Source organism: Mesorhizobium sp. Mes31, from assembly GCF_024519675.1.
In the GTDB taxonomy this organism is placed as follows: domain Bacteria; phylum Pseudomonadota; class Alphaproteobacteria; order Rhizobiales; family Rhizobiaceae; genus Mesorhizobium.
This window is the reverse complement of the sequence record NZ_JALJRL010000002.1, coordinates 503,827-553,346: the sequence shown is the minus strand read 5'-3', so window position 1 is coordinate 553,346 and position 49,520 is coordinate 503,827. Positions and strand designations below refer to the sequence as shown.

Genomic DNA, 49,520 nt, shown 5'->3' with positions numbered 1-49,520 from the left:
TCGCGACATGCAGCGTTCCACCCTTTTTCGGTTCGTCGGCCAGGGCTTTTGTCGGCGCGGCAAGGCCGATCATGCCATAGGCGAAAGCCGTGGAGGCGCCGAAGGCGCTGGCCAGCGCCAGGAATTCGCGCCGGTCCATGCGGCCTGCACGCGTCTCTTTCGCCATTGCCTCGATAGCGCCAGGCACCCGGTCGCCATTGCTTCTGAAGAGCGTCATTTTTTTTCTCCCTTTTTTGTTCCCGTTCGTTGTTCGTTCGTCGCGTCAACTGACGCTGTTTGGCAGCGCCTCCTCGCGCCGCGCAATGAAATCCGTCAGCCCCTCCGCGATACCCTCATCGAGCTTTGGCTCCTCATAATCCGCGAGCATGTTGCGCGCTTTTTCGCGGCCGCGCGTGTCGTGGTCCTTTGCCCCTTCAACCTTCCACTGTTCGAACGAGTTGAAGTCCATGATGCTGGGCATGAAGAAGGCCGACTCGAAATGTTCGAGCGTGTGCTGGGTGCCGAGGAAATGGCCCTGGGGCCCCACCTCGCGGATCGCCGCCATGGCTTCCTTGAAATCGTCGAATGGCAGCCCGCCGGCGTATTTGTACCAGCCGACAAGCTGTTCGCAGTCGGTGGCGAATTTCGAGTAACCGCAGGTCAGACCGGCCTCGAGCCATCCGGCGGAATGCCAGATGTAATTGGCGCCGGACAGGATGGCGGCATGCATCAGCATGTTCGACTCGTAGCCCGCCTGGGCGTCATTTAGTTTCGACCCGACGTGGAAGCCGGAGGTGCGCCACGGCAGCCTGTATTTCCGCGCCAGGGCTCCCATCAGATACATCATCTGGGCGGCCTCCGGTGTGCCGCCCATGGGAGCGCCGGTCTTCATGTCCACCGTCACCATGAACTGGCCGTAGAGCTGCGGTGAACCCGGACGCAGCAACTGGGTGAACGCGACGCCCGCCAGCGCTTCCGCATTGACCTGCGCGACCGCGCCGACGGCGGAGGCCGAGGTCGAGGCACCGCACAACGCGAAGGGTGCTAGGATGAGCGGCTGGTTGTGGCGCGCATAGACCTTCATCGCGTCCAGCATGGTGGCGTCCCACACCAGCGGCGAATTGCAGTTGGTGATCGACACCAGCACCGGATTGTCTCGAACATAGTCCTCGCCGAACACGATGCCTGCCATCGCCATCGTGTCTTCGGCTCGCTCCTTGGACGTCACGATGCCCATGAACGGCTTGTCGGAGTGCTTCAGCGCCGAATGGATGATGTGGAGGTGACGCTTCGGCACCGCAATTTCCATCGGCTCGCAGATGACCGAGCTCGACGAGTGCAGCGCCGGCGCCATGTAGGAAAGCTTGTGGAAGTTCTGCAGGTCGGCGAGCGTGCCATAGCGCCTGTTGTTGTCGAGGTCGCGCACGTAAGGCGCGCCGTACATCGGCACGAAGATCGAGTTGTTGCCGCCCACCCGTACCGAACGCTGTGGATTCCTCGCATTGAGCGTAAATTCCGACGGGACCTTCGATACGAGCTCCATCAGGAGGGCACGGTCGATCCGGACTCTGGTGTCCGAGACATCGGCTCCCGCCGCCCTCCACAGCGCAATGGCCTCGTCGTCGCGGAACTCGCATCCCACCTCTTCGAGGATCGAGAGCGATTCCTGATGGATAAGCTCCACCGCCTCATCCGGGACCATCTCGTACACAGGGATCTTGCGGACCAGGGTCGGAAACGACCCCATGGGAATTCCCCGCAGCACTTTGCGCCCCAGGCGGCCACCAGCTCTACGGTTGGCAGGTTCGGTCACTTCAACGGCCGGTGCGTTCATGGAAACTCCATCCTCCCAGAGCCCGTCAATCTAGCGAGACAAAATGCAGCTGTGACGCTGGAAAATCCTGATCGCTTGTATAAGCTGAGTTTATGCGAAGCCTGCGCCACCTCTTGCCCTCCGCCGGCAGCCTGATCGTCTTCGAGGCGGCCGGACGGCTGTCGAGCTTCACTGCCGCCGGTCGGGAGCTGGGCATGACGCAGGCGGCCGTGTCCTACGCCGTGCGCGGGCTGGAGGAGCAGCTCGGTGCCAAGCTCTTCCAGCGCCGCCACCGCCAGGTCATCCTGACGGAGGCCGGCGAGCGCTTCCACGCCGACGTCTCGCTCGGGCTGTCGCATATCCGCAAGTCGGCGGAGGATCTGCGCCTGCAGGCGACCGGCGGCCATGTCACGCTGGCCGCCTCGACTGCCTTTGGCTCATTCTGGATGATGCCGCGCCTGCAGCAATTCCGCGACGAACTGCCTGGCGTTGATCTACGCATCCAGACCGCCGATCGCGACCTCGATATCATCGCCGAGGGCATCCCGCTCGGCGTGCGCGGCGGCGTGCCGCGCGACTGGCCGGACTATCATTCGCTGTCGCTCTCTGACGAGGAGATCTTCCCGGTCGCAGGCCCCAACTATCTGGCGAAGTTTGGGCTGCCGAAGACCGTCGAGGAACTGGCGACGCACCGACTCATCCATCTCGAGGAGCCCTACCGCGAGGCCCCGAACTGGGACGAATGGTTCGCGTCCGCAGGAACCAGCCTCCGTAATGCCGAGCGCGGCTTGCGCATCAATGACTATGCCTTGGTGATTCAGGCGGTTATGGAGGGACAAGGCATCTCGCTCGGCTGGCGGCATCTGGTCGAGCGCCTCGTGGCATCAGGACTGCTGGTGCCGGTGACGGATCATGTGCTGAGGACCGGCATCGGATTCTACGTCATCTGGCCGAAGAACCGCGAGCTCAGCGACAATGCGCGCAAGGTAAGGGACTGGCTGGTGGCGCAGGCATAGGTCGTTTTCACTGATCCACCGCTAGCGCAATTCTGCCCCTCCCGCGCGACCCGAATCCGCCTATAGTAGCGCCATGCCCATTCGCCAGCTTTCCGAAACGATGATCAACCAGATCGCCGCCGGCGAAGTCATCGAGCGTCCGGCAAGCGTGGTCAAGGAACTGGTCGAGAACGCGCTCGATGCCGGCGCAGGCCGGGTGGAGATCGTCACCGCCGGCGGGGGACTGAACCTGATCCGCGTCACCGACGACGGCTCCGGCATCCCCGAGCAGGAGCTGGCGCTGGCGATTGCCCGTCACTGCACCTCCAAGCTCACCGAAGACATTCACGACATCCGCTCGCTCGGCTTCCGCGGCGAAGCGCTGCCGTCGATCGGCTCGGTGTCGCGACTGTCGATCCGTTCGCGCACGGCAACAAGTGACAGTGCGGCCGAGATCGGCATCGAGGGTGGCCGCGTTTCTGCCGTCAGGCCGGCGGCGGCCAATCGCGGCACCACGGTCGAAGTGCGCGACCTGTTCTTCGCCACGCCCGCCCGGCTCAAATTCATGAAGGGCGAGCGCGCCGAAAGCTCGGCCACCAGCGACGTGGTCAAGCGCATCGCCATCGCCTTCCCCGCCGTGCGTTTCACGCTTGCAGGCTCCGACCGTTCGACACTGGAATTGCCGGCGACGGACGGCAGCGCGGAAGGCAGCCTGCGCCGGGTCGCCCAGGTCATGGGCGCCGATTTCCCCGACAATTCGATTGCCATCGACGCGATGCGCGAAGGCGTGCATCTGACCGGGCATGTCTCGATCCCGTCCTTCACCCGCGCCAACGCGCTGCAGCAATATGCCTATGTCAATGGCCGGCCGGTGCGCGACAAGCTGATCGCCGGCGCCATTCGCGGTGCCTTCGCAGACGTCCTGCCGCGCGACCGCCATGCGGTGACGGTGCTGTTCCTGACGCTCGATCCTGCGATCGTTGACGTCAATGTCCACCCCGCCAAGGCGGATGTGCGCTTTCGCGATCCCGGACTGGTGCGCGGGCTGATCGTCGGTTCCGTCCGCCAGGCGCTGGCCGATGCCGGCATCCGCGCCGCCACCACGGGTGCTGCCGGCATGATGTCGGCGTTCCGGCCAGGTGCCGCATCCTACGGCCACGGCGGCCCGGCAAACGGCCATCGCAGCTACGACGCCGCGTATCGCGCCTCCAGCCCGGCCGGCTTCGATCCCGCTCGTTCATCGCAGCGCCCGCTCGACATGGGATTTGAAGAGACGGGATTTGCCAGAGGCGGCTTTGACGAAAACGACCAGGCCGCGTTCGATGCTGGCCCGCTTGCCAGTGCCGACGCGCGCGCCGGGCAGAGCGAAGCGGCCGAGACGCTGCTTGGCGCGGTGCTGGGTGCTGCGCGTGCGCAGGTGCATGAGAACTACATCGTGGCGCAAACCAGGGATTCGCTCGTCATCGTCGACCAGCATGCGGCGCATGAGCGGCTGGTCTACGAGGCGCTGAAGAACGCACTGCATTCCCGACCGGTGCCGTCGCAGATGCTGTTGCTGCCGGAGATCATCGACCTGCCGGAAGAGGATGCTGAGCGGCTCGCCATGCATTCCGAGACGCTGGCCCGCTTCGGCCTCGGCATCGAGCGTTTCGGCCCAGGCGCCGTCGCGGTGCGCGAAACGCCATCGATGCTGGGCGAGACCAATGTCCAGCAATTGGTGCGCGACCTCGCCGACGAGATCGCCGACAACGACACGGTCGACACGCTGAAGGAACGGCTGGACAAGATCGCCGCGACCATGGCCTGCCACGGCTCGGTGCGTTCCGGCCGCCTGCTCAAGGCCGAGGAGATGAATGCGCTGCTGCGCCAGATGGAGGCGACGCCGGGATCCGGCACCTGCAACCACGGGCGGCCAACCTACATCGAGCTCAAACTGGCGGATATCGAGCGGCTGTTCGGGCGGCGGTAAGCTGGCGGTCCAACGGCCAAGGGCAAAGCTGGACGCCTCGCGTCATTTCTTTTGCTGATACTTCCCGGTGGCGCGATTGAAGACGTAGTCTTCCGACTCGCCAGCGCCGCCGCCGCGAAAATTCACTGAAATGATGTCCCTGCCGCCCTCGACCCATTTCTGGACGTTCATGTAGATGGGCGTCATCAGCATGCCGGCATTGCAGTCATCATCCTTGAAGGTGATCGCCTGAATGACCTTCCCGCTGCTCTTTTTGATGACCTGCATTTTCGCCATGCAGGTGCCTGAGTCGGTGTTCGTGTAAACACCGGCAAACCTGTCGGCGGCTGTCTCGGCCCAGAAGGGAATCTCGACGACCCCGTCGACCTTAGTGTCGCCCGTATCGTCCAGGCTCGCGACCTTCTTGAGAGTGACGGGATACGTGTCTGTCCCTTTGCTCCAGGTGCCAGTGGCGCCGCCTTCAGCCATGTCGAGGGAAAACGGGCATCCGGTGGTGTCGATTGGAGTCTTTGATCCAATCACCAATATCCGGTCGAATTCCTTGTTGCCCGAGATCTCGCAGAGCACGAGCGCGGTGCCGTTGAGCTTGCCGTACACCGCTATGGGGCTTTGCCTGGCGTCGTAGAAGTAACTTCCCTCGACCGTTATGCCGCTGCCGAAACTGTCATATGTCTGAAGCGACACATGAACGGGTAGCGAGCCGATCGTCCCTTCGTAATTTTCCACGTGATACCAACCCGCGGCGGCGTTCCCGCTCAGCAGCAGCACGCAAAAAATAGCGAATATGAACTGTCTTGCCATCCCGACCCCGCCTCGCTTTACGAAAGCGGCTCACCATAGCCGCCCGCCTGGCGTGTGTCTGTATCACAGCGGGGGCAAGCCGACATTTTGAGTCCGGAAATGGCTCCAGCCTTTTGTTTTATCGCTTCAAATTGACCACGATGACGCCACCCAGCGCCAGTGCACCACCGAGCATGCCGAGCAGAGTCGGCACTTCGCCCAGCCAGAAGAAGCCGATCAGGGCAGACATGGGCGAAACCAAATAGAGGAAATTGGAGGCCCGCGCGGCCGGCAGACGCGACAGCGCGGTTGCCCAGGCGGCATAGGCGATCAGGCTGGGCACGATGCCAAGAAAGATGACGGCGCCGAGACCGGCGGTGTTGGCGACCGCTGCCTGTGCAAAACCGCTTGGCAGAAAGGGCGACAGACAAAGAGCTCCGAGCACCATGTTGGAGGCCGAGATGGTCAGCGGGTGGTGGCGGGCAAACAGCGGCTTCTGGACGATGGTATTGACAGCCGAACAGAGCGCGGAGCCGAGCACCAGCAGTGCACCGGCATTGAAATGCAGGCCGTGCCCGTCTGCCATGGCTATGACGCCGATGCCGGCGAAGGATATTGCTGTGCCGGCCCAGGCCCACCTGGAGAAGCGCTCACCAAGCAGGGCCATCGCCATGATGGCAGTGAAAATCGGGCTGACGTTGATGATGAAGCCGGCAGCACCGGCCGAGACGGTCAATTCACCGAAGTTGAGCATGACGGTGTAGAGCGCGACGAAAATTGCTCCGCCAAAGACGAGGCGCCACAACTCGTCGAGCCTGGGCAGCGCCGGGCGCTTGACGGCCAGGAAGATCGCCGCCGGCACGGCGGCGATGGCAAAGCGCAATGCGCCGAGTTCCAGCGGTCCAAAGGCGGCGAGGCCGGCACGGATCGCCGGAAAGGCGGACGCCCAGCCAACCACCGTCAGCGCCACCGCGATGGCCGCCGTGGTATCCATCCGTTGTGTCGGATTCAACGTGCTGGTCATTACGCTCATCTCATTGTCCTCGTGTTCCCGCCTGCAGAATACAGAAAACGCCTTTTCGACCTGGTTGACAAACGACCAAATCGAGGATCACCTGTGACTATGGATCACAGCTCTGACACGATGCTGCCGCTCGAAACCTTGCGTGCCTTCGACGCGGCAGCACGCACTGGCAGTTTTTCGGCGGCGGCCGAAAAGCTCAACATCACCCATGGCGCAATCAGCCGGCAGATCGCCAAGCTCGAGGACTGGCTTGGGCTCAAGGTGTTCGATCGCGGTGCGCGCGGCGTCTCGCTGACAATCGAGGGCAACAGGCTGCATCTGCGCACGGCAGAAGCCTTCGCGCTGATATCGAGCCATTCCGACCGCTGGGTCGAGCCACGCGGCACCGCCGTGGTGCGGCTGACCTCGATCCCCTCGGTGAGCGGCCTGTGGCTGATGCCGCGCATGGCGGCGCTGGAGAACAATCCCTCCAAGCTGCGCATCGTGCTCGATGTCGATATCCGTCAGGCCGACCTTGCCGACGAAGGCATCGACCTGTCGATCCGTTGTGGGCGCGGCGGCATTCCGGGCCGCGTCTCGGTGCAACTTTTCGAGGAACATGTCTTCCCCGTCGCCTCACCGGAACTTGCGCGCGAGATCGGCCATGGCGACCCTGCCCGGCTGCTCAAATTCCCTCTGATCAACGATTCCGACGCCTCAGGCTGGCGCGCCTGGTTCGCGGCACAAGGCATGGATTACCGCCCGCGCCCGCAGGACCGTCGCTTCGAGGACTACAATCTGGTGCTCGACGCAGCTGCCTACGGGCTCGGCATCGCGCTGGCGCGGCCGCCGCTGACCGGGCATCAGCTACAGTCGGGCCGCATCACCACCGTCGACGAGCGCACCGCGCTCAATCCCGTGTCCTACTGGCTCGACCGGCCGACGGGACGGCCACGTGCGGCCGCCGCGGATCTCGCCCGCCGCATCGCACAGCAGGCCGGATTGGCGCCAGACAGGATCGAGACGTTCATCGAAGCTGAGAGCTAGCCGAGGATCCTTATCGCCAGACCGAAGGCCGCGGCTGCCAGCAATCCTGTCGTTGCCGAAACAAAGGTGATCTTCAGCAGCAGGCGCTCGTGATTCGGCGGCTGCGCGGCGTGCGTCCGGTTGGTCGGCTTGCTCGGCCCCGCCGACGCATCGGGGATGGCTCCGTTACGCGACACCGGGGCCTGTGGCGCAACAAACGCCAGCAACGATAGCGCCGCAGTTCCGGCGGGAGCGGTATCTTTGGCCGTTGCCAAAGGCGGCAACGTACCTCGCTGTGCGTCGGCTTGGGGTGCCGCTTTTCTCGCGACGACCGGCGACGGCGCCACTCTTTCGTTCGACTCGACCGCCGCCAGATAGGCCTCGACAATCCCAGCCGAAGCGATCTGCTGCGATTTGGCGGCCATCGGCACCACCGGCAAAGCCAGCAGCGCCGGTGCGGTCTGTTGCACGAGCAGAGATGGAGCCGGCGGCTGGACCAGCGCCTTGACCAGCGCCGTCCTGACCGGATCGGCCTTTGCCGACGGGACAGTCTGCGGCGTCATCGCTTGCCTGAGCAAGGCGGCAAGACGAGCAGAGGAAATGTCCATTCTGTCCCCACATAGCCGTTTCCAGGCTATGATTAGCCGCCCAGCGTTGCGCCAAGCTTGACCTTGCCGGCAATTTATGGCGATGAAATCCTCATGAACCTCAGCGTCCCTGCATGATGAACCGTTTCGAAGGCCCTGGCGGCAAGGAAGCCCGTATCCGCTATCTCGATGGCGACTTCCAGGTTACCAGCCCCGGCGCATTCGTGCGCTGCGCGGTGACCGGCGAAAGCATTCCGCTCGACGAGTTGAAATACTGGAGCGTCGCCAGGCAAGAGCCCTATGTCAGCGCCGCCGCCTCGTTGCGCCGAGAAATCGAGGTGCATCCGGAGTTGCGCAGCCGGCGTTGACCTGGCGCATCTCGTTTGCTGCAAATGGTTGCGCCCTTCAAGACGACAGCCCGGTCAGCCTTTGAGCTTGCGCTGGCGCCATGCATCCAACGTCTCGTGGATGATGCGTGCCGGCACATTGTCGAGCTCGAACACGGTCTCGATTTCCAGCACGTCGAGCTTGTCGAGAAAGTCCCGTGACGCGCCATGGCGCAGCCGGGCCGCATCCTTGGCCGTGGTGATGAGGCCAAGCCCTTCCGCATGGGCCGCCGCCGCCAGTTCGGCAAGCTCGTCCTCGCCATAGAAATGATGATCCGGAAACGGCCGCGTCAACGCCAGCTCGCCGCCGGCCTCCCGCACCGTGTCGAAGAATTTCTCGGGATGACCGATGCCGGCGAAGGCGAGGAACCGCTTGCCGGCAAGTCGCTTTTTGCTGCTCGGCTCTGTATGAGCCTCGAAGATCGGACGACCGGCGCGCGCCGCCTGTCGCACGACAGCGTCGGCGGCGGTGCCCTCGCCCATCTTCAACAGCGCGCTGGTGAAGACCAGTTGGTCGACGATCTTGGCCCTGAGCGGGCCGCCCGGAATGACGCGACCATTGCCAATCCCGTAGCGCGCATCAACGACGACCAGCGCATAATCGATGTGAATGCGCGCGCTCTGGAAACCGTCATCCATGATCAGGAAATCGCAGCCGTGCCGTTCCAGCAACAGCCGGGCGCCTGCGGCACGGTGCGGCGTCACCGCCACCGGCGCGTGTTCGGCCAGCAGCAGCGGCTCGTCGCCGACATGCCTGGCGCTGTCGTGATGGGCATCGACGACATGCGGCTCGGCGAACGAGCCGCCATGGCCGCGCGACAGGAAGCCGGGTTTCAGTTGCATGCGCTTGGCCTGCTCGGCGAGCGCGATCGCCACCGGTGTCTTGCCGGTGCCGCCAACCGTGAAATTGCCGATGCACAGAACCGGCGCCTCGATCTTCTCGCGCCGGGCTCGCCGCATGCCGCGGCCGGCGGCGAGCGCGTAGACGGCCGAGAGCGGCGACAGCGCCAAGACGCGCCAGTCCGGCTCTTCCCACCAGAATGGCGGTGCTTCGGAGGCCACGTTAGCGCCCGTTCGCGCCCTTCAGGCGCGACTTGACGACCAGTGGCTGGATGTAGGGCTCGAGCGATTTCAGCGTGCGCGCCAGCGCGCCGCGCATCTCGTCGACGGTCGCTGCTCCCGCCGCCATCATCTCGTGGCGCGCCACTTCATTGGTCAGGAGGAAATTCACGGCACCGGCCAGCATGTCGCGATCGCGCACCAGCTTGGCGCCGCCGCTGTCGATAAGGCGCTGATAGGCCTCACGAAAATTCTGCACGTTGCGCCCGGCGAGAACAGCCGTGTCGAGCATCGCCGGCTCCAGCGGGTTCTGGCCACCCTCCGAGGTCAGCGAGCGGCCGACAAAGGCGATTTCGGTCAACCTGAGATAGAGCCCCATCTCGCCGATCGTGTCGCCAAGCAATATGTCGGTGTCGGCGACGATCCTGTCGCCCTTGCTGCGCCGCGCGACCTTCAGGCCCATGCCGGAAATCTGCGCGGCAAGCGCCTCGGCACGATCGGGATGGCGCGGAACGACGATCGTCAGAAGACCATGGTGGCGCTTGTGCAGCGTCGCGTGGACCTCGGCTGCGACCACTTCCTCGCCGTCATGCGTCGAAATCGCGGCCCAGGTCGGGCGGGCGCCGATCTGCCGCTTCAGCGTCGCCAGCGCCCGATCGTCGACGGGCGGCGGCGCGGTATCGACCTTGAGATTACCCGAGACGGTAACCGGCCGCGCGCCGAGCGAACGGAAGCGCTCGCCGTCGACGTCCGACTGGGCAACGACATGGGCGAGGTTCTCGAACAGCGCCTCGGCGATGTTGGCACGCTTCTTCCACGACGTGAACGAGCGGTCGGACAGCCTGCCATTGACCAGCACCTGCGGCACGCGGCGCGCACCAAGCTCGAGGATGGTCATCGGCCAGATCTCGGATTCGGCGATGATCGCCAGATCGGGCTGCCAGTGATCGAGGAACCGGCTGACCGCCGGCTTGAGGTCGAGCGGTACATACTGGTGGATGATGCGATCGCCGAGCCGCTCATCGGCGACCTGCGCCGAGGTGACCGTGCCGGTCGTCAGCACGATGTTGACGCCGTAGTCGAGAATGCTTTCGACCAGCGGCACGACGGCTATGGTCTCGCCGACGCTCGCCGCGTGGATCCAGATCACCGGCCCCTCGGGGCGGGGGCGGCCGGCGACGCCATAGCGCTCGCGGCGGCGGTTGCGGTCTTCCTTGCCGCGCGAGGTGCGCCAGGCGACATAAGGCCCGACCAGCGGATAGGCTGCCGCACCGGCGAAACGGTATGCCGACAGCATGGCTCGCGCCCAGCGACCGCTCATCGCGGACCGTCCACGAGACGATAGGCCTCGGCGGTCGCGGCATTGAGCGCGGCTGTGACTTCCTGGCGCTTGCGCTCCATTTCGGCATCGTCGGCGTCCGCCGCCACGAAGATCGGCGCGCCGATGGTCACGGCGGAACGGCCGAATGGCAGGTTGATGGTGGTCTTGTCCCAGCTCTTTTCCAGCACCTTGCGGCGGCTGGTGGCGATGGCGACAGGCAGCAGCGGCCGGCCGGAGAGACGCGCCAGGAGGACGATGCCAAGCCCGGCGTCGCGCGGGGTACCGTGCGGAATGTCTGCGATCATGGCGACGTTCTTGCCGGCCGCGAGCGACTTTTTCAGGGCGATGAGCGCCTTGGCCCCGCCCTTGTCGAGATGCCTGGCATTCTCACGCCCGCCTGAGCCGCGCACCGCCTCGATGCCGAACTTCTCCAGCATCAGCGCGTTGAGTTCGGCATCGGCGCTGCGCGAGACCATGGCGACCAACGGCTTGCGCTTGGGATAGTAGGCCGGCGTCAGCAGATGCTGGCCATGCCACAGGGCGATAATGCCGGGCTCGAACTCGGCATAGGCGCCACCCGAAAAGCGTGCCGATCCGGCGACCAGAGGGCTGGTCATGCGAACCAGCCGCACGAACTGGGCAAGCAGGCTGGCGATGGCGCTCTTGACGAATCGCGACTGTGCAAGCGGTTCGCGAATCTTGCGCCAGAAGGCCTTGGTCGTGCGGCTGCCGCCCCTGCCCGTGGGCGCGGCCTCGCTGGCTGGCCCTTTCGCCAGGTCATGCTCCATCGACGTCAACCGGCAGCCTTGCTGTCGGGGTCGAGCAGACGGTGCAGATGCACGACGAAATAACGCATGTGGGCATTGTCCACGCTGGCTTGCGCCTTGGCCTTCCACGCCGTGTGCGCGGTTTGATAGTCCGGATAGACGCCGACGATGTCGAGCGCGTCGAGGTCGCGGAACTCGGTGCCGCCAAGCTTCTTCAGTTCGCCGCCGAACACCAGATGCAAAAGCTGTTTCTTTCCGTCTTCCGCGGCCATGTCGGTCCTTCACATATTGTGAGTTTGTGACAGGTCTAGACCAAAGCCGCCGACTTTGGAACCTTCGAAAACGCTTTCACGCATCCAGCCCGGCGATGACGCCGGCGAGCACGGCCAGCAATTCACCGCTGCCGGCGGCGAGCGCACCGTGGCGGATCACCTCGCCGGCATAGAGCGGCGCGCGGCCGTGGCGGTCGAGCAACCGGCCGCCGGCCTCGCGCAGGATGAGATCAGCGGCGGCGATATCCCAGTCATGCGCGTTCGGCTTGACGAAAGTCGCGTCAAGCGCGCCATTGGCGATCATGGCCAGCCGATAGGCCAGCGAAGGACTGTAGGGAGCCCGCTTCAAGCGCGCCAGCCACTCGTCCGGCAGCAGGTCGATCAGCGGCTTCGGGCCGGAAATCTCGGCCATGTCCGCCGGCTTGCGTACCGAAATGCACTGGCCGTTACGGAAGGCGCCTTCGCCAGGCAGCGCCCAATATGTTTCTTCGGTCGCGGGGCATTCCAGCACGCCGGCAAGCGTGCGGCCCTGCTCGACGACGGCAACGCTGACGCACCAGGTGCGCTGGCCTTCCAGGAAACCGCGCGTGCCGTCGATCGGGTCGACGACGAAGGTGCGGCGCGCCGAAAGCCGTGCCGGATCGTCGGCCGTCTCTTCCGACAGCCAACCATAATCCGGCCGTGCCGAAAGCAGCGTCTCGCGCAGATAGGCGTCGGCGGCATGATCGGCTTCGCTGACCGGCGAAGTGCCTCCCTTCAACCAGACTTGCGGGTTGTTGCCGAAGTAGCGCATGGCGATGATCCCCGCCTCGCGGGCGGCATCGCGCAGCAGCGGCAGATCCTCGACGGCACCGGCCGTGGTCAGGTCATGCTCCGGCAAGGGTCATGCCTTCGATCAGAAGCGTGGGGGCCGCGGTGCCGAAATTGCGGTCGAGGTCGCTCGCCGGCACCATGTGGAGGAACATGGTCTTCAGGTTCGAGGCGATCGTAACCTCGGCGACCGGATAGGCCAGCTCACCATTCTCGATCCAGAAGCCCGAGGCGCCACGGCTGTATTCACCAGTGACCATGTCGACGCCCTGGCCGAACACTTCGGTGACATAGAACCCGGTCTTGAGCGACTTGATCAGGTCTTCCGGGGACCGCTCGCCCGGCTCGATGGCGAGATTGGTGGAGGACGGCGAGACGGAGGAGCCGCTGCGCGCGCCACGCCCATTGGTTATGAGCCCCAGTTCCCGCGCGGCCGATGTCGACAGGAACCAGTGGTTGAGCACGCCCTTTTCGACCATGAACAGCTTCTCGCCCTCGACGCCCTCGCCGTCGAAGGGACGCGAGGCCTGGCCACGCCGCCTTAGCGGCTCGTCGGTGACGGTGATCGCCGACGCGGCCACCTGCTTGCCCATCATGTCGCGCAGGAACGATGTCTTGCGCGCGACGGAGGCGCCGTTGATGGCGCTGGCAAGGTGGCCGGCGATGCCGCGTGCGACGCGCGGGTCCAGCACCACGTCGATCGGCCCGGTCGCCGCCTTGCGTGCTCCGATGCGGCGCACGGCGCGTTCGCCGGCCTTGCGGCCGATATCCTCCGGCGCATCGAGATCGGAAAAATGCTGGCGCGAGGAGAATTCATAGTCACGTTCCATGCCGGTGCCCTCGCCGGCAATGACGCTGGCCGAGCGCGAGAAACGCGACCCGACATAATGGCCGAGGAAGCCGTGCGACGTGGCCAACACCAGACCGCCCAGACCTGCACCGGCACTGGCACCAGCTGAATTGGTCACCCCCTTGACGGCAAGGGCTGCGGCTTCCGCCGCAAGCGCGGCTTCCTTCAACTGGTCGGCGGACACTTCGGTGGCATCGAACAGGTCGAGATCGCGTGTCTGTTTCGCCAGCAATGCCGGATCGGCAAGGCCTTGATAGGGATCCTCGGGCGAGACCCTCGCCATGGCGACCGCGCGTTCGGCCAGCGTTTTTGGGTCAGACGCCGCCGTCGCCGAGACACTCGCCACCCTGCCGCCGACGAAGACGCGCAGTGCAACGTCCTCGCTCTCGGACGATTCCGTCGCCTCGACCTTGCCAAGACGCACCGACACGCCGGTCGAGCGGCCGCGCACGGCCACCGCGTCGGCGGCATCGGCGCCAGCCTTTTTGGCAGCCTCGACCAAAGCCGCGACACGGTCGGTCAATTTTGCTGCCTCTGATGTATCGGTCATGCGCGCGATCCTGCTGATGTGCGGCCAGCTTCGGCCGCTGCCACCCATCTATTGTTCCGGTTCGGCTTGTGCAATGGCGAAGGCCGGAATCAAAGGAGTGATCGGAGTGATCGCCGGCGTGTATCCGTGCTGGCTCCCGGCGGGCAGATGAAGGGCAGCGCCAGTGTTTGGTGGTTAAGACTCCGCCACAGGCGTCCAGATGACATCCTCGATCTTGTGCGCGCCGATCGCCAGCATGACCAGCCGGTCGAAGCCGAGCGCGACGCCGCTGGCCTGCGGCATGATGGCAAGGGCCGCCAGAAAATCCTCGTCCAGCGGGTAGCGCTCGCCATAGACGCGCTCTTTCTCATCCATCTCGATGACAAAACGCCGGCGCTGCTCCCCGGCGTCGGTCAACTCGCCAAAGCCGTTGGCGAGCTCGACACCGCAACAATAGAGTTCAAAGCGCTCGGCGACGCGGGGATCGCGCGGGCTTGGCCGCGCCAACGCCGCCTCGGCCACCGGATATTCGCACAGGATGGTCGCCCGCCCCTGCCCGAGGAACGGCTCGACCTTTTCCACCATCACCCGGCTGAACAGGTCAGCCCAGCTGTCATCGGGCGCGGTGCGCAGGCCAGCCCGGGTCAAGGCGGCGTACAGCGCGTCGCGATCGGTGGCGCCGTCGGCGGCGACCGTGGCCAGCAGGTCCATGCCGGCATGGCGGGTGAAGGCATCCGCCACTGTCAGCCGCTCCGGCTCTGCAAACGGATCGCAGTCGCGGCCGCGGAAGGAAAAGCGCGCCGTCCCTGCCCTTGTCGCGGCCAGCGCCAGAAGGGCGGCGCAATCCTGCATCAGGCTTTCATAGGTCTCGCCCACCCGGTACCATTCCAGCATGGTGAATTCGGGATGGTGCAAGGGGCCGCGCTCTCGGTTGCGGTAGACCGGACCGAGGCTGAAAATGCGCCGTTCACCGGCGGCGAGCAGCTTCTTGCAGGCGAATTCCGGCGATGTGTGGAGATAGAGCGGCGACCGCGCGCCGTCCGGCCCGACCGCTTCGGTGGCGAAAGCCGCCAGATGCGCCTCGTTGCCGGGCGAGACCTGCAGGGCCGCCGTTTCCACCTCGACGAAGTCGTGGCGGGCGAACCAGTCGCGCAGGCTGGCGGCAATGGCGTTGCGCAGCATCAGCCTTGGGCGGCGGTCGGCGTGGACGTGTGGCATCCACCAGAGCGAAGCCGCGGTCATGGGCTCAGATCATACGGAATGGGGCTGGCGGTTGAGGCCAAGATGCGCTAGTGCGCAGCGGACGGCTGCTGAAGCCGATTTGTACCAATCAACCATTTCGGGATTGTAAGCCGTGGTGAAAGTCATCGCCAGTTCGCTCCGCAAAGGCAATGTCGTCGACAAGGACGGCAAGCTTTATGTGATCCTCTTTGCCGAAAACATCCACCCTGGCAAGGGCACGCCGGTGACGCAGCTCGACATGCGCCGCATCGCCGACGGGGTGAAAGTTTCGGAGCGCTACCGCACCACCGAGCAGGTGGAGCGCGCCTATGTGGAGGAGCGCGAGCACACCTTCCTCTACAGCGACGGCGAAGGCTATCATTTCATGAATCCGGAGACCTACGACCAGGTGGCGGTGTCGGAAAGCGTGGTCGGCGACATGGCACCCTACCTCTCGGAAGGCATGGCGGTGCAGATCTCGCAGCACAACGGCATTGCCATTTCCCTGGTGCTGCCGCAGCGCGCCACCTTCGAAGTGGTGGAAACCGAGCCGACGACCAAGGGACAGACGGCCTCCTCGTCCTACAAGCCGGCAGTGCTTTCCAACGGCGTGCGCACGCTGGTGCCGCCGCATATCGCCCCCGGCACCCGCGTCGTGGTCATGACGGCCGATGGGGCTTATGTGGAGCGGGCGAAGGACTGAGAGCGACAGTTTTGTTGGTCTCTTAGCCGCCGGCATTTCATGGACCTGGCTCGGTGCGCAGATGCCTCGCACATACGGGCATCACGATTCGCGCACCGTCTATTCACGCCGAACTTCCTTCGCTGGTGAAAGCAGGGTTCGGGGCAGTTCTCAGGAATGTTGTACGCAACAACGACGACTGATACGTGGTTCTGCTTTCACCGTGCTTCCGTGGCTCAATTGTCGGTAATTGACTTCTGCCACCAACCGCCTGTCCAGTCTATCTCGTGCATCTGCGCGGTGATGTGGTTGCGTGCGCGGTAATCCTCGACCGCCTGCCGGCAGGTCGGCAGCGCCAGATCATCGATGATCGCGAAACCGTCCGGCGACAGCCTTGGGTAAAGCGCCTCGAGGCTGTCCATCGTCGACTCGTACAGATCGCCGTCCAGCCGGATCAGTGCGAAAGGACCGGCTTTCAGGCCGGGCAGCGTGTCGCCGAACAGGCCTTTGACGAAGACCACCTGGTCGTCCAGCAGGTCATAGGCGGCAAAATTCGCTTCAACCTGCCCCTGGTCGATCGCCAGTTGGCGGAACTCGTGCAGCCTGTCGCCGCGGTCGGCGGGAAAATTCTCGGGGTCCGGCGGCGGCAGACCGTCGAACGAGTCGGCGACATAGACCTTCCTGTCCGTGATCCCGTTGGCGGCCAGCACGCCGCGCATGAGGATGCAGCAACCGCCGCGCCAGACGCCGGTCTCGATGAAATCCCCGGGCACGTTCTCATCGACAGCGCGCTGGACCAGGTCGCGCAGATTGGTCAGGCGCTTGATACCCGCCATCGAATGGGCAACCGTCGGCCAATCGCGGCCATTGAGCCGAGCCTCGCGATTGAACGGGGTCGACTGGCCAACCTTCGAGGGATCCATCACCTGCGAACCGGAGCCGTAGACGGTATTGGCAATGATCTTGATCAGGAGATCTGTATAGAGGCGGTTCACGATCGACCTTTCAGTGCATCACGATTCCATATCGAAATATGCTGTTGCGGATATCCAGCCAAAGTGCAACGGAACGACCATTAATTCGCGACGGTCTGTCCAATGCGCCGTGCAAGCAAGTCGCAACCAATTTCCCAGGGAGCCGCCCCAATGCCAGCCGCAGATCAAGCGATGGGCATGATCGAGACGCTCGACATCGCCGTTTTCCAGGTCAAGACCGAGAGCACCCCCAATGACCGCACCAGTTTCCTGCGGGTGCAGAACTTCGCGCGCGCGGCGTTAGGCCGCTATGTTTACCTTGAGGTTGGCTCGCATATCGGCGGCAGCCTGTTCCCGCACCTGATTGATCCGGCCTGCGAGGCTGCGATATCGGTCGATCCGCGGCCCACGGCGCAGCCCGACGAACGCTCTCAGGTTTTTCACTATCCCGAAAACTCGGCTGCCCGAATGATCGCGGTGCTGTCGGATTGCCTTCCCCCGGCGGCGATGACCAAACTCACCACGATTGACAGCGACGTCTCCGATGTGCGCGCCGACGCGGTCGACCCCAAGGCCACACTTGCGCTGATCGACGGCGAGCACACGAACAGGGCTTGTTTTTCGGACTTTGTCGGTGTTTTGCCACTTATGAGACCGGATTGCATTGTTTGCTTCCACGACGCCAACCTGATCGCGGACGCGATCCTCAATGCGGAACGTCTTCTCGATCATCTCGGCATCACCCGCGAAACAGTGTTCCTCCCAGACACAGTGGCCGTCATCGGCCTAGGCAGTCTGGCATCCGCGGTCCGAGATCAACTCCAACCTCACGCATTGGACCGGGAGACTTACCTGGATAGATCGCAACGGCAGCTATGGTCCCATATTACCGAGGTGAATTCCCCAAAAAACCATGCCGAAATAGAGCGGCTGCATTCTGAGAACTCAAAGCTAATCGAAGAGATTGAATGCATGCGAAAGACGAGCCTGGACGTGCAGGCCCATCTGGACGCCATAACATCCAGCACGACCTGGCGCGCATCCGCCCCCATACGTGCAGTTGTCGATCGCATCAAACGTCGCTTCGCGCGATGAGGCCGGGCCGGAAAAGCCTGCGTAGTTCAAAAAAGAGCGCGCTGCGATGCTCTAAGCGGTCGCCTTGCCCGAGGCCCAAGTCGAGCCCGACCGGCGCATCCTGGATGCATCATCCTGCCACGCGCTTGCCCTTCCCGCCCAGGGCCTCCACCGCCTTCTCCACCTCCCGCTTAAGCTCGTCCTTGATCGCCACCGTCTCGTTCATCAGGGCGTCGATCTTCAGGAAATCGAGCACGCGGTATTTCGACACTGTCGGGCGGACCAGGATGTCGGGCCGGCCCTGCTTCAGCTTGTTGGCGATGATCGACTGCATCATCAGTTGCGTGGCGCCGAACATCAGGTCGACGGAGGTCGGCTGCTTGCGATCGACTTCCACAGGCGCGCCGACAACGTCGACGGCGATGACGATGTCGGCGTCGTTCTCGATGAGGTCGAAGGGCACGGGGTTGTAGATGCCGCCATCGATCAGCAGCCTTCCATCGCGCGTCACCGGGCGGAACACGGCCGGAATGGCCGCAGAAGCGGCCAGCGCCGAATGCAGTTCGCCGTCATCGAAGACGGCCAGTTTGTGGCCGAAATAGTCCGTCGCCGTCACTTTCAGCGGGATCTTGAGCTCGGCGAAGGTTTCGGGAATGGCCTCGGGCAGAAAGGCCTTCAGGATGCGCTCGACATTGAACTGGCTGACGCGAATGCCGCCCTGCATGGCTTCCGCGATCGTGCCTGGCCGCGCCCGCCACATGCGGCTTGCCACTTCGGCGCGGCGGCCGAGGATCGAACGGGCATAGTCGTGGATATCCCTGCCGGTCATGCCAGCGGCCATGCCGGCGCCCATGATGGCGCCGATCGACGAGCCGGCTATCGCCACGGGCCTGATGCCCAGTTCGTCGAGTGCCTCGATGACATGGATATGCGCCAGCCCGCGCGCGCCGCCGCCGCCGAAGGCGATGCCGAAAGTCGGGCTCATCCCTTGCCGGCCTCGGCAAGCTTCGGCCCGACGATCATGATGGTCGGTTCGGTGGACAGCAGCTTCTTCGCCGCCGCCTTGACCTGATCGAGCGTCACCGCGTTGATGAAGGCGGCGCGGCGCTGCATGTAGTCGATGCCAAGGTCGTCGAGCTGCAACTCGACCAGCGTCGCGGCAATGGCGCTCGAGGAGTCCAGATTGTTGATGGCGTAGGCGCCGATCATGTATTTCTTGGTCGCCGCCAATTCGGCCTCGGTCGGGCCCTCCTCGGCCAGTTGCCTGACCACATCGCGAACGATCCCCAGCGTCTCGGCCGCGCGGTCCGATCGGGTCCCGGTGCTGACGATCAGCGCGCTGGCGTGGTCCTGGTTGACCAGCGAGGAGTTGACGCTATAGGCCAGCCCGCGCTTTTCACGCACCTCCTGGAACAGGCGCGAAGTGAAGGTGCCGCCACCAAGGATCTCGTTCATCAGCACGGCGGGAAAGAAATCCGCCGCCTTGCGCTTCACGCCGGGATAGGCAAGCTGCAACGACGTCTGCGGCAGGTCGTAGTCGACCTCGACATGCTGCGCCAGCTTCGGGTCGATATCGGCCACGGGGGCGAGCGCCTGGCTTTGCGGCAGGTCGCCGAACACCATGTCCAGCTTCTTCTTCAAGGTTTCCGGGTCGATCGCGCCAACCACCGCGACATGCAGGCCACCGCGCGCGAAAACCGCCTTGTGCAAGGCTTTCAAATCATCCGGCGTGATGGCGGCGATGCTCTGCCTGGTGCCCTGGTCGGACCGCGAATAGGGATGGTCGCCGTAGAGTACCCGCGCCCATTGGTTCTGCGCCACCGTGTCGGGGTCGTTCTCGCCGGCGATGATGCCGGACAGGATCTGGGCGCGGATGCGGTCGATCGGCGCCTGGTCGAAGCGCGGCTCGTTGACCGCCAGCCGCAACAGATCGAACGCTTCGTCGCGCTGCTCGGCCAGCATACGCATCGAGCCGTAGATGCCGTCGCGACTCTCTTCGAAGCTCATCTCGGCGCCGGCATCGTCGAGCTTTATCTGGAAGGCTTCGCTGTCGAGCGGACCGGCGCCTTCGTCGAACAGGCCGGTCATCAGATTGGCCAGCCCCTCCTTGCCTGGCGGGTCCTGCGTCGAGCCGCCACCGAAGACGAAGCGGATGGCGACGATCGGCACCGAATAGTCCTCCACCAGCCAGGCGGTGACGCCTTTTGGCGAGGTGACTTGCTGGATGTCCATGGCCCGGGCGGCTAGCGCCGGCAGGATCAGGAAGATGACGGAGAGGAAGAGGGTTGCGAGCGCGGCGCGCGCTTTTCCTTCCCCCCTTGCGGGAGAAGGAAAGCCCCTGCGGTGCTGGTTCATGATCATCAATTCTCCGCCTTGGCTTGCGGCAACAGGTAGCCGGTTGTCGACCGGTCAAGCACCAGGTAGCGCGCGGCAACAGCCTTGACCTCGTCGGCGGTGACCTTGCGGATGCGGTCCGGCCATTGCTGGACGTCCTGCACGTTGCCGCCGGTGGCCAGTGTCGAGCCGTAGATGTTGGCCATGGAATCCTGTTTGTCGCGGGCAAAGATCATCGAGCGCACATAGCGGTCCTTGGCCTTTTCCAGCTCAGCCGGCGTGACGCCATCCCTGGCGATGCGCGCCACTTCCACATCGACCGCCGCTTCGACATCGGCGAGCCTGGCATCGCCCCGAGGCGTGCCATAGACGGTGAAATTGGTATCATCGAGCATGGTGCCCTGGAAATAGGCGCCGGCGCTGGAAGCAATGCCTTGCTGGACGACGAGCGCCTGGTAGAGCCGGCTGCGATTGCCACCGCCGAGGATTTCCGCCAGCAGGTCTAGCGCTTCGGCCTCGCCCGGCTTGCCCAAGTGATAGGACGGCACCACCCACTGCGTCGAAAAACTCGGCACGCTGACGCGGGCATCGGAGAGCGTGACCGTGCGTTTGGTGTTCTGCTCCGGCTCGACCGGGCGGATGCGCGGCGGCAAATCGGGGCCGCGGGCCACCTTGCCATAGGTCTTTTCGGCCAGTGCCCTGACCGCGTCCGGCTCGACGTCGCCGGCAACGATCAGCACGGCGTTGTTGGGCCGGTAGTATTTGTCATAGAAGGCGGTGGCGTCGGTGCGGTTCAGCTGCTCCATCTCCTGCATCCAGCCGATGACGGGAATGCGATAAGGCTGGTTCTGCCACAATGTGGCGTCGACTTCCTCGTCCAGCACCGCCTCGGGATTGTTGTCGATGCGCGAGCGGCGCTCCTCGAGAATGACGTCCCGCTCGGTCTTGATGACATCGTCGGTGAGGATGAGATTACGCATGCGATCGGCCTCGAAGCCCATCATCAGCTCAAGCGCCGATGGCGCCACCGTCTCGTGGAAGGCGGTGTAATCGTAGGAGGTGAAGGCGTTGTTGGAGCCGCCGATGTCGGAGACGGCGCGGTCGAACTCACCGGCCGCATGGTGGGTCGTCGCCTTGAACATCAGATGCTCGAAGAAATGCGCGATGCCGGATTTGCCTGGCGGTTCGTCGGCGCTGCCGATCTTGTACCACACCATGTGGGTGACGATCGGCGCGCGGTGGTCGGGGATGACGACGACCTCCATGCCGTTGTCGAGCAGGAAATCCGTGACCTTGAATTCGGCCGGCTTCGTGTTGGGCGACACGGTGCTGTCGGCCAGCACTGGGCCTGCCATGGTGAAAGCCAGCGACGTCGCCAGCAGCGTTATGCGCAGCCATTCAGCCTGAAATGTCATCAATGGCTCCGGTTCCTCGGCAAGACGATAGGCAGGGTCGGTACGACAAGCAAAGTGAATTGTTCGTCATGTCTCAGGCAAAGGCGGCGGCAAAGAGGCCGGCCATGCAGGCAGGCGGTCAGGCGGCCTCGATGAAGCGGATGACGGTCTCGCCATAGTTGCGCTCGTCAAGCACGGAAAAGCCGGGGCCGGGCTCGAAGGGAGCCGCTGCCGCCTCCTCGACCACGCACAACGCCCCGGGGCGAAGCCAGCCGCCGGCTTTCGCCGACTGCAAGGCGCGCTCGCCAAGGCCCTTGCCGTAGGGCGGGTCGGCGAAGACGAGGCCGAACGGCGCAAGCGTGCCCGCCTCGCCAAGGCCCGTTGCATCGCGGCGGAATATCTTGGTGCGGCCTGTCAGGCCGAAGGCCTCGACATTGTCGCGGATCAGGCCACGGCCTTCGGCAGATTCTTCGATGAAGACGCCGTAAGAGGCACCACGCGACAGCGCTTCGAGACCAAGCGCGCCAGTGCCGGCGAACAGGTCGAGCACGCGCGCGCCGTCCAGCTGCTCAGCGAAGCGATGCGCCAGCACGTTGAAGACGGCCTCGCGGGTGCGATCGGTCGTCGGGCGGATGGCGCTGCTGCGGGGCGTCGCCAGCGGACGGCCGCGAAACTCACCGCCGACGATTCTCATTTCAATCCAGGCCTCATTTCGTTCTGGGGCCCTTGGGGCCGCCACGCGGCCGCTCGCTGCCGCCCGGGCGCTCGCCACGCGGCTTGCCGAACGGCTTGTCGCCACCCGGTTTGCCACCGGGCTTGCCATAGGACGGCTTGAACGATGCCTTGCGTGCCCTGGCGTCCGCGGCCTTGGCGGCGTCAGCCTCAGCCCTGCCTTTGCCGATCGGCCGCGCACCCGGCGCCATCCAGACATTGGCCTTGCGCTGGCCGGGCGGCTCGATGGGCCGCTGTTCGCGCTCGGATTTCTTGCCGCCACCACGGGGCTTGTCACCGAAGCCACCGCGCGGCTTGTCACCAAAATTGCCTCGGGGCTTGTCGCCAAAGCCGCCGCGTTCGGGTCTCGGGCCACGTTCGCCAAAGCTCTTTTCCGGCCTGGAGGCTCTGTCGGGACTTGTCGACAGCTTGCCCAGCGCTTCGTCGCGGCTGCCCTCGCGGCGCTTGCGGTTCTTGATCAAACCGCCCTCGCCGATCGGCCGGCGCTCGCCATCGCGCGTGAATTTCGGCCGTTCCGGCTCCGGCTCGCGGATTTCGGTACGCCGCACCGGCTTGTTGGAAAACGGGTTCGATATATCGGCATCGAAATTGGCGCCGGATTCCTCAACCAGGCGTTCACCAAGCTGGTCGCGCAGCACGCGGCCCTTGATCTCCAGCACATGGCCCTCGGCGAGGTCGTCGAGCTGGAATGGACCGTAGGAGATACGGATCAGCCGCGTCACGTCGAGGCCGAGCGAGCCCAGGATGTTCTTGACCTCACGGTTCTTGCCCTCGCGCAGGCCGATCGTCAGCCAGGCATTGGTGCCTTGCGCGCGGTCGAGCGTCGCCTCGATGGCGCCGTAGAAGACACCGTCGACGGCTATGCCTTCACGCAGGCCGGCGAGCGCGCTTTCCTCGACCTTGCCGTGCACGCGCACCCGGTAGCGCCTGAGCCAGCCGGTGGCCGGCAGTTCGAGCACACGCGACAGGCCGCCATCATTGGTGAGCAGCAGCAGGCCTTCGGTGTTGATGTCGAGCCGGCCGATGGTCATCAGCCGCGGCAATTCGGCCGGCAGCACGTCGAAGACGGTCTTGCGGCCCTCGGGATCACGGTTGGTGGTGACGACGCCGGCCGGCTTGTGGAACAGGAACAGGCGCGTGCGCTCGATCGGCGGGATCTCCATGCCGTCGAGATGGATGATATCGCCCGGCATGACGTTGAAGGCCGGCGACGTCAGAGCGCGGCCATTGACCTTGACGCGGCCGGCGGCGATCAGTTCCTCGGCGTCGCGGCGCGAGGCAAGGCCGGCGCGCGCCAACCGCTTGGCGATGCGCTCGCCTGCCTCCTCCGTCGCCTCAGGGGAACGCGAACGCGGCTTGAAGCCGCCGCCCGATGCCCCTTGCGGCCGATCACCGAAATCACGCTTGGGTCTGTCGCCACCGAAGTCGGGCTTGGGGCGTTCAGCGAAATCGCGCTTCGGACGGTCGAAGCGCTTTTCGCCACCCGCCGCCGCCGCACCCGGCCGATCGCCGCGCGGCGCGTAAGGCTTGCGTGGACCCTCGCGTTTTTCAAAGGGCTTGCCTTCGGGGCGCGGGCCGTTGTGGAACGGCCTCTCGGCGCGTCCGGCTTCACCGACCTCGCGCGGCTTGAAATCGCGCTTTGGCCGGTCGCCCTCGGCAGCCATCGGGCGGTCGCCGCGCGGCGCATAGGGCTTGCGCGGGCTTTCTCGCTTCTCATAGGGCTTGCCTTCGGGACGCGGCCCTTTGCTGAACGGCCGGTCGCCGCTCTTGAAGTCGCGCTTGGGCCGCTCGCCTTCGGCAGCCATCGGGCGATCGCCACGCGGCGCGTAGGGCTTGCGCGGGCTTTCGCGCTTCTCATAGGGCTTGCCTTCGGGACGCGGCCCCTTGGTGAATGGCTTGTCGCCGCTCTTGAAGTCACGCCTTGGCCGTTCGCCCTCGGTCGCCATCGGGCGGTCGCCGCGCGGCGCGTAAGGCTTGCGCGGGCCTTCGCGCTTCTCATAAGGCTTGCCTTCGGGACGCGGGCCCTTGCTGAATGGCTTGTCGCCGCTCTTGAAGTCGCGCTTTGGCCGCTCACCTTCGGTCGCCATCGGCCGATTGCCGCGTGGTGTGTAAGGTTTCTTGGCGCCGAAAGACGGCTTGCCGCCGCTGTCGCCACGCGGAGCCGCAGGTTTCTTGCCCGGGCCTTTTTGGCGCGGAGATTTCTTGTCGTTGTCGTCCATGTGGCCTTTATCCATTTGCGCTGCTACAGCGTGGCGCATCCTTTCGGGCGCGCAACGAACGCTGTAGCACTTTGATTTGGCGCATGATCATTTCCGAAAATCGAGTCCGATTTTCGGGTTGATGCGCTCAATAACAGGATCATCAGAGTTTGTCAGGGAAAAGTGGCTGCCGGTTTTTCCGGAAAGACAAACGAAAACCAAAAACCTGGGGTGGCGAGGAGATAATCGGAATGGAAACCGCGTGAAGCGGCCGGATTTCATGGCGCTGGCGCTGAAGGAGGCCGAAGCCGCTGCCTTGCGTGGCGAAGTGCCGGTCGGCGCCGTCATCGCCAGCGGCGGCACGGTCGTTGCCAGTGCCGGCAACCGCACCCGCGAGCTTGCCGACCCGACGGCGCATGCCGAGATGCTGGCGATCCGCGAAGCCTGCCGCAAACTGTCAGCCGAGCGGCTGACCGGGCACGATCTCTATGTGACGCTGGAACCCTGCGCCATGTGCGCCGGCGCCATTTCATTCGCCCGGCTGCGCCGGCTCTATTTCGGCGCCGCCGACGAAAAGGGCGGCGCTGTGGTCAACGGCGTGCGTTTCTTCACCTCGCCAACCTGTCATCACGTGCCGGACATCTATCCGGGCATGGCCGAAACCGAAGCGGCCGTGCTGCTGAAGGGATTCTTCCGCGAGCGTCGCGACTGAACCGGGCGCAGTACCCGCCAGCCAATGCAATCAACGTCGCCAGCTATTACAGGGACGGCAGCCAGTCGAACCAGCCGCTGCCCTTCTTGCCTTCCGCCAGTTTCTTCAGGCGGCGTTCCTTCTTGTATTCGTCTTCGCCGAGCTGATCTTTCGGCGCGGTGTCGGCGGCAACGCGATACTGCACCGGCGGCTCGCTCAGATATTTGCGGGTGTTCGGGTCGCCCTGCTTGCTTTCGGCAAGGCGGCGCTGGATCTCGGCGGCGCGGCCCTTGTCGGAATCAGCCGGCGTCCAGCGTGGCGGATGGCTCGATCCCGAATCCGCCATCGCTTTCTTGACCGATTCCGGATCGGTCTGCACATCGTCGACGATCTCAGACTGATAGGCCGGATCATTCTGATGGGCGGTGGCGTCGGCGCGCAAGCGGGCGCGGCGCTGCTCGGGCGATTCGGGCCATTCGGCGCTCGCCGTCTCGATGCTGTCCTGCGGCGCCGGCAGCGCTTCCTTCTGCCCTGGCGCAGGCTTCACCAGCGTCGGGCGCGGCTTGTAGTCGATCTGTTCCTTGCGCTTCGGCGCGAACGAAAAGGCGCCGGAAATATCGCCGGCCAGCTGTTCGCCGGCGGTCTTGTCCGTCCCGTAGGTCGGAGAGCCGACACAGCCGGACAGAGCGAGGCCCGATGCGACAAGCGGCGCCAGCAGCGCAAGGCGCGCGTTATATCTCTCGGTCATGCCAAAAAGTCCCACTCTAGACAGCCTCTCGATTGCCACCGGCCCAATGTCCGGTCCCCATCGTCCAAGCACTTGCGACGGAAATCCGGCGACAATTTGTCTTCCGGAGTTTCGCGTGTTTACCTCAACCACTCGTTAAGGGCAACGCGCGGGCGGTTTTCACCCGCCCGGCGTGGCAATTGTGCACCGATGGGGCCTTTCGGCCGGCCGATCAAAGCCGACCCAATGCCTTCAATTCATGCAGCACCGCCGCATCGCGCGCCGAAACGTCGGGAAATGCAGCGTCCTGCCCGACATCGGCGGTGTAGCGCCATGACCGCGCGCATTTCACCAGGCCGCGGTCCTCGGCTTTCTCGACCACCACGGCGACGCCCTTGACATCGTCCAGGGTGAAGGCGCGCGCCGGTGCATTGCCATGAGCGATGACCAGATCGCTGGTGATCGCCATCTCGGCCATGTCTACATCCGATATCGCCGTTTCAAGCGCCGCATCGTTGATGGTGACGACCGGCACGGCTTCCAGCGACGAACCGATCACCTTCTGGGCGCGCGCGATCTCCAGCGCGCCGGTGACGACACGACGCACCTGCCGCACCTTGCGCCATTTTTCCGCCAGCGCCTCGTTCTTCCAGTCCGCCGGGATTTGCGGGAACTGGTCGAGATGCACCGAGACGGCGTCAGGATGACGGTCGAGCCAGGCCTCTTCCATGGTGAAGGGCAGCATTGGCGCCAGCCATTTCACCAGGCAGTCGAAGAGATGGCGCACCACCTGAACCGAGGCCTTGCGTTTCACGCTCGACGGCCCGTCGCAGTAGAGCGCGTCCTTGCGGATGTCGAAATAGAAGGCCGACAGCTCGACCACCATGAAATCGAGCAATGCGCGGGTGACGCGCTTGAACTCGAAGGCGTCGTAGCCCGAGCGCACGACCTCATCCAGCTCGGCCAGCCGGTGCAGCATCAGCCGCTCCAGCTCCGGCATTTCTTCCAGCGGCACCTCTTCGCCGTCGTCATGGGCAAGCGTGCCAAGCATCCAACGGATGGTGTTGCGCAGTTTGCGGTAGGCGTCGATGTTGGTCTGCAACACGTTCTTGCCGAGCCGCTGGTCTTCCCAGTAGTCGGTCGTCACCACCCACAGGCGCAGGATATCGGCGCCGGACTGCTTGATGACATCCTGCGGCACGACGGTGTTGCCGAGCGACTTCGACATCTTGCGGCCGTCCTCGTCCATGGTGAAGCCATGGGTGACGACGGTGTCGTAGGGCGCCCTGCCCCTGGTGCCGCAGCTTTCCAGCAGCGAGGAATGGAACCAGCCGCGATGCTGGTCGGAGCCTTCGAGATAGACGTCGGCCGGCCATTTGAGATCCGGACGATCCTCCAGCGTGAAGGCGTGTGTCGAGCCCGAATCGAACCAGACATCGAGGATGTCCATCACCTGCTTCCATTTCGAAGCATCATGATTGCCAAGGAAACGCTCCTTGGCGCCGGCAGCGAACCAGGCGTCGGCGCCCTCCTGTTCGAAGGCGTCCATGATGCGCTGGTTGACCGCCTCGTCCTTCAGCACATTGCCGTCGGCATCGGCGAACACGGCGATCGGGACGCCCCAGGCGCGCTGGCGCGACAGCACCCAGTCGGGGCGCTCCTCGATCATGGCGCGGATACGGTTCTGGCCCGCCGCCGGCACGAACCGGGTGTCGTCGATGGCCTTCAGAGCACGGCTGCGCAGCGTGGTGCCATCGCCGAGGTCCTTGTCCATATAGACGAACCACTGCGGCGTGTTGCGGAAGATGATCGGCTTCTTCGAGCGCCAGGAATGCGGATAGGAATGCTTCAACCGACCGCGCGCGAACAGCGCGTTGCGCTTGATCAGCTCATCGATGACGGCCTGATTGGCGTTACCCTTCTTGCCGTTGTCGTCGATGACGCGCGCGGCTCCGCCCTCGCGGTCCGGGCCGAAGCCTGGCGCGTCCTTGGTGAAGAAACCGGCATCGTCGACCGTGAAGGGGATGGCGGGATCGATGCCGCGCGCGCGCAGATCGGAGGCTGCGTCCATCCAGGCGTCGAAATCCTCGCGGCCATGGCCCGGCGCTGTGTGGACGAAGCCGGTGCCGGCGTCGTCGGTCACATGGTCTCCGGCGAGCATCGGCACCGGAAATTCGTAGCCGCCGCCAAAGCCCTTGAACGGATGCGAAAGCGTAAGACTTCCAAGCTGTTCCGCCGAAACGCTGTGAATGCGATTCAAGATGACCTTGGCCTTGGCCGCGGAGTCTTCCGCCAGAGCATCGGCAAAGATCAGCTTCTCGCCCGGCTGCGGTCCGAAAGCGTTTTCGGCCGCCGTGACCTCGTAAAGACCATAGCCGATGCGCGGCGAATAGTTGACAGCCCGGTTGCCGGGGATGGTCCAGGGCGTTGTCGTCCAGATGACGACATGGGCTTCCAGCAGGTCCAGCGACGTCTCGGTCAGCTTTGCCGGCTCTTCGGCATTGGCGACCTGTCGGGCAAGGCTGGCGACCGGAAACTTCACCCAGATCGTGTCCGACTCATAATCCTGGTACTCGACCTCGGCCTCGGCCAGCGCGGTGCGCTCGACCACGCTCCACATCACCGGCTTGGAGCCGCGATAGAGCTGGCCCGACATGGCGAACTTCAGCAGCTCGCCGGCGATGCGCGCCTCGGCATGGAAAGCCATCGTCGTATAGGGATTCTTGAAGTCGCCGATGACGCCGAGCCGCTGGAACTCGCCGCCCTGCACCGTGATCCAGTGCGCGGCGAACTCGCGGCATTCCTTGCGGAACTCGTTGACCGGCACTTCGTCCTTGTTCTTGCCCTTGGCGCGATACTGCTCCTCGATCTTCCACTCGATCGGCAGGCCGTGGCAATCCCAGCCGGGCACATAGTTGGAGTCGTAGCCGCGCATCTGGAACGAGCGGGTGATGACGTCCTTGAGGATCTTGTTCAGCGCATGGCCGATATGGATGTTGCCGTTGGCGTAGGGCGGGCCGTCATGCAGAACGTATTTTTCCCGGCCGGCAGCGCTTTTGCGCAGCTTGCGGTAGAGGTCCATGTCCTGCCAGCGCTTGACCAGCAGCGGCTCCTTCTCGGGCAAGCCGGCGCGCATCGGAAAATCCGTCTGCGGCAGATAAAGCGTCTTGGAATAGTCGATTGTTTCGTCGGTCATTGGTCTGCCATGTACGTGCCCGGCCAGACGGCCTGCGGCGTTGAAGTCTTCGCTTTGACGCATTTCGTTTTCCCAAAACGGAGCCACTTTTGGGCGATATGCGTTGATGATCTGGAAAGCGCGAGGGTCGCGCGCAAGATTCCCGGCGGTTCCAGCGGCGCTCAGGCCGCCCGAAACACCGGGCCGGTAATTCGTATCGCAATGGCGACGGGACGCGAAAAGCTCGTCATTGGTGGGCTTTTAGCGGAGATGGGCGCAGGAATAAAGCGTCTGTCGTTCGATTCGCCTACATCGTGAAGTCGAAGCGGTAGGTGGTCGACACGCCGATCGTGAACTGATTGCGGTCACCGCGTTGCCTGACCAGACTGGAATCGGCTGCCGGCCCCATCAGGCGCGAATATTCGCCAAACAGGCTGGCGGTCATCGGCTCGGTCACCTTCCAGGTTATGGCGCCGCCGAGGCCGGTCGATTTCAGGCCGCCACCCGGATGATATTCGCTGAGGCCGGAGGCGACGGCCTCCTGCGCATTGACACCGTAATAGGCGTCGAAATAGTTGGCCGAGGCAAACGAAACGCGCGGTCCCCCCGAAATCCTGACGGTTGGCGTCACATCGTAGAAGGCGTCGGCGGCGATATCGGCGACAAAGCCGTTGTGGGCACGAATGCCGTGGCGCAGTTCGGCGCGCGCGCGCAGCCAATCCATCGGATAGAATTCAAAGAAACCGCCCACTTCGCCGCCCCACCGCACCGGATCGAGGCCCTTCAGTTCGTCGGCGTCGCCATCGTCACGGGAGAACAGGAATTTGCCGGTCAGACCGGCGCGGACGCCGCCATCGTCGACCAGCGCCAGCGAGATGTTGTCGTTGCGCGAGGTGAAACGGGCCGCGGGACCGGCTTTGCCCAGCGAAATGATCGGCGAGGCGCTGAGCAGGTACTTCTTGCCGCCCTCGAAATTCGGCGCGACCATGCCCGTGGCACCAACAGTCAGATACCAGTCGCCGGACAACCAGCTGCCCTCACCCGCGTTGGCTGCGCCTGCCCCACTCAGCACCGCAACGGCCAACAGCACAGAGATTTTTCCGACCGGACTCATGGCCACTCCACTAACACAACGCACACGCTTACCGATGACAGCTTTGGCCGCCGTTTGGTAAAATTTGATTTAAACCGGAGACATCCGGTCGCGGTTTCCCGCGATCCGGCTATCGGTCACCGACTGGACGTTCCCCGACGCCGGGACTAACCTTCCTCGGTAGTATCCCGCAGCCCTTGAGGAGACCGCGACAATGACCCTGCATGGCGACGCCTTGAAAACTGCAATCAGTCAGACACGGGCGAAATGGGGGTGGTTTGTGGCGCTCGGCGTGCTGTTGCTCATCTTCGGCGGCATTGCCTTCGGCAATCTGTTCATCGCCACGGTGGCTTCGGTCTATGTCGTGGGTTGGCTGATGCTGATGGCCGGCGTCATCGAGATCGTGCATGCGTTCGGCGTCAAGACCTGGGGTCGCTTCTTCTATTGGCTGCTCAGCGGGCTGCTCTACGCGGTCGCCGGCTTCTTCGCTTTCGACAATCCGATTCTCGCTTCGACCGTGCTGACCTTCCTGCTGGCCGTCGCGCTGGTCGCGTCAGGCGTGCTCAGGGTCTGGGTCGGCTACGGTCACCGCCCGGAACCCGGCTGGGGCTGGATCGTCGCCGCCGGTGTCATAAGTGCGCTTGCGGGCCTGATCATCGCCATGGGTTGGCCGGTCAACAGCCTGTGGGTTCTCGGGCTCTTTCTGGCGATCGACCTGATCTTCCAGGGCTGGAGCTTCATCGCCGTCGGTCTGGCGCTGAAGAGGTAGCCGCCGCCGGCAGGCCTACGAGAGATTCAGCAGCGTCACCGCAATCAGCGCCAGCCCGATCCCGACATATTGCAGGGAGGACACCTCTTCCTTGAAGACAATGGCCCCAACCAGCATGGCGCCGGCCACGACGATGGTGTTGACCAACGCTCCTGTCACGGCGAGGTTTAGCCGTGTGTTGATCAAGGCAAATGCCCCGTAGGAGATCGGCGACAGCAGCATGACATAGGCCAGGCTGCGGCCACTGCCGGTCTTGCCCCAGTGTGCGCTCAGACCATCGCAAAGGATGAACAGTCCGGCGCAAACGAGCACAACGCTCCAGACGAAGATGTCGATTTTCATCAATAAGTGTTGGGCTTTCTGCCGGCCGCCTTCGATGAACTGGTTCACAGTTCGCGGCTGTTTCGGCGAAACCCTCAGCAGGCGATGGCGCGGTCCAGGTCCGAAAGCGGCCTGACACCGGCAAGCAGCGCCCTCGCCTCGGCTTCGTCGCGCTTCATCTGCGCAACCAGCGCATCGAGACCGTCGAACTTGATCTCGCTGCGCAGGAAGCCGAAGAAGGAAACCTGGCAGATTTCGCCATAGAGGTCACCGGAGAAATCGAAGACGAAGGTTTCCAGAAGCGGTGCGCCATTGTCACCGACAGTCGGACGACGGCCGAAGCTGGCGACGCCGTCATGAAGCGTGCCGTCGGCGCGACGAAAGCGGACGGCATAGATGCCCTCCTTCAGCGCGGCTTCCGGAGAAAGTCTCATGTTCGCGGTTGGAAAGCCAAGGGTGCGGCCGAGCTGCTGGCCGCCCACCACCTCGCTTTCGACCGTGAAACGATAGCCGAGCAGGCCGGCGGCCTCGGCCACCTCGCCATTGCTGAGCAACCCGCGGATGCGGCTCGACGACACCACCTCGGCGCCCTCGTCACGAAAGGCGTCGACGAGCGTTACGCCGAAGCCATGGCGCCCACCGGCCGCCATCAGGTAGGCCGGGCCACCTTGACGGTCCTTGCCGAAATGGAAATCAAAACCGGTCACGGCATGGGTGACGCCAAGGTTCCTCTCCAGCACATCGGTCACGAACGCTTCCGCCGACAGCGAGGCGAAGTCGCGCGTGAACGGCTGTTCGACCAGCGCGGCAAAACCCAGGAGCGACAGGAGCCGCGCCTTCATCGGCGGCGGCGTCAGCACGAACAACGGCATGTCAGGCCTGAAGATCTTTCGCGGGTGCGGTTCGAAAGTCAGCACCAGAGCCGGTACCCCGCGCCGCCCGGCCTCGGCCAATGCCTGCTGAAGCACCGCCTGATGGCCGCGATGGACGCCGTCGAAATTGCCGATCGCCACCACGCCGCCACGCAATTCGGCGGGTAGCGGCGCGGTTGCCAGAATGTGCTGGAAGGCTGCCATTGTCACCTACCGCAGTTTCGGAATGACGGCCACCGGACGATAGCCATGCTTCTCCAGGAAGGTCACCAGCCTTGCCGGATCCGGTTGCGATGCATCGCCATAGTCGCGGGCGTGGATGCCTCCAGAGACATAAAGAACGTCAAAACCGTTGTCGACCGCACCCTTCACGTCGGTCATCATGCCGTCACCGATGGCCAGCACCCGCGAACGCTCGACCGGCCGGCCAACAAGGTCCGCCACCTCCTTCATCGCGACCTCATAGACCGGCGCGTAAGGTTTTCCGGCGATCAGCGTGCGGCCGCCGAGCTGGGCATAGTCGCGTGCCAAGGCGCCGGCGCACCAGATGATGCGTTCGCCGCGCTCGACCATGATATCGGGATTTGCGCAGATGAACGGCAGGTTCCTGGCGCGCAGCCGCCGCAGAAGCTCCGTGTAATCCTCGGGCTTCTCGACCTCGTCATCGAACAATCCGGTGCAGACGACGCCGGATGCCTCGAACTCCTCGACAAGCTCGACATCGAGACCATCATAGAGCGTGAAATCGCGGTCGCCGCCAATATGGAAAATCTTGCGTGGGCCCTCGGCGATCAGGTCGCGGGTGACATCGCCGGATGTGACGACACGGTCATAGGCTGATGATGGAACGCCGATCGCGTTCATCTGCGCCACGACATCGACATTGCGGCGCGGTGAATTGGTGATCAGGACGACAGGGATTTCTGCCTCTCTCGCCCTTGCCAGCGCCGAGGCGGCCGCCGGAAAGTGCCTCTCGCCGTTGTGCACCACGCCCCAGACATCACACAGGATTGCCGAATAGGCCTTCGAGACGTCCTCGAGCGAGCCGATGATTTCAGGCGAATCCGCCATGCCGTTTCCTTCAGTCATGATCGTTGCGAGCGCCGCGACCGACGGTTCGCCGCAGCCGGTTCGGATTAACCGAACCGCTCAGGCCTGTCACCAGCTTTCGCGGGCAGCCGTGCATCATCCGCAGGTCGGCATTGTCCCGATGCAAGATGCGCTGCCGTCGCTGATGAAGGACCAGCTTGCCGGATTGGTTAGCGGTTGGTGAAGCGCCGACCAAGCAATCGAGCGGTTTCTCAAACCCGTCCTTCAGCGTTTTGTGGAAAGCTGGCGTCAATCGAGAATCCGCCGGCGGGGGCCGCTGCAAGACATGCATGAACTCTGGCGTCAGTTCTGCCGCGACAGACGCGGCAACTATGCTCTTATGACGGCCGTTGCCATGGTTCCGCTCATGGGCGGCCTGGCGATGGCGGTCGACTTCACCGAGATGAACCGCGAAAAGCAGATGGTGACGAATGCGCTCGACGCCGCCAACTTCGCCACGGCGCGCCGGCTGACGGAAGGCGCGACCGACGACCAGCTAAGAGCCTATGCGGTCGACTTCTTCAACGCCAACCTCAACAATATCGATCCCGCCAACACGACGCTCAGCGTCACCTTGCCAAGCAACACCAGCGGCGGCGGCTTGCTCAAGATGAGCGCGCGGCTTGACTACAAGCCCTATTTCTATCCTGTCTTCGCCCAACTCGTCGGCAAATCCCAAGCCGACGCGAACCAGAAGATCAGCTTTGACATCACCTCCGAAGTGCGGCTGAAGAACACTCTGGAAGTCGCCCTGGTGCTCGACAATTCCGGTTCGATGGTGACGCCCGGAACAGGCTCGGGACAAAAGCGCATCGATCTTCTCAAGGACGCGGCCAAACAGCTGGTCGACACGCTTGCCCAGCAGGCGGCGATGATCAAGCAGATCGACAAACCGGTGCAATTCGGCCTGGTGCCATTTGCCGCCTCGGTCAATGTCGGTCCTGGCAACGGTAACGCATCATGGATGGACACCGAAGGCCTGTCGCCGGTATCGAACGAGAATTTCGATTGGTCGACGCTGAACGCGGCCGACAAATACGCCCAGCAGACCAACGGCATCTGGTACAAGCGCGGCACCGGCTGGGGCAGCGAGGAAGGCCAGATGCTGACCCGGTTTTCGCTCTATCACGATATGAAGGTCGTTACCAACCACGAGCGCATAGTCAGCAGCAAGCGCGTGGTTTGCGACGAATACAACTGGAACAACACCTGCAAACGCAGCCACGACGAATATGACTATATCGATTCCTATGGTCCGTTCGCCAGCTGGCAAGGGTGCGTGGAAGCCCGACCTTATCCCTATAATGTCAACGACGCCGCGCCGTCCGGCGGCTCCGCGAACACCGGCATAGGCGTCGGCGATCCAGCGACGATGTTCGTGCCGATGTTCGCGCCTGACGAACCTGGCAATCATTGGAAGCTCACCCAAGACCCCGACGAGGCCGCGCCGACAACCTACGGCGCCGTGAACAGCTGGTGGAACGACGACCCGTCGAGCAGCACCGGTCAGACCCGGCTGCGCAACATGGCCAAATATTTCCAGCCGCGGCCCATCAATGCGCCGGCGCTGCCCGCCGGCAATGGCCCGAACTACAGCTGCACCACCACCCCGATCACGCCGCTGACCGACGTCAGCAACACCGATGGGCTGACCGCGATCAAGGCCGCCATCGACCTAATGCAGCCGAATGGCGGCACCAGTGTTCCCGAGGGCATGGCGTGGGGCTGGCGGGTGGTTTCGAGCGGCGAACCGTTTACGCAAGGGCGCCCGGAAACGGAAAAAGGCAACGACAAGGTGGTGATCGTGCTGACCGACGGCGCCAACACCTACTACACGCCTTCCTCCCTGGGCTATTCCGATCCCGCCGACTCCAAATCGACCTACGCGTCCTATGGCTACCTCAAACCCGGCTACAACGGCACCTCGGTCGGCCGCATGTTCCTGGGCACGTCGAGCGCCATCGGTCAGTTCGACTATTCGAACGGCAACTACACCAACGCGCTCAACGAGCAGATGGCGACCCTTTGCAACAACGCCAAGGCAGCCAACATCATGGTGATGACGGTGGCGCTCGACCTGTCCACCACCAAGACCAGCGACAAGCAGGCGATCGACGCGCTGAAATCCTGCTCGTCGGACTCGCGCTTCCGCAAGGATCCGACGGACGCGAGCAAGCCGGCCAAACTGTTCTGGAATGCCACCGGCGCCACCTTGTCGAACGATTTCAAGGAAATCGGCAACGAATTGTCGAACCTGCGCGTCGTCAGTTGATTCGAAGGGCAGCGGTAGCGCCCTGGCGCAACGGCTGGCACCGCCATGCTCTTGCACGAGCCCGCCGGGGCGGGCACATGTTGGCGGCGTTCTACCGCGCTTTCATCGCGGCGCGCTGGGAAGTGAACAGATGCCCGAAACCGCCAATCATCTCGCCTTCGCGCTGGTCTGCCTCGGCATGGTGCTGACGCCAGGCCCTAACATGATCTATCTGATCTCGCGTTCCCTGTCGCAAGGGCCGAAGGCGGGGCTGATCTCGCTTGGTGGGGTCGCGCTCGGCTTTCTCTTCTATGTGCTGTCGGCCGCGTTCGGCATCACCGCGCTGCTGCTCGCCGTGCCCTTCGCCTACGACGCGCTGCGCTTTGCCGGCGCGCTCTATCTCTTGTGGCTGGCCTGGCAAGCGGTGAAGCCCGGCGGACGCTCGCCGTTCCAGGTGCGCGAATTGCCGAAAGACCGGCCGCGCAAGCTGTTCATGATGGGCCTGATGACCAATCTGCTCAATCCAAAGGTGGCCGTGCTGTACCTGTCGCTGCTGCCGCAGTTCATCAGTCTCGGCAAAGGCCATGTCCTGTCGCAGCTTCTGGTGCTTGGTGCCACGCAGATATCGATCAGCCTCAGCGTCAATGCCATCATCGCAGTGACGGCAGGCTCGATCGCGACCTTCCTCGCCGGACGGCCGCTGTGGCTGGTCATCCAGCGCTGGATGATGGGGACCGTGCTGACGGCGCTGGCGCTGAAGATGGCGACCGACGCGCAACGCTGAGGGCTTCCTGGTTTTCCGAAACGGCTCCCACTTTTCGGAATCGTGGACCAGCCTACATTGGCCGCCTTATCTGCTGGGCGCGCTCCGGTTCGACCACCCTGCGGTAGAGGTGCCAGGTGGCATGGCCGAGCACCGGCATGACCACGGCGAGCCCGGCAAACAGCGGGATCGAGCCGACCACCAGAAGCACGGCGACCAACAGCCCCCATAGTGCCATCGGCAGCGGGTTTGCCATCACCACGCGGGCCGAGGTCTCTATGGCCGAGACCGCGCCGACGTCGCGGTCGAGCAGCAATGGAAAGGCAACCACGGTGGTGGCCAGCACGACCACGGCAAAGACGAAGCCGGCAGCGTTGCCGGCGAGGATCAGCGTCCAGCCCTTGCCGGTCGTCAGCACCTCGCGGACAAAGCCGCCGATCGACGCCGGCGGCTGATCGCCGAACAGGCCGGTGTAGATCGATTGCGCGGTGTACAGCCACAACAGGAACAGCGCTACCAGCATGGCGCCGATCACCGCGATCGAGGGAACCGCCGGCGAGCGGCGCACGTCGAGTGCGTGCCGCCAGGAGGTGTTCATGCCGAGCTCGCGCCGGCGACTGATCTCGTAAAGACCGATCGCGGCAAACGGCCCGACCAGGGCGAAGCCCGACATCAAGGGATAGACAAGCTGGATGGCGTTAGAGCCCGACGTCCACTGCGTCAGGATCAGGCCGACAATCGGATAGATCAGGCCCAGGAACACGAAGTGCGACGGTTTTGCCCAGAAATCCTCGACGCCGAGCTTGAGCGCGTCCCAGAGATCCGTCGTGGTGATGCGACGCACCACGGGTTGCACATGCACCCCACGCGCGTCCGCCATGACATGAAAACCGGCCATAACCTTCCTCCCGTGTGTCGGGGCGGTCACCGCCTGGATGGCCGCCTGCAGCTGCCACTAGTAGATGTGGCACCATAGACGATTTGCCAGCGCTTGTCGCCGAATCGATGGTCTCGGACACGCCCTCACGGGATTGTCATCGCCATGTCGGCGAAAGCCGGCGGCGCGGACTTTATTGTGGCACGTTGAAGACGGCCTCGATGCGATGACCATCCGGATCGACGACGAAGGCAGCATTTTCACCGCCCTGCCCGGCAAAAGCCATGATCGCGACTATGTCAGGCAGGCATGACAGCTGAAAAAATCGAAATCCGTCAAGCAGGCCTGAACAGGCGCAAATGGCTCAAGGCAGTCGGCCTCGCGGCCTTGGCCGGACTCGCTGCCTGCAGTACCGTTTCGCTGCCAACCGGTGAAGGCGCCGGGGCCTCCTCCTCCGCCACCGGCACGCTGGCCAGTATCCGCGCTACGGCGGGCCTCGCGCCGCTGGTCCCCGACCCGCAGCTCGAACAGGCAGCCTTGCAGCAGGCCGGCTACATGGCGCAGCGTGGCCGCATGACCCACACCACCGGCTGGGGAAAGGATTTCGCCTCGCGGGTCAAGGGCAACGGCATTGCGGGTGCGGCCGCCGAGAACATCGCCGAGGGCCGCTTCGGCCTGCAGAAGCTGTTCGATATCTGGGTGCATTCGCCCGGCCACCGCCGCAATATGCTTGACCCGCGCTTCACTCGCTTCGGCCTTGCCTATGTGCCCGACGGCCGCGACAGCAGCCTCCGCTACTGGAGCCTTGTGCTCGGAAAATAATAAAAGCAGGCGTGTCGCCGCCGGGTGCGGTCTTCGTCGAGCCGACGCGAGACTGCTTGCTGAGCAGCCCGTCAATCCTCGTGGTTGAGCAATTTCTCGATGTCCCGGGCAGAGACCGGCTTGCTGAAATGATAGCCCTGCATTTCGTCGCAATTGTTCTTGAGCAGAAAAGCCACCTGATCGTCTGTTTCGACACCCTCGGCAATGACCCTCATGTTCAGCTTTTGACCCAACGAAATCACGGCGCTGGCAACAGCCTGGTCGTTTTCGTCGTCGGCGACGTCGTTGATGAAAGACTTGTCGATTTTCAACCGCGCAACTGGAAAGGTCTTGAGCGCACTGAGGCTGGAATAGCCCGTTCCGAAATCGTCGATCGATATCTGAACGCCCAGGCCTTGCAGTTCGTTCATTGTTGCGACCGCCAATTCGATATCCTGCATGATGAGGCTTTCGGTCACCTCCAGCTCCAGATATCTGGCCTCCAGACTGCTGTCCCTGAGAGCATTGACGACGCGACCGACCAAGTTCCTTTCTCGGAATTGCCGTGCCGACACATTCACACAGACAGTCATCGGCGGCAGCCCCGCATCCTGCCAGGCCTTGTTCTGTCGACAGGCTTCATGCAGAACCCAGTCGCCGATCGGCACGATCAGACCTGTCTCCTCGGCCGTCGGGATGAAACTGGCCGGCGCTACCACACCCAGTGTCGGATGGTTCCAGCGGATCAACGCTTCGACCGCAAAGACGCGCCCCGAGCGAAGATCGACTTGAGGCTGATAGAGCAGCGCGAATTCTGAACGGGCCAGGGCGTTTCGCAACTCCTCCTGAAGCACGAATTTTTCATGCGCCCTGGTGTTGAATTCGGGAGCGTAGAACTGGAAATTGTCGCGCCCGAATTCCTTCGCGCGATACATGGCTGCATCGGCATTGGCCAACAGCGTATCGGGGATCGCTCCATCCTTGGGATAGTTTGCGATGCCGATGCTGGCTGTCGCCCTCAGTCGATGCTCCCCAAGATGAACTGGCTCGGCAATCGCTGTGCGGATCTTCTGCAAGGTCTCCGAGATGAGATCGACGTTCGTCGGTTGATCAAACAGGACGATGACAAATTCATCGCCGCCAAGCCGGACCACGGTGTCGGTCACCCTTACGCATTCGACCATGCGGCGGGCGACAATCTTCAGGAGCTCGTCTCCGGCATTGTGGCCGAGCGTGTCGTTGACGAGCTTGAAATTGTCCAGATCGATGAACACCACCGTCACCCAGCGATCGTATCGCTGCGCGTACAGGATCGCTTGAGAAAGCCTGTCCTCCAGCAAGGCTCGATTGGGAAGTCCGGTAAGCACATCATGGTTGGCCATGAAGTGGATCTGGTCTTCGGCCAGCTTGCGCTCGATCGCGATTCCGGCAATGCGGGTCGTAAAGTCAATCAGCCGTGTCTCGGCCTCGGCCGGTTCGCGCACCGTCATCGAATACATCGCGAACACGCCCAGGACGGTGCCCTGATGTGACAGGATCGGGGTCGACCAGCACGAACGATAGCCGAAGGCCGATACCAGTTCGCGATAATCTTCCCAGAGGCGGTCCTGCATGATGTCTGCGACAATGACCGGCTCCCGCCGGTAGACGGCGGTCCCGCAGGATCCTACCTTCGGACCGATAGCGATCCCGTCGATGGCGTTCGTATAGTCTTTGGCCAGGCCCGGCGCGGCGCCGTGCCGCAAGTGACTGCCGTCCTTGTCGAGCAGCAAGACGGAACCGATTATCCCCGTCAACTGGGATTCCACGAGGCGCATGAGACGGTCGAGCACATCTTCGAGCGGAGCGCTCATCGCGATCATTTCCAGGATATGCGCCTGCCCGTTCCTGAGGACATCCGCTCGCTTGCGGGCAGTGATGTCATGGGCAATGCCAACCAGACCGAAGATTTCGTTTTGGGCATTGCGCAACGGCACTTTCGTCGACGAGAGCCATTTGCCGTCGCCTGACGCATCGACAACGAACTCCTCCTCGTCGATCATCGGTTGTCCGCTGTTGAGGACGTTCTGCTCGATGAGGCGGAACTTCTGCGCAAGTTCCGGGGCATGGAGATCAAAATCGGTCAAGCCGATCATGTCGCTGGTCTTGTCCCGGCCACTGTCGGCCGCAAGCGCGCTGTTGACCACGACAAAGCGGCTTTCCCTGTCCTTGACCCAGAGATAGTCGGGCACCCAGTCGATCAACGTTTGCAGCGAGATGCGCTCGTCGGCGATCTGGCGATTGGCAGCGAGTTCCGTGATGTCCTCATGCGTGGCCACCCAACTGCCATCAGGCATCGGCTGATGACAAATCTGAATAGTTCGACCGTCGGCGAGTTGGGCGGTCCAGATTTTCGAAGCAATGCCCGAATTGACCGACCGGGCCAATGCGAGATAGGCGTCGGCGGCCATCGCGGATGTTCCGGCGGCAACGCGGCGTTCGACGATTTCGCTCAATGTCAGGCCCGATTGCAATCGCCCATGTGCAATGCGGTAGATCTCCGCATAGCGGCGGTTGGACAGGATCAGCCGTTCATCGGCGCCGAAAAAGCAGATGCCTTGCGAGATGTTGTCGATCACCGTCTCGAATCGCAGCGCCTGTGCTTCAAGCGTTGCGATCGTCGCGCGAAGCTCGTGCTCAAGAGTCTCGTACGAAGCAGTCGCCAGGTTTGCCAGTACGGCCAGACTGGCCGACTCGGGCGCTTCGGTGGCTTGCCTGGATGATTTCGTGACCAAACAGAGTTCCTCGGATTTTGTACCTGGGAGAAAAGACCGCCCACCTGCAGAATGAAAAGCTCATAGTGTTACCGATGTACTAATGACAGATAAACCGGATCGAAATCGGGCCGCGGGGCCTTGGATGCCTGAAACTCAATCGCAGTTCTAGAACCACTTTTGAGCTTTCAGGTTCAGTGTTCTTCGACATCAAGGCGAATTCGGCCGACCGCCGCCGCAACACGAACCGGCTTCGACCATACGAAGCGTTCGCGAGAGCGCCATCCGCTACTGGAGTCTCGCGCTCGGCAATAGAGTGCTCTCGCTACCTGGTCGTCGCCTTGAACTTGGCCATCAGGTAAGGACCAGACAGCACCGGTTCGTATTTCGGCGCCTCACCGTCGGCAAGGCAAACGTCCAGCACCTTGATCTGCGCATCCCAGTTCGGCTGGTGAAAGAAGGCCATCGACTGGCGCCTGTCCTTGCCGCCCTCATCGGCCGGCGGATTGACCACGCGATGCACGGTGGAAACCCAGCGATCATTGGTCCAGCGCGCCATCAGATCGCCGATGTTGATGACGAAGGCGCCCGGGATTGGCGGAACCGGCGTCCACTCCCCGTCCGGGGTGGTGATCTCGAGGCCGCGCGACCCGGCCTGCGGCAGAAGGATCGTCAGGCTGCCATAGTCGGTGTGGGCGCCGGCGCGGATCTGGCCGGGTTTCGGCGCGACATGCTGTTCGGGGTAATTGAGGGCACGTAGCGCACTGATCGGCGCATCGAGATAGCTGTCGAAATAGCTCTCGGGCAGGCCGAGCGCGGTGGCGAAAACCCGCATGATGCGCACGGCGAGGTCCTCGAGCGCGGCATAATAGGCCTTCCATGCCTCGATGAAGCCGGCGGGCTCGGCCGGCCAGATCGTCTCGGCGTAGCAGAAGGCCAACGCCTCCGGATCACGCATGCCCGCCGGCACGCGCAGCGGACCGCCGTTAAAACTTTCCTTCAGGTCAGGCGGCGTGTCGACATTGCGCGATTTGGCAAGCGCTTCCAGTTCGGGGCCGAGATAGCCGTAGGGGTAACCCTTGTAGGGCGCCTTCGAACGCTGCTTTTCCTCCGGAAGGAGGTCGAAGAAAGCTCGCGCCTTCGACCAGGCGGCGTCGATCACGGGTTCCGGAATGCCGTGGTTCTTCACGGCCAGAAATCCGGTGCCGCGGCAGATGCGGTCGACCTCGGCGCCGAGCGCCTTTTTCTCCTCGTGGCCGGAGTTCTCGAACCGCTCGAGATCGAATACCGGGAATGCTGGATGTTGCATCGCATCTCCTCCAGGCCGAAGCCAATGCCCGTCGAGCCACCAGCGATGCATGACGGCATCGTCGGGACGGAGGCGATATTTCTCGAGCCAACCTCGGTTGGCTAGTGCTTGGGCGGCGGAAAACGCTGGCCAGCCGTCTAGTCCATATGCGCGGCGGGTGCCCCACCGGCGGCCGGCGCCCGCGCCGGCTTGCGCAGCAGGAAGACAAACGGGACCGCGATCAACGTCATCATCATCAGTATTTTGAAGTCGTTGACGTAGGAGATCATCATCGCCTGGAGATTGACCATGCGATCCACCTGGGAAAGCGCCATCTGATTTCCGCTCGCCGCCGCCGGCGAGACCGCCCATAGATTGGGGTTGAACGGGTTGATGAAGGCCGAAAGCTCGGCATGGTTGATCTGCGTGTTGCGCACCATCAAAACCGTCACGACCGACACGCCGATGGACGACCCGAGATTGCGCACCAGGCTGAACAAGGCCGTGGCATCGGTGCGGAAGCGTACGTCAAGCGTGGCGAAGGCCACGGTCGACAGCGGCACGAACACCATTCCCATTCCCAGGCCCTGAATGACGCCGGAGCTGATGATCAGCCAGTTGTCCATCTGAGGCGTGAAGCTGGACATGGTGTAGAGCGATTGCGCGGTCAGGAGAAAGCCGATGACGACGAGGATCCTGGCGTCGATCTTGCTCATGAGCCGCCCGACGATGAGCATCGAAATCATCGTGCCGACGCCGCGTGGCCCCATGACGATGCCTATGGTGACGGTCGGATAGCCGAAGATGGTCGACAGCATCGGCGGCAGCAGCGACATGCTCGCCAGGATGAGCACACCCATGACGAAGATGAACGCCAGCCCGGTCACGAAATTGCGGTCGAGGAAAATCTTCGGATCGATGAAGGGATGTTGTGATGTCACCGTGTGGATGATGAATACCCAGAACCCCGTGATCGAAAGGCCAAGCTCGATCCAGATCTCGACCGAGGAAAACCAGTCGACCTCACCGCCGCGATCAAGCAGCAACTGAAGCGCGCCGACGCCGAGCGATATCATGGCGAAGCCGAAGAAATCGAAGCTGCGCACCCGCCGTGCAACGGCGGGCAAATAGGCGGCCATGCCCAGGAAGGCGACAATGCCGACCGGCAGGTTGATGAAGAAGACCCAGCGCCAGTTGAAATTCTCGGTCAGCCAGCCACCCAGGGTCGGGCCCAGAATTGGCCCCAGCATGATGCCGGCACCCCAGATGGCCATGGCTTGGCCGTGGCGTTCCCTGGGGTTGATGTCGAGCAGGAAAGTCTGCGACAGCGGCACGATCGCGGCGCCGAACACGCCTTGCATCAGCCGGAAGAACACCATGGTCTCCAGGCTCCAGGCGATACCGCACAGCATCGAGAACACGGTGAAGCCGACCACCGCCGTCAAGAACAGTTCCTTGCGGCCGAAGCGGTCCGCCAGCCAGCCGGTCACCGGCGTCATGATGGCGGCGGCAACGATGTAGGAGGTCAGCACCCAGTTGATGTTGTCCGGGGAGGCACCGAGATCGCCGGTCATGGTCGGCAACGCAACGTTGGCGATCGTCGTGTCGAGCGCCTGCATGATAGTCGCCAGCATCAGCGCGACCGTGATCAGGCCGCGATGCGGCACTTCGCGAAAGGGTTCTGGCGTGCTCATGATGCGGAACTTCCGACAGGTAACAAAATCGTGTACAGTAGGTTTCCGGGCGGCAGAGCCTTCCGTAAGGAGAGACTCTCATCGCGGTGGGACGCGAGTATCGATGTGGGGGTTACATCGACCGAGCGTCTCGACATGACGGACACCTGCCGCCCGGAAACCGAAGGACCAAAGGGTTCGGCGTCGAATGGTTCAGGGATCGAGCGAACCGCATCTTCGATGCAGCCCGGCCATCGGCCCCTTCTCCCCTCACGCCTCCCATCGGACCAATCTTGCCATCTGTGTCACCCCAGCGCAGCGAGCGCCCTATTTGACCTCGCCCGCAGTGGCGTGGCCGAATATGGTGGGAAACCCGCGCGAAACGCCGGTGTCTACGGTAACGGCGGTGCTCATGCCGGTCCGCAACGCCATTTTGGCGTCGGCATCGGTCAGCTCCAGGCGCACCGGAATACGTTGCGTGACCTTGACCCAGTTGCCCGTGGCATTCTGGGCAGGCAGGAGCGAGAATTCGGCTCCCGTGCCGGCACCGATCGCCTTGACCGTCGCCTCGAAGGTACGGCCCGGATAAGTATCGACCACGATCTCGGCCTTCTGGCCGGGCTTCATATGGGTCAGCTGGGTTTCCTTGAAATTGGCTTCGATCCAGGTGTCGCCGGTCTCGACAAGCGAAAACAGTGGCGTGCCGGAGCCGACATACTGACCGACCTTGAACGACGAGGCCTGGCTGATGACGCCATCGGCCGGCGCCTTGACCGTGGTCTGCGCCAGGTCGTAGGCCGCCTTGTCGCGTGCGGCGAGCGCGGCCATAACAGTCGGATGCCTGTCGGTCTCGATGTCGGGATTGCCGGCAAGTGCTGCCTTGGCGCTGATGATGCCTTGCTGGGCAACGGCCAATTGCTGCTTGGCCTTGTCGAGATCGTTTTTCGCCTGGTCCAGCGCCGACTTGGTGTTGATGCCCTTCTGGGCGAGGTCGGCGGCGCGGTCATATTGCGACTGCGCATAGTCGACTTCGCTGGTGGCGGACTTTTCCTGTGCCGTCGCCTGGCTGTAGGCGGCGCGCAACTGCTCGATGCCAACCCGTGCGACAGCAACCGCCGCGTCGGCCTGGGCCAACGCGATCCGGTATGGCTCTGGGTCGATGGCAAAAAGCACGTCGCCCTGCTTGACCAATTGGTTGTCGGCAATGTCGACCTGAACGATGCGGCCGGCCGTGTCAGAAGCGATCGACACCTTGGCCTGCTGCAGATTGGCGTTTTCCGTCTCCTGATAGCGACCGCCGGTGACCCAGACATAGCCGCCGCCAACAACCAGTGCCGCAGGCAGCGCAATCATCAGCAAGGAGCGGCCTAGCCGGCGCTTCTTCTTCACAGGCACCGCGGCCGGCTGTACCGGAGGTGCGACCGCCACGGGGGCAGCAGCCGGCTGTGCCGGCGCTTCCATTTCCAGCTTGGCCGCGTTCTCATCTATCTTGGCTACCGCGTTCATGCTGCTGCGCCTTCTGTATTCTTCAATTTTTCAATGGACGGCGTCTCGTCGTCTGCCAGGTTCTGGACCATCGCCTCAAGCCCCATGATGAGGACGCGGCGATCTTCCGACGACACGCCGGTCAGCGATTCTTCGTAGACTTCGCCAGCAAGGCTCTTGATCAGGGCGTAGGCTTCGCTCGCCTTGGGTGTCAGGAAAATCATGCGGACGCGGCGATCGGTGGCGTCGGAACGACGCTCGATCCAGCCCCCCTCCTCCATGCGGTCGACCAGACGAGAAACGCTGATCGGCTCGATTTCGAGAAGTTCGGCCAGCCGCGCCTGCGCGACACCATCTTCCTTGGCAACGCGGACCAGAAGCCGCCATTGCGCCGAAGAAAGTCCCAAACCACTGGCTCTCGCCTCGAAGCGCTTGCGCATCAGGCGCTGCACGTCGTGGATCAAGAAGCCCAACCTGTCTATGCCATCGGAAACCATGAGCGGGATATATAATAAGCGTGCTCACTATTCAAGATGTTGCATTGCGCCAGAAGCCGGCAAATTTGGATGGCAGCCCTGCGATGCAGTCATGGTTAGCGATTGTTGAAAGTTCTGGTCGGTGGCCATTCCAGTCGCCATGACCCGCATCCGCCAGGTCAGGATGCACGCACTGGAGAGGCGCCGTTTCGGCCTCAGCGACCTACTGGTCGCGTCTGACATATTGATGTACAGCCGCTGATCAGGATCGGGGGATCAACGAAATGCCGACGCTTTACGCTCTCAAGCCGGCTTTCCAGGGAAGACTGCGGCCGCTGGTCAATCGGCTGGCGGCAATCGGAGTTACCGCGAACAGCATAACCCTCCTGGCGGCCCTATTGTCGATCGCGACCGGGACGGCCATCGCGATCTTGCATGAATCGCGCTGGCTGCTGCTGCTCATTCCCGTGGTGATGTTCGTGCGCATGGCGCTCAATGCCGTGGATGGCATGCTGGCTCGGGAACACGGGCAGGCCTCGACGCTCGGCATGTATCTGAACGAATTTTGCGACGTCGTCTCGGACCTCGCGCTGATCTTGCCGTTCGCCGCCTTTCCGCAGTTCAGCCCATGGGGCGTCGTCGCCTTCGCCATCTCAGCCGTGCTGACCGAGTTCGCTGGCGTGCTCGGCATCGCCGCCAAGATCGGACGAAACTATGCCGGGCCGTTCGGCAAAAGCGACAGGGCGCTGGCGCTGGGCGTGGTCGGCGTGCTGTGCGCCGCCGGGCTCTGGCCGGCCTCCATCGCGCCGCTTGTGTTTCCGGCCATGGCAACGCTTTCGCTGTTGACCGCCATAAACCGGATACGCGCCGGCCTTATTGGCAGCGCCAGCTGAGCATCGAGGCTCGCCATGCCGCCAGGGGGAAGGACCATGATGCACGAGCCAATCGCAGCCGCGGTTGCGGAAAACCTTGACCGGCAGGCGCAAGAGCGTGTTTTCCGCAGCCATGACGGGACGGAGATCTTCTACCGGTTCTGGCCAGCGGCTTCCGCCGATGCCAAGGGCGCGGTGGTGCTCTTCCACCGCGGCCACGAGCATGGCGGTCGCATGGCCCATCTCGTCGACGAATTGCAAATGCCCGACCACGCCTTCTACGCCTGGGACGCTCGCGGCAATGGCCGCTCGTCCGGCGAGCGCGGCTATGCCCCTTCCTTCTCGGCCCTGGTGCGCGACATCGACTGCTTCATGCGCGAAATCGCCGTCAAGGATGGCTTCGTCACGCAGGACATCGCTCTGATTGCGCAATCCTTCGGCGCCGTACTCGCTGCAGCCTGGGTGCACGACTATGCGCCCAAGCTGCGTGCCATGGTGCTGGCCTCACCGGCCTTTTCGGTGAAGCTCTACGTGCCCTTCGCCAAGGAAGGCATCGCGTTCTGGCAGAAGATCAAGGGGCGCTTCTTCGTCAATTCCTACGTCAAGGCGAAGTTCCTGACCCATGATCCCGTGCGTATCGCCTCTTTCGAGAGCGATCCGCTGATCACACGGCCGATCGCCTCCAACATCCTGGTCGAACTCTACCAGCATGCGGCGCGCATCGTTGCGGATGCCCGCGCCATCACGGTGCCGACGCAGCTTCTGCTTTCGGGGAGCGACTGGGTGGTGCGCCACGGCCCGCAGCACGAGTTCTTCGTCAATCTCGGCAGCCGGACCAAGGAACGCCATGTGTTGCCGGGTTTCTTCCATGACACGCTGGGCGAGCGCGACCGGGCGCAGGCCCTCGACCTGATCCGGCCGTTCCTTGCCAGGCAGTTCGCCGCGCCAGACGCGCCGGTCGACCTCAAGCAGGCAGATATCGCCGGCTACACGCGCGACGAGGCCGACAGGCTAGCCTCGCCGCTCGATCCGCTGTCGCCCAAGGGCCTTTATTGGGCATTCAGCCGGGCCTCCATCCGCATGGGCGCCTGGTTCTCGTCTGGTATGAAGGCGGGCGTCACCACCGGCTTCGATTCGGGCTCGACGCTGGATTACGTCTACGAGAACGACGCGCGGGGTCTTACAGCTCTCGGCCGCTTCGTCGACCGCATCTTCCTGGAAGCCATCGGCTGGCGCGGCATCCGCCAGCGCAAGCTGCATCTCGAGGAGCTGATCGGTTCCTGCCTGGCGGCACTGAAGGCCGCCGGCCGGCCAGTACACATTCTCGACATCGCCGCCGGCCACGGCCGCTATGTTCTCGATGCCATTGTGAAGTGCCCCGACCAGCCCGCGAGCGTGCGTCTGCAGGATTACTCCGACCTCAACGTCCAGCTTGGCCGCAAGCTGATCGCCGAGCGGCAATTGCCGGCGAGCGTTTCGTTCCAGCGCGCGGACGCTTTCGATGCCGACATGCTCGCTGCCACCGAGCCGGCGCCCGACCTCGCCATCGTGTCGGGTCTTTACGAACTGTTCTCCGACAATGCGATGATCACCCGCTCGCTCGGTGGATTGGCCCGCGCCATGCGGCCGGGAAGCCTGCTGCTCTACACCAACCAGCCCTGGCATCCGCAGCTGGAGATGATCGCGCGCAGCCTGACCTCGCATCGCGGCGGCCAGGCCTGGGTCATGCGCCGGCGCACGCAAGGCGAAATGGACCAACTCGTCGAAGCCGCCGGTTTCGAGAAACTCGACCAGCGCATCGACCAATGGGGCATCTTCACCGTCTCGGTCGCACGGCGGCGCTGAACAGGATGGCGTCATCGCTTGCATCCACGGAGCGCGCCGAACCTTACGGTCGGGTGGTCTTCAGGGCAGCCCTTTGGCTGGCCTTCCTGACGCCGTTCTTCTACCTCAGCTACGGTTTCACCAACTGGTTGGCTTCACGGCGCGACGACGTCGGCAGCATCGTGTTCTCCTGGGAGCACAGCATCCCGTTCATCGCCTGGACCATCATACCCTACTGGTCGATCAACCTTTTCTACGGTCTGTCGCTGTTGCTCAACGACAGCAGGCAAGGGGTCGACCGTCTGGCCGGGCGTTATCTCACGGCGCAGATCGTGGCCGTGGCCTGCTTCGTTCTGTTCCCGCTGACCGCGACTTTCGTGCGACCGGAAACGACCGGCGTGCCGGGTTTCCTGTTTGCCGTGCTTGGCGGTTTCGACAAGCCTTTCAACCAGGCGCCCTCGCTGCACATCGCTCTGCTGGTGATCATCTGGGACCACTGGCGCCACCGGCTCGGCGGCCTTTTCCTGCCGCTCTGGCATGCCTGGTGCTTCCTGATCGGCGTCTCGGTGCTGACGACCTGGCAACATCATTTCATCGACATCCCAACCGGCGCACTGCTCGGGTTTTTTGCGCTGTGGCTGTTTCCGCGCAGCGGCGACTTGCCGTTTTCGGGCGCCCGACTGACCGGCGATGCGAAAGCGCGTCGGCTGGCGAGGTTCTATGCGCTGGGTGCTGTGCTTGCGCTGGCCGGCGCCGCGGTCGGCGCCTTCTTTTCCGCTGTTGCGCTTTTCCTGCTTTGGCCAGCGCTGGCGCTGGCCATCGTCGCCTTTGTCTATGCCGGAGCCAGCGCCAAGGTGTTCCAGAAGACGGCGGAAGGCCGCGTGTCCCTAGGAAGCCGCATCCTGCTTTCGCCCTATCGACTGGGCGCCAGGGTCAATATCGCGATATGGACGCGCAAGCTCCCG

Annotated in this window: 45 protein-coding genes and 1 pseudogene (1 of these 46 running past the window's edge); 15 read left to right on the top strand and 31 right to left on the bottom strand. The window is 63.5% G+C overall.

The window, feature by feature from the left end; all coding sequences use genetic code 11:
• Together NR193_RS05375 and NR193_RS05370 are read right to left on the bottom strand one after the other, a co-directional pair.
• Positions 1–217, bottom strand: a pseudogene (locus NR193_RS05375) (diguanylate cyclase); the annotation flags it as partial.
• Positions 218–262: 45 nt separating this feature from the next.
• Complete coding sequence (locus NR193_RS05370) at positions 263–1,813, bottom strand: trimethylamine methyltransferase family protein (protein WP_256749813.1); 1,551 nt, start codon at positions 1,811–1,813, stop codon at positions 263–265.
• 92 nt (positions 1,814–1,905) lie between these two features.
• Between NR193_RS05370 and NR193_RS05365 the strand changes: the two genes are divergently transcribed.
• Entirely contained in the window at positions 1,906–2,808 is a 903-nt protein-coding gene (locus NR193_RS05365) for a LysR substrate-binding domain-containing protein (RefSeq protein WP_256749812.1), read from the top strand.
• Between the two features lie 73 nt (positions 2,809–2,881).
• Entirely contained in the window at positions 2,882–4,756 is a 1,875-nt protein-coding gene (mutL, locus tag NR193_RS05360; RefSeq protein ID WP_256749811.1) for a DNA mismatch repair endonuclease MutL, read from the top strand.
• Positions 4,757–4,798: 42 nt separating this feature from the next.
• Here mutL and NR193_RS05355 read toward each other — a convergent pair whose 3' ends face one another.
• Both NR193_RS05355 and NR193_RS05350 read right to left on the bottom strand, forming a co-directional pair.
• Positions 4,799–5,557, bottom strand: a complete 759-nt coding sequence (locus tag NR193_RS05355) for a hypothetical protein (protein WP_256749810.1) — start codon at positions 5,555–5,557, stop codon at positions 4,799–4,801.
• 118 nt (positions 5,558–5,675) lie between these two features.
• Positions 5,676–6,569 (bottom strand): DMT family transporter, encoded by an 894-nt coding sequence (locus tag NR193_RS05350; RefSeq protein ID WP_256749809.1) that lies wholly within the window; start codon positions 6,567–6,569, stop codon positions 5,676–5,678.
• A gap of 90 nt (positions 6,570–6,659) precedes the next feature.
• Between NR193_RS05350 and NR193_RS05345 the strand changes: the two genes are divergently transcribed.
• Complete coding sequence (locus NR193_RS05345; RefSeq protein ID WP_256749808.1) at positions 6,660–7,586, top strand: LysR substrate-binding domain-containing protein; 927 nt, start codon at positions 6,660–6,662, stop codon at positions 7,584–7,586.
• On the opposite strand, the gene NR193_RS05340 is transcribed toward NR193_RS05345, so the two are convergent.
• Complete coding sequence (locus NR193_RS05340; protein ID WP_256749807.1) at positions 7,583–8,173, bottom strand: hypothetical protein; 591 nt, start codon at positions 8,171–8,173, stop codon at positions 7,583–7,585. The genes NR193_RS05345 and NR193_RS05340 overlap by 4 nt on opposite strands.
• Positions 8,174–8,286: 113 nt before the next feature.
• Between NR193_RS05340 and NR193_RS05335 the strand changes: the two genes are divergently transcribed.
• Positions 8,287–8,520, top strand: a complete 234-nt coding sequence (locus tag NR193_RS05335; protein ID WP_091577444.1) for a DUF2093 domain-containing protein — start codon at positions 8,287–8,289, stop codon at positions 8,518–8,520.
• Between the two features lie 54 nt (positions 8,521–8,574).
• Here NR193_RS05335 and lpxK read toward each other — a convergent pair whose 3' ends face one another.
• From lpxK to epmA, 7 genes are all read right to left on the bottom strand, one after another.
• Positions 8,575–9,600 (bottom strand): tetraacyldisaccharide 4'-kinase, encoded by a 1,026-nt coding sequence (gene lpxK / locus NR193_RS05330; protein ID WP_256749806.1) that lies wholly within the window; start codon positions 9,598–9,600, stop codon positions 8,575–8,577.
• A 1-nt stretch (position 9,601) separates the two neighbouring features.
• A complete protein-coding gene (gene waaA, locus NR193_RS05325; RefSeq protein WP_256749805.1) occupies positions 9,602–10,918 on the bottom strand; it encodes a lipid IV(A) 3-deoxy-D-manno-octulosonic acid transferase in 1,317 nt (438 codons plus the stop codon).
• Positions 10,915–11,706, bottom strand: a complete 792-nt coding sequence (locus tag NR193_RS05320; protein WP_256749804.1) for a lysophospholipid acyltransferase family protein — start codon at positions 11,704–11,706, stop codon at positions 10,915–10,917. Before NR193_RS05320 ends, waaA begins: the two co-directional genes overlap by 4 nt.
• A gap of 5 nt (positions 11,707–11,711) precedes the next feature.
• Positions 11,712–11,957 carry a DUF4170 domain-containing protein gene (locus NR193_RS05315; RefSeq protein ID WP_137929775.1) on the bottom strand — a complete coding sequence of 82 codons (246 nt, stop codon included), beginning with the start codon at positions 11,955–11,957 and terminating at the stop codon, positions 11,712–11,714.
• A 76-nt stretch (positions 11,958–12,033) separates the two neighbouring features.
• Positions 12,034–12,837, bottom strand: coding sequence for a 3'(2'),5'-bisphosphate nucleotidase CysQ (locus NR193_RS05310; protein WP_256749803.1), 804 nt, complete (start codon positions 12,835–12,837; stop codon positions 12,034–12,036).
• Positions 12,824–14,167: a TldD/PmbA family protein gene (locus tag NR193_RS05305; RefSeq protein WP_256749802.1), complete on the bottom strand. Its 1,344-nt coding sequence runs from the start codon at positions 14,165–14,167 to the stop codon at positions 12,824–12,826. The genes NR193_RS05310 and NR193_RS05305 overlap by 14 nt, the downstream gene beginning before the upstream one ends.
• A gap of 174 nt (positions 14,168–14,341) precedes the next feature.
• Positions 14,342–15,388 (bottom strand): EF-P lysine aminoacylase EpmA, encoded by a 1,047-nt coding sequence (gene epmA / locus NR193_RS05300; protein WP_256749801.1) that lies wholly within the window; start codon positions 15,386–15,388, stop codon positions 14,342–14,344.
• Between the two features lie 112 nt (positions 15,389–15,500).
• Between epmA and efp the strand changes: the two genes are divergently transcribed.
• Positions 15,501–16,070: an elongation factor P gene (gene efp / locus NR193_RS05295; RefSeq protein WP_091577433.1), complete on the top strand. Its 570-nt coding sequence runs from the start codon at positions 15,501–15,503 to the stop codon at positions 16,068–16,070.
• Positions 16,071–16,285: 215 nt separating this feature from the next.
• On the opposite strand, the gene NR193_RS05290 is transcribed toward efp, so the two are convergent.
• Complete coding sequence (locus tag NR193_RS05290; RefSeq protein WP_256749800.1) at positions 16,286–17,044, bottom strand: TylF/MycF/NovP-related O-methyltransferase; 759 nt, start codon at positions 17,042–17,044, stop codon at positions 16,286–16,288.
• Positions 17,045–17,194: 150 nt separating this feature from the next.
• On the opposite strand from NR193_RS05290, the gene NR193_RS05285 reads away from it, so the two are divergent.
• The gene (locus tag NR193_RS05285) at positions 17,195–18,118 is read left to right on the top strand and encodes a class I SAM-dependent methyltransferase (protein WP_256749799.1); all 924 of its coding nucleotides are present in this window, start codon (positions 17,195–17,197) and stop codon (positions 18,116–18,118) included.
• Positions 18,119–18,227: 109 nt separating this feature from the next.
• Here NR193_RS05285 and NR193_RS05280 read toward each other — a convergent pair whose 3' ends face one another.
• From NR193_RS05280 to NR193_RS05260, 5 genes are all read right to left on the bottom strand, one after another.
• Positions 18,228–19,082, bottom strand: a complete 855-nt coding sequence (locus NR193_RS05280) for a patatin-like phospholipase family protein (RefSeq protein ID WP_256749798.1) — start codon at positions 19,080–19,082, stop codon at positions 18,228–18,230.
• The gene (locus NR193_RS05275) at positions 19,079–20,458 is read right to left on the bottom strand and encodes a pitrilysin family protein (RefSeq protein WP_256749797.1); all 1,380 of its coding nucleotides are present in this window, start codon (positions 20,456–20,458) and stop codon (positions 19,079–19,081) included. Before NR193_RS05275 ends, NR193_RS05280 begins: the two co-directional genes overlap by 4 nt.
• Complete coding sequence (locus tag NR193_RS05270) at positions 20,458–21,846, bottom strand: pitrilysin family protein (RefSeq protein WP_256749796.1); 1,389 nt, start codon at positions 21,844–21,846, stop codon at positions 20,458–20,460. The genes NR193_RS05275 and NR193_RS05270 overlap by 1 nt, the downstream gene beginning before the upstream one ends.
• Before the next feature lie 118 nt (positions 21,847–21,964).
• Positions 21,965–22,519, bottom strand: a complete 555-nt coding sequence (gene rsmD / locus NR193_RS05265; protein ID WP_126068694.1) for a 16S rRNA (guanine(966)-N(2))-methyltransferase RsmD — start codon at positions 22,517–22,519, stop codon at positions 21,965–21,967.
• Positions 22,520–22,532: 13 nt separating this feature from the next.
• Positions 22,533–24,776, bottom strand: coding sequence for a pseudouridine synthase (locus NR193_RS05260; RefSeq protein WP_256749795.1), 2,244 nt, complete (start codon positions 24,774–24,776; stop codon positions 22,533–22,535).
• Positions 24,777–25,017: 241 nt separating this feature from the next.
• Here NR193_RS05260 and NR193_RS05255 point away from each other — a divergent pair, with 241 nt between their 5' ends.
• Entirely contained in the window at positions 25,018–25,467 is a 450-nt protein-coding gene (locus tag NR193_RS05255; protein WP_091577425.1) for a nucleoside deaminase, read from the top strand.
• Positions 25,468–25,513: 46 nt separating this feature from the next.
• On the opposite strand, the gene NR193_RS05250 is transcribed toward NR193_RS05255, so the two are convergent.
• Complete coding sequence (locus NR193_RS05250) at positions 25,514–26,194, bottom strand: hypothetical protein (protein WP_091577423.1); 681 nt, start codon at positions 26,192–26,194, stop codon at positions 25,514–25,516.
• A gap of 211 nt (positions 26,195–26,405) precedes the next feature.
• Positions 26,406–29,369, bottom strand: coding sequence for an isoleucine--tRNA ligase (ileS, locus tag NR193_RS05245; protein WP_256749794.1), 2,964 nt, complete (start codon positions 29,367–29,369; stop codon positions 26,406–26,408).
• Positions 29,370–29,378: 9 nt separating this feature from the next.
• On the opposite strand from ileS, the gene NR193_RS05240 reads away from it, so the two are divergent.
• Positions 29,379–29,666 (top strand): hypothetical protein, encoded by a 288-nt coding sequence (locus NR193_RS05240; RefSeq protein WP_256749793.1) that lies wholly within the window; start codon positions 29,379–29,381, stop codon positions 29,664–29,666.
• Here NR193_RS05240 and NR193_RS05235 read toward each other — a convergent pair.
• Positions 29,656–30,462, bottom strand: a complete 807-nt coding sequence (locus NR193_RS05235; RefSeq protein WP_256749792.1) for a MipA/OmpV family protein — start codon at positions 30,460–30,462, stop codon at positions 29,656–29,658. The two genes, NR193_RS05240 and NR193_RS05235, sit on opposite strands and share 11 nt — an antisense overlap.
• Before the next feature lie 193 nt (positions 30,463–30,655).
• Here NR193_RS05235 and NR193_RS05230 point away from each other — a divergent pair, with 193 nt between their 5' ends.
• Positions 30,656–31,210, top strand: coding sequence for an HdeD family acid-resistance protein (locus NR193_RS05230; RefSeq protein ID WP_256749791.1), 555 nt, complete (start codon positions 30,656–30,658; stop codon positions 31,208–31,210).
• 15 nt (positions 31,211–31,225) lie between these two features.
• Here NR193_RS05230 and NR193_RS05225 read toward each other — a convergent pair whose 3' ends face one another.
• The 4 genes from NR193_RS05225 to NR193_RS05210 are packed head-to-tail and all read right to left on the bottom strand — an operon-like array spanning position 31,226 to position 33,745.
• Complete coding sequence (locus NR193_RS05225; protein WP_256749790.1) at positions 31,226–31,600, bottom strand: hypothetical protein; 375 nt, start codon at positions 31,598–31,600, stop codon at positions 31,226–31,228.
• 26 nt (positions 31,601–31,626) lie between these two features.
• A complete protein-coding gene (locus NR193_RS05220; RefSeq protein WP_256749789.1) occupies positions 31,627–32,607 on the bottom strand; it encodes a bifunctional riboflavin kinase/FAD synthetase in 981 nt (326 codons plus the stop codon).
• Between the two features lie 6 nt (positions 32,608–32,613).
• Complete coding sequence (locus tag NR193_RS05215) at positions 32,614–33,474, bottom strand: TIGR01459 family HAD-type hydrolase (protein ID WP_256749788.1); 861 nt, start codon at positions 33,472–33,474, stop codon at positions 32,614–32,616.
• 10 nt (positions 33,475–33,484) lie between these two features.
• Complete coding sequence (locus NR193_RS05210) at positions 33,485–33,745, bottom strand: hypothetical protein (protein ID WP_256749787.1); 261 nt, start codon at positions 33,743–33,745, stop codon at positions 33,485–33,487.
• Positions 33,746–33,778: 33 nt separating this feature from the next.
• Between NR193_RS05210 and NR193_RS05205 the strand changes: the two genes are divergently transcribed.
• Together NR193_RS05205 and NR193_RS05200 are read left to right on the top strand one after the other, a co-directional pair.
• Entirely contained in the window at positions 33,779–35,764 is a 1,986-nt protein-coding gene (locus tag NR193_RS05205) for a TadE/TadG family type IV pilus assembly protein (RefSeq protein ID WP_256749786.1), read from the top strand.
• 130 nt (positions 35,765–35,894) lie between these two features.
• On the top strand, positions 35,895–36,527 hold the full coding sequence (locus tag NR193_RS05200; RefSeq protein WP_256749785.1) for a LysE family translocator: 633 nt from the start codon (positions 35,895–35,897) through the stop codon (positions 36,525–36,527).
• 52 nt (positions 36,528–36,579) lie between these two features.
• Here the strand turns inward: NR193_RS05200 and NR193_RS05195 are convergent, their stop codons facing one another.
• Positions 36,580–37,404 (bottom strand): DUF2189 domain-containing protein, encoded by an 825-nt coding sequence (locus NR193_RS05195; protein ID WP_256749784.1) that lies wholly within the window; start codon positions 37,402–37,404, stop codon positions 36,580–36,582.
• A gap of 288 nt (positions 37,405–37,692) precedes the next feature.
• Between NR193_RS05195 and NR193_RS05190 the strand changes: the two genes are divergently transcribed.
• On the top strand, positions 37,693–38,205 hold the full coding sequence (locus NR193_RS05190; RefSeq protein WP_256749783.1) for a CAP domain-containing protein: 513 nt from the start codon (positions 37,693–37,695) through the stop codon (positions 38,203–38,205).
• A gap of 71 nt (positions 38,206–38,276) precedes the next feature.
• Here NR193_RS05190 and NR193_RS05185 read toward each other — a convergent pair whose 3' ends face one another.
• From NR193_RS05185 to NR193_RS05165, 5 genes are all read right to left on the bottom strand, one after another.
• On the bottom strand, positions 38,277–40,958 hold the full coding sequence (locus tag NR193_RS05185) for an EAL domain-containing protein (RefSeq protein ID WP_256749782.1): 2,682 nt from the start codon (positions 40,956–40,958) through the stop codon (positions 38,277–38,279).
• 304 nt (positions 40,959–41,262) lie between these two features.
• On the bottom strand, positions 41,263–42,246 hold the full coding sequence (locus NR193_RS05180) for an isopenicillin N synthase family oxygenase (protein WP_256749781.1): 984 nt from the start codon (positions 42,244–42,246) through the stop codon (positions 41,263–41,265).
• A gap of 137 nt (positions 42,247–42,383) precedes the next feature.
• Positions 42,384–43,919, bottom strand: coding sequence for a DHA2 family efflux MFS transporter permease subunit (locus tag NR193_RS05175; RefSeq protein ID WP_256749780.1), 1,536 nt, complete (start codon positions 43,917–43,919; stop codon positions 42,384–42,386).
• A 306-nt stretch (positions 43,920–44,225) separates the two neighbouring features.
• Complete coding sequence (locus tag NR193_RS05170; protein ID WP_256749779.1) at positions 44,226–45,404, bottom strand: HlyD family secretion protein; 1,179 nt, start codon at positions 45,402–45,404, stop codon at positions 44,226–44,228.
• Positions 45,401–45,880 (bottom strand): MarR family winged helix-turn-helix transcriptional regulator, encoded by a 480-nt coding sequence (locus tag NR193_RS05165; protein ID WP_256749778.1) that lies wholly within the window; start codon positions 45,878–45,880, stop codon positions 45,401–45,403. Before NR193_RS05165 ends, NR193_RS05170 begins: the two co-directional genes overlap by 4 nt.
• 263 nt (positions 45,881–46,143) lie before the next feature.
• Here NR193_RS05165 and NR193_RS05160 point away from each other — a divergent pair, with 263 nt between their 5' ends.
• The 3 genes in view from NR193_RS05160 to NR193_RS05150 are tightly spaced (at most 39 nt apart) and all read left to right on the top strand, a layout consistent with a single transcriptional unit that may run on beyond the window.
• A complete protein-coding gene (locus NR193_RS05160) occupies positions 46,144–46,752 on the top strand; it encodes a CDP-alcohol phosphatidyltransferase family protein (RefSeq protein ID WP_256749777.1) in 609 nt (202 codons plus the stop codon).
• Positions 46,753–46,791: 39 nt separating this feature from the next.
• Positions 46,792–48,576, top strand: coding sequence for a bifunctional alpha/beta hydrolase/class I SAM-dependent methyltransferase (locus tag NR193_RS05155; protein WP_375162686.1), 1,785 nt, complete (start codon positions 46,792–46,794; stop codon positions 48,574–48,576).
• A gap of 5 nt (positions 48,577–48,581) precedes the next feature.
• A protein-coding gene (locus tag NR193_RS05150; RefSeq protein WP_256749775.1) for a phosphatase PAP2/dual specificity phosphatase family protein crosses the window boundary here: on the top strand, positions 48,582–49,520 show its 5' portion. 381 nt of this gene lie beyond the right edge of the window; 939 of the gene's 1,320 nt are visible here — the first part of the coding sequence; the start codon lies at positions 48,582–48,584; its stop codon lies beyond the right edge, outside the window.

Bases quoted from the DNA above. Each gene is read 5' to 3' on its own strand.
- NR193_RS05370 (WP_256749813.1), bottom strand. From the start codon at position 1,813: ATGAACGCACCGGCCGTTGAAGTGACCGAACCTGCCAACCGTAGAGCT.
- NR193_RS05365 (WP_256749812.1), top strand. From the start codon at position 1,906: ATGCGAAGCCTGCGCCACCTCTTGCCCTCCGCCGGCAGCCTGATCGTC.
- mutL (WP_256749811.1), top strand. From the start codon at position 2,882: ATGCCCATTCGCCAGCTTTCCGAAACGATGATCAACCAGATCGCCGCC.
- NR193_RS05355 (WP_256749810.1), bottom strand. From the start codon at position 5,557: ATGGCAAGACAGTTCATATTCGCTATTTTTTGCGTGCTGCTGCTGAGC.
- NR193_RS05350 (WP_256749809.1), bottom strand. From the start codon at position 6,569: ATGAGCGTAATGACCAGCACGTTGAATCCGACACAACGGATGGATACC.
- NR193_RS05345 (WP_256749808.1), top strand. From the start codon at position 6,660: ATGGATCACAGCTCTGACACGATGCTGCCGCTCGAAACCTTGCGTGCC.
- NR193_RS05340 (WP_256749807.1), bottom strand. From the start codon at position 8,173: ATGGACATTTCCTCTGCTCGTCTTGCCGCCTTGCTCAGGCAAGCGATG.
- NR193_RS05335 (WP_091577444.1), top strand. From the start codon at position 8,287: ATGATGAACCGTTTCGAAGGCCCTGGCGGCAAGGAAGCCCGTATCCGC.
- waaA (WP_256749805.1), bottom strand. From the start codon at position 10,918: ATGAGCGGTCGCTGGGCGCGAGCCATGCTGTCGGCATACCGTTTCGCC.
- NR193_RS05320 (WP_256749804.1), bottom strand. From the start codon at position 11,706: ATGGAGCATGACCTGGCGAAAGGGCCAGCCAGCGAGGCCGCGCCCACG.
- NR193_RS05315 (WP_137929775.1), bottom strand. From the start codon at position 11,957: ATGGCCGCGGAAGACGGAAAGAAACAGCTTTTGCATCTGGTGTTCGGC.
- NR193_RS05305 (WP_256749802.1), bottom strand. From the start codon at position 14,167: ATGACCGATACATCAGAGGCAGCAAAATTGACCGACCGTGTCGCGGCT.
- epmA (WP_256749801.1), bottom strand. From the start codon at position 15,388: ATGACCGCGGCTTCGCTCTGGTGGATGCCACACGTCCACGCCGACCGC.
- NR193_RS05285 (WP_256749799.1), top strand. From the start codon at position 17,195: ATGCCAGCCGCAGATCAAGCGATGGGCATGATCGAGACGCTCGACATC.
- NR193_RS05280 (WP_256749798.1), bottom strand. From the start codon at position 19,082: ATGAGCCCGACTTTCGGCATCGCCTTCGGCGGCGGCGGCGCGCGCGGG.
- NR193_RS05275 (WP_256749797.1), bottom strand. From the start codon at position 20,458: ATGATCATGAACCAGCACCGCAGGGGCTTTCCTTCTCCCGCAAGGGGG.
- NR193_RS05270 (WP_256749796.1), bottom strand. From the start codon at position 21,846: ATGACATTTCAGGCTGAATGGCTGCGCATAACGCTGCTGGCGACGTCG.
- rsmD (WP_126068694.1), bottom strand. From the start codon at position 22,519: ATGAGAATCGTCGGCGGTGAGTTTCGCGGCCGTCCGCTGGCGACGCCC.
- NR193_RS05260 (WP_256749795.1), bottom strand. From the start codon at position 24,776: ATGGACGACAACGACAAGAAATCTCCGCGCCAAAAAGGCCCGGGCAAG.
- NR193_RS05250 (WP_091577423.1), bottom strand. From the start codon at position 26,194: ATGACCGAGAGATATAACGCGCGCCTTGCGCTGCTGGCGCCGCTTGTC.
- ileS (WP_256749794.1), bottom strand. From the start codon at position 29,369: ATGACCGACGAAACAATCGACTATTCCAAGACGCTTTATCTGCCGCAG.
- NR193_RS05240 (WP_256749793.1), top strand. From the start codon at position 29,379: ATGTACGTGCCCGGCCAGACGGCCTGCGGCGTTGAAGTCTTCGCTTTG.
- NR193_RS05235 (WP_256749792.1), bottom strand. From the start codon at position 30,462: ATGAGTCCGGTCGGAAAAATCTCTGTGCTGTTGGCCGTTGCGGTGCTG.
- NR193_RS05230 (WP_256749791.1), top strand. From the start codon at position 30,656: ATGACCCTGCATGGCGACGCCTTGAAAACTGCAATCAGTCAGACACGG.
- NR193_RS05220 (WP_256749789.1), bottom strand. From the start codon at position 32,607: ATGGCAGCCTTCCAGCACATTCTGGCAACCGCGCCGCTACCCGCCGAA.
- NR193_RS05215 (WP_256749788.1), bottom strand. From the start codon at position 33,474: ATGGCGGATTCGCCTGAAATCATCGGCTCGCTCGAGGACGTCTCGAAG.
- NR193_RS05205 (WP_256749786.1), top strand. From the start codon at position 33,779: ATGCATGAACTCTGGCGTCAGTTCTGCCGCGACAGACGCGGCAACTAT.
- NR193_RS05200 (WP_256749785.1), top strand. From the start codon at position 35,895: ATGCCCGAAACCGCCAATCATCTCGCCTTCGCGCTGGTCTGCCTCGGC.
- NR193_RS05195 (WP_256749784.1), bottom strand. From the start codon at position 37,404: ATGGCCGGTTTTCATGTCATGGCGGACGCGCGTGGGGTGCATGTGCAA.
- NR193_RS05190 (WP_256749783.1), top strand. From the start codon at position 37,693: ATGACAGCTGAAAAAATCGAAATCCGTCAAGCAGGCCTGAACAGGCGC.
- NR193_RS05180 (WP_256749781.1), bottom strand. From the start codon at position 42,246: ATGCAACATCCAGCATTCCCGGTATTCGATCTCGAGCGGTTCGAGAAC.
- NR193_RS05175 (WP_256749780.1), bottom strand. From the start codon at position 43,919: ATGAGCACGCCAGAACCCTTTCGCGAAGTGCCGCATCGCGGCCTGATC.
- NR193_RS05170 (WP_256749779.1), bottom strand. From the start codon at position 45,404: ATGAACGCGGTAGCCAAGATAGATGAGAACGCGGCCAAGCTGGAAATG.
- NR193_RS05165 (WP_256749778.1), bottom strand. From the start codon at position 45,880: ATGGTTTCCGATGGCATAGACAGGTTGGGCTTCTTGATCCACGACGTG.
- NR193_RS05160 (WP_256749777.1), top strand. From the start codon at position 46,144: ATGCCGACGCTTTACGCTCTCAAGCCGGCTTTCCAGGGAAGACTGCGG.
- NR193_RS05155 (WP_375162686.1), top strand. From the start codon at position 46,792: ATGCACGAGCCAATCGCAGCCGCGGTTGCGGAAAACCTTGACCGGCAG.